Source organism: Chryseobacterium sp. YIM B08800 (assembly GCF_026163565.1).
Taxonomy (GTDB): Bacteria; Bacteroidota; Bacteroidia; order Flavobacteriales; family Weeksellaceae; genus Chryseobacterium.
The window spans coordinates 1-57,671 of sequence record NZ_JAPDKN010000014.1 but is presented as its reverse complement, the minus strand read 5'-3'; the positions used below and the strand labels follow the sequence as shown (position 1 = coordinate 57,671).

55 protein-coding genes and 1 tRNA gene (1 of these 56 running past the window's edge) are annotated in these 57,671 nt (G+C 33.4%); 32 read left to right on the top strand and 24 right to left on the bottom strand.

All coding sequences use genetic code 11. The features are described 5' to 3' along the window. A protein-coding gene (locus OEW74_RS06575; protein WP_265427720.1) for a TrmH family RNA methyltransferase crosses the window boundary here: on the top strand, positions 1–522 show its 3' portion. Its footprint begins 204 nt before the window's first position; only the last 522 of its 726 coding nucleotides appear in the window; its start codon lies beyond the left edge, outside the window; its stop codon occupies positions 520–522. An 81-nt stretch (positions 523–603) separates the two neighbouring features. Here OEW74_RS06575 and OEW74_RS06570 read toward each other — a convergent pair whose 3' ends face one another. The 5 genes from OEW74_RS06570 to porQ all read right to left on the bottom strand — a co-directional run bounded on the left by OEW74_RS06570 (position 604) and on the right by porQ (position 3,684). Then, positions 604–1,101: a phosphoribosyl-ATP pyrophosphatase gene (locus tag OEW74_RS06570; protein WP_265427719.1), complete on the bottom strand. Its 498-nt coding sequence runs from the start codon at positions 1,099–1,101 to the stop codon at positions 604–606. Between the two features lie 3 nt (positions 1,102–1,104). Then, positions 1,105–1,413, bottom strand: a complete 309-nt coding sequence (locus OEW74_RS06565; protein ID WP_265427718.1) for a phage holin family protein — start codon at positions 1,411–1,413, stop codon at positions 1,105–1,107. An 83-nt stretch (positions 1,414–1,496) separates the two neighbouring features. Continuing rightward, complete coding sequence (locus OEW74_RS06560) at positions 1,497–1,844, bottom strand: YtxH domain-containing protein (RefSeq protein ID WP_265427717.1); 348 nt, start codon at positions 1,842–1,844, stop codon at positions 1,497–1,499. A 79-nt stretch (positions 1,845–1,923) separates the two neighbouring features. Beyond that, positions 1,924–2,610, bottom strand: a complete 687-nt coding sequence (cmk, locus tag OEW74_RS06555; RefSeq protein WP_265427716.1) for a (d)CMP kinase — start codon at positions 2,608–2,610, stop codon at positions 1,924–1,926. Between the two features lie 81 nt (positions 2,611–2,691). Beyond that, positions 2,692–3,684: a type IX secretion system protein PorQ gene (gene porQ / locus OEW74_RS06550; protein WP_265427715.1), complete on the bottom strand. Its 993-nt coding sequence runs from the start codon at positions 3,682–3,684 to the stop codon at positions 2,692–2,694. Positions 3,685–3,851: 167 nt separating this feature from the next. On the opposite strand from porQ, the gene pyrH reads away from it, so the two are divergent. Both pyrH and frr read left to right on the top strand, forming a co-directional pair. Continuing rightward, positions 3,852–4,559, top strand: coding sequence for a UMP kinase (gene pyrH / locus OEW74_RS06545; protein ID WP_074228632.1), 708 nt, complete (start codon positions 3,852–3,854; stop codon positions 4,557–4,559). A 116-nt stretch (positions 4,560–4,675) separates the two neighbouring features. Beyond that, positions 4,676–5,230 carry a ribosome recycling factor gene (frr, locus tag OEW74_RS06540; RefSeq protein WP_265427714.1) on the top strand — a complete coding sequence of 185 codons (555 nt, stop codon included), beginning with the start codon at positions 4,676–4,678 and terminating at the stop codon, positions 5,228–5,230. Positions 5,231–5,290: 60 nt separating this feature from the next. Here frr and OEW74_RS06535 read toward each other — a convergent pair whose 3' ends face one another. The 5 genes from OEW74_RS06535 to OEW74_RS06515 all read right to left on the bottom strand — a co-directional run bounded on the left by OEW74_RS06535 (position 5,291) and on the right by OEW74_RS06515 (position 11,872). Continuing rightward, entirely contained in the window at positions 5,291–5,932 is a 642-nt protein-coding gene (locus tag OEW74_RS06535) for a hypothetical protein (protein WP_265427713.1), read from the bottom strand. Between the two features lie 328 nt (positions 5,933–6,260). Next, positions 6,261–6,974, bottom strand: a complete 714-nt coding sequence (locus tag OEW74_RS06530; protein ID WP_265427712.1) for a hypothetical protein — start codon at positions 6,972–6,974, stop codon at positions 6,261–6,263. A gap of 105 nt (positions 6,975–7,079) precedes the next feature. Further along, on the bottom strand, positions 7,080–8,534 hold the full coding sequence (locus tag OEW74_RS06525) for an LptF/LptG family permease (protein WP_265427711.1): 1,455 nt from the start codon (positions 8,532–8,534) through the stop codon (positions 7,080–7,082). A gap of 67 nt (positions 8,535–8,601) precedes the next feature. Then, complete coding sequence (locus tag OEW74_RS06520; RefSeq protein WP_265427710.1) at positions 8,602–9,249, bottom strand: LolA family protein; 648 nt, start codon at positions 9,247–9,249, stop codon at positions 8,602–8,604. Between the two features lie 76 nt (positions 9,250–9,325). After that, positions 9,326–11,872: an FtsK/SpoIIIE family DNA translocase gene (locus OEW74_RS06515; protein WP_265427709.1), complete on the bottom strand. Its 2,547-nt coding sequence runs from the start codon at positions 11,870–11,872 to the stop codon at positions 9,326–9,328. Positions 11,873–12,122: 250 nt separating this feature from the next. Between OEW74_RS06515 and ccsA the strand changes: the two genes are divergently transcribed. From ccsA to OEW74_RS06500, 3 genes are all read left to right on the top strand, one after another. Further along, positions 12,123–15,455: a cytochrome c biogenesis protein CcsA gene (gene ccsA / locus OEW74_RS06510; RefSeq protein WP_265427708.1), complete on the top strand. Its 3,333-nt coding sequence runs from the start codon at positions 12,123–12,125 to the stop codon at positions 15,453–15,455. 999 nt (positions 15,456–16,454) lie between these two features. Beyond that, positions 16,455–17,333, top strand: a complete 879-nt coding sequence (locus OEW74_RS06505; protein ID WP_265427707.1) for an SPFH domain-containing protein — start codon at positions 16,455–16,457, stop codon at positions 17,331–17,333. A 171-nt stretch (positions 17,334–17,504) separates the two neighbouring features. Continuing rightward, positions 17,505–17,693 (top strand): Arc family DNA binding domain-containing protein, encoded by a 189-nt coding sequence (locus OEW74_RS06500; protein WP_066675600.1) that lies wholly within the window; start codon positions 17,505–17,507, stop codon positions 17,691–17,693. 50 nt (positions 17,694–17,743) lie between these two features. On the opposite strand, the gene OEW74_RS06495 is transcribed toward OEW74_RS06500, so the two are convergent. Next, positions 17,744–17,938 carry a hypothetical protein gene (locus tag OEW74_RS06495; protein WP_115950681.1) on the bottom strand — a complete coding sequence of 65 codons (195 nt, stop codon included), beginning with the start codon at positions 17,936–17,938 and terminating at the stop codon, positions 17,744–17,746. A gap of 133 nt (positions 17,939–18,071) precedes the next feature. Here OEW74_RS06495 and OEW74_RS06490 point away from each other — a divergent pair, with 133 nt between their 5' ends. The 12 genes from OEW74_RS06490 to OEW74_RS06435 all read left to right on the top strand — a co-directional run bounded on the left by OEW74_RS06490 (position 18,072) and on the right by OEW74_RS06435 (position 30,517). Continuing rightward, positions 18,072–19,622, top strand: a complete 1,551-nt coding sequence (locus OEW74_RS06490; RefSeq protein WP_074228657.1) for an aldehyde dehydrogenase family protein — start codon at positions 18,072–18,074, stop codon at positions 19,620–19,622. 93 nt (positions 19,623–19,715) lie between these two features. Next, positions 19,716–21,041 carry an L-lysine 6-transaminase gene (lat, locus tag OEW74_RS06485; RefSeq protein WP_265427706.1) on the top strand — a complete coding sequence of 442 codons (1,326 nt, stop codon included), beginning with the start codon at positions 19,716–19,718 and terminating at the stop codon, positions 21,039–21,041. 63 nt (positions 21,042–21,104) lie between these two features. After that, a complete protein-coding gene (locus OEW74_RS06480; RefSeq protein ID WP_076558336.1) occupies positions 21,105–21,335 on the top strand; it encodes a DUF2007 domain-containing protein in 231 nt (76 codons plus the stop codon). Between the two features lie 176 nt (positions 21,336–21,511). Then, entirely contained in the window at positions 21,512–22,030 is a 519-nt protein-coding gene (locus tag OEW74_RS06475) for a GNAT family N-acetyltransferase (protein WP_265427705.1), read from the top strand. A 121-nt stretch (positions 22,031–22,151) separates the two neighbouring features. Beyond that, positions 22,152–22,607, top strand: coding sequence for a GbsR/MarR family transcriptional regulator (locus OEW74_RS06470; RefSeq protein ID WP_139423644.1), 456 nt, complete (start codon positions 22,152–22,154; stop codon positions 22,605–22,607). 1 nt (position 22,608) lies between these two features. Beyond that, a complete protein-coding gene (locus tag OEW74_RS06465) occupies positions 22,609–23,793 on the top strand; it encodes an efflux RND transporter periplasmic adaptor subunit (RefSeq protein WP_265427704.1) in 1,185 nt (394 codons plus the stop codon). After that, positions 23,793–26,939 carry an efflux RND transporter permease subunit gene (locus tag OEW74_RS06460; protein ID WP_265427703.1) on the top strand — a complete coding sequence of 1,049 codons (3,147 nt, stop codon included), beginning with the start codon at positions 23,793–23,795 and terminating at the stop codon, positions 26,937–26,939. The genes OEW74_RS06465 and OEW74_RS06460 overlap by 1 nt, the downstream gene beginning before the upstream one ends. Before the next feature lie 21 nt (positions 26,940–26,960). Further along, positions 26,961–28,376, top strand: coding sequence for an efflux transporter outer membrane subunit (locus tag OEW74_RS06455; RefSeq protein ID WP_265427702.1), 1,416 nt, complete (start codon positions 26,961–26,963; stop codon positions 28,374–28,376). A 172-nt stretch (positions 28,377–28,548) separates the two neighbouring features. Then, positions 28,549–29,037, top strand: coding sequence for a GNAT family N-acetyltransferase (locus OEW74_RS06450; protein WP_265427701.1), 489 nt, complete (start codon positions 28,549–28,551; stop codon positions 29,035–29,037). 3 nt (positions 29,038–29,040) lie between these two features. Then, positions 29,041–29,523: a MarR family winged helix-turn-helix transcriptional regulator gene (locus OEW74_RS06445; RefSeq protein ID WP_265427700.1), complete on the top strand. Its 483-nt coding sequence runs from the start codon at positions 29,041–29,043 to the stop codon at positions 29,521–29,523. A gap of 141 nt (positions 29,524–29,664) precedes the next feature. Continuing rightward, positions 29,665–29,738, top strand: a tRNA-Ala gene (locus OEW74_RS06440). Between the two features lie 407 nt (positions 29,739–30,145). Further along, positions 30,146–30,517: a hypothetical protein gene (locus OEW74_RS06435; RefSeq protein ID WP_265427699.1), complete on the top strand. Its 372-nt coding sequence runs from the start codon at positions 30,146–30,148 to the stop codon at positions 30,515–30,517. Positions 30,518–30,574: 57 nt separating this feature from the next. Here the strand turns inward: OEW74_RS06435 and OEW74_RS06430 are convergent, their stop codons facing one another. Then, positions 30,575–31,222, bottom strand: coding sequence for a hypothetical protein (locus tag OEW74_RS06430; RefSeq protein WP_265427698.1), 648 nt, complete (start codon positions 31,220–31,222; stop codon positions 30,575–30,577). A 167-nt stretch (positions 31,223–31,389) separates the two neighbouring features. Between OEW74_RS06430 and OEW74_RS06425 the strand changes: the two genes are divergently transcribed. From OEW74_RS06425 to hisIE, 13 genes are all read left to right on the top strand, one after another. After that, a complete protein-coding gene (locus OEW74_RS06425) occupies positions 31,390–31,953 on the top strand; it encodes a C40 family peptidase (protein WP_416207901.1) in 564 nt (187 codons plus the stop codon). 67 nt (positions 31,954–32,020) lie between these two features. Next, on the top strand, positions 32,021–32,623 hold the full coding sequence (locus OEW74_RS06420) for a methyltransferase family protein (protein ID WP_265427696.1): 603 nt from the start codon (positions 32,021–32,023) through the stop codon (positions 32,621–32,623). Between the two features lie 109 nt (positions 32,624–32,732). Further along, positions 32,733–33,545 (top strand): 2,3,4,5-tetrahydropyridine-2,6-dicarboxylate N-succinyltransferase, encoded by an 813-nt coding sequence (locus OEW74_RS06415; RefSeq protein ID WP_265427695.1) that lies wholly within the window; start codon positions 32,733–32,735, stop codon positions 33,543–33,545. Between the two features lie 11 nt (positions 33,546–33,556). Next, entirely contained in the window at positions 33,557–34,231 is a 675-nt protein-coding gene (locus OEW74_RS06410) for a glycosyltransferase family 32 protein (RefSeq protein WP_074228688.1), read from the top strand. Then, positions 34,215–35,315: a glycosyltransferase family 4 protein gene (locus OEW74_RS06405; RefSeq protein WP_265427694.1), complete on the top strand. Its 1,101-nt coding sequence runs from the start codon at positions 34,215–34,217 to the stop codon at positions 35,313–35,315. Before OEW74_RS06410 ends, OEW74_RS06405 begins: the two co-directional genes overlap by 17 nt. A 249-nt stretch (positions 35,316–35,564) precedes the next feature. After that, complete coding sequence (gene hisG, locus OEW74_RS06400; RefSeq protein ID WP_265427693.1) at positions 35,565–36,422, top strand: ATP phosphoribosyltransferase; 858 nt, start codon at positions 35,565–35,567, stop codon at positions 36,420–36,422. A gap of 1 nt (position 36,423) precedes the next feature. Continuing rightward, positions 36,424–37,698: a histidinol dehydrogenase gene (gene hisD, locus OEW74_RS06395; protein ID WP_265427692.1), complete on the top strand. Its 1,275-nt coding sequence runs from the start codon at positions 36,424–36,426 to the stop codon at positions 37,696–37,698. A 4-nt stretch (positions 37,699–37,702) separates the two neighbouring features. Then, positions 37,703–38,722 (top strand): histidinol-phosphate transaminase, encoded by a 1,020-nt coding sequence (gene hisC / locus OEW74_RS06390; protein WP_265427691.1) that lies wholly within the window; start codon positions 37,703–37,705, stop codon positions 38,720–38,722. A 2-nt stretch (positions 38,723–38,724) separates the two neighbouring features. After that, positions 38,725–39,819 (top strand): bifunctional histidinol-phosphatase/imidazoleglycerol-phosphate dehydratase HisB, encoded by a 1,095-nt coding sequence (hisB, locus tag OEW74_RS06385; protein WP_265427690.1) that lies wholly within the window; start codon positions 38,725–38,727, stop codon positions 39,817–39,819. 1 nt (position 39,820) lies between these two features. After that, on the top strand, positions 39,821–40,399 hold the full coding sequence (hisH, locus tag OEW74_RS06380; protein WP_265427689.1) for an imidazole glycerol phosphate synthase subunit HisH: 579 nt from the start codon (positions 39,821–39,823) through the stop codon (positions 40,397–40,399). Between the two features lie 2 nt (positions 40,400–40,401). Next, a complete protein-coding gene (gene hisA / locus OEW74_RS06375; protein ID WP_265427688.1) occupies positions 40,402–41,115 on the top strand; it encodes a 1-(5-phosphoribosyl)-5-[(5-phosphoribosylamino)methylideneamino]imidazole-4-carboxamide isomerase in 714 nt (237 codons plus the stop codon). 189 nt (positions 41,116–41,304) lie between these two features. Further along, a complete protein-coding gene (gene hisF / locus OEW74_RS06370) occupies positions 41,305–42,057 on the top strand; it encodes an imidazole glycerol phosphate synthase subunit HisF (protein WP_265427687.1) in 753 nt (250 codons plus the stop codon). After that, positions 42,054–42,641, top strand: a complete 588-nt coding sequence (gene hisIE, locus OEW74_RS06365; protein ID WP_265427686.1) for a bifunctional phosphoribosyl-AMP cyclohydrolase/phosphoribosyl-ATP diphosphatase HisIE — start codon at positions 42,054–42,056, stop codon at positions 42,639–42,641. Before hisF ends, hisIE begins: the two co-directional genes overlap by 4 nt. Before the next feature lie 103 nt (positions 42,642–42,744). On the opposite strand, the gene OEW74_RS06360 is transcribed toward hisIE, so the two are convergent. From OEW74_RS06360 to OEW74_RS06305, 12 genes are all read right to left on the bottom strand, one after another. After that, a complete protein-coding gene (locus OEW74_RS06360; protein WP_265427685.1) occupies positions 42,745–43,920 on the bottom strand; it encodes a M28 family peptidase in 1,176 nt (391 codons plus the stop codon). Between the two features lie 98 nt (positions 43,921–44,018). Beyond that, positions 44,019–44,363, bottom strand: a complete 345-nt coding sequence (gene rplT / locus OEW74_RS06355; protein ID WP_066678564.1) for a 50S ribosomal protein L20 — start codon at positions 44,361–44,363, stop codon at positions 44,019–44,021. 117 nt (positions 44,364–44,480) lie between these two features. Beyond that, positions 44,481–44,678 carry a 50S ribosomal protein L35 gene (gene rpmI / locus OEW74_RS06350; RefSeq protein ID WP_066678566.1) on the bottom strand — a complete coding sequence of 66 codons (198 nt, stop codon included), beginning with the start codon at positions 44,676–44,678 and terminating at the stop codon, positions 44,481–44,483. A gap of 363 nt (positions 44,679–45,041) precedes the next feature. After that, positions 45,042–45,863 carry an alpha/beta fold hydrolase gene (locus OEW74_RS06345; RefSeq protein ID WP_265427684.1) on the bottom strand — a complete coding sequence of 274 codons (822 nt, stop codon included), beginning with the start codon at positions 45,861–45,863 and terminating at the stop codon, positions 45,042–45,044. Positions 45,864–46,108: 245 nt separating this feature from the next. After that, a complete protein-coding gene (gene infC, locus OEW74_RS06340; RefSeq protein ID WP_066678569.1) occupies positions 46,109–46,609 on the bottom strand; it encodes a translation initiation factor IF-3 in 501 nt (166 codons plus the stop codon). A 146-nt stretch (positions 46,610–46,755) separates the two neighbouring features. Beyond that, positions 46,756–48,693, bottom strand: coding sequence for a threonine--tRNA ligase (gene thrS, locus OEW74_RS06335; RefSeq protein WP_265427683.1), 1,938 nt, complete (start codon positions 48,691–48,693; stop codon positions 46,756–46,758). A gap of 547 nt (positions 48,694–49,240) precedes the next feature. Continuing rightward, the gene (locus OEW74_RS06330) at positions 49,241–49,423 is read right to left on the bottom strand and encodes a hypothetical protein (RefSeq protein WP_066678577.1); all 183 of its coding nucleotides are present in this window, start codon (positions 49,421–49,423) and stop codon (positions 49,241–49,243) included. Between the two features lie 12 nt (positions 49,424–49,435). Continuing rightward, positions 49,436–50,041 (bottom strand): DUF4230 domain-containing protein, encoded by a 606-nt coding sequence (locus OEW74_RS06325; RefSeq protein ID WP_265427682.1) that lies wholly within the window; start codon positions 50,039–50,041, stop codon positions 49,436–49,438. Beyond that, positions 50,038–50,610 (bottom strand): TlpA family protein disulfide reductase, encoded by a 573-nt coding sequence (locus tag OEW74_RS06320; protein ID WP_265427681.1) that lies wholly within the window; start codon positions 50,608–50,610, stop codon positions 50,038–50,040. Before OEW74_RS06320 ends, OEW74_RS06325 begins: the two co-directional genes overlap by 4 nt. Before the next feature lies 1 nt (position 50,611). Further along, a complete protein-coding gene (locus tag OEW74_RS06315; protein WP_066678581.1) occupies positions 50,612–51,079 on the bottom strand; it encodes a nucleoside triphosphate pyrophosphohydrolase family protein in 468 nt (155 codons plus the stop codon). Positions 51,080–51,289: 210 nt separating this feature from the next. Continuing rightward, positions 51,290–54,220 (bottom strand): reprolysin-like metallopeptidase, encoded by a 2,931-nt coding sequence (locus OEW74_RS06310; protein ID WP_265427680.1) that lies wholly within the window; start codon positions 54,218–54,220, stop codon positions 51,290–51,292. A 221-nt stretch (positions 54,221–54,441) separates the two neighbouring features. Beyond that, positions 54,442–55,581 (bottom strand): acyl-CoA dehydrogenase family protein, encoded by a 1,140-nt coding sequence (locus OEW74_RS06305; protein ID WP_265427679.1) that lies wholly within the window; start codon positions 55,579–55,581, stop codon positions 54,442–54,444. A 192-nt stretch (positions 55,582–55,773) separates the two neighbouring features. On the opposite strand from OEW74_RS06305, the gene OEW74_RS06300 reads away from it, so the two are divergent. Further along, entirely contained in the window at positions 55,774–57,654 is a 1,881-nt protein-coding gene (locus OEW74_RS06300) for an endonuclease (RefSeq protein ID WP_265427678.1), read from the top strand. The last annotated feature ends 17 nt before the right edge of the window (positions 57,655–57,671 follow it).

Below are 57,671 nucleotides of genomic sequence, written 5' to 3'. Positions count from 1 at the left end.
CTAAAAAAAATAAGTTTTTTACAAAATCCTAAAGATTCTGTAGCAGTTTGTGAGTTATTAGAAAAGTCTGAGTTTACTGACAAAGATTTTCAATTGATTTTAGATGGAATTCAGGATCCGGGAAATCTCGGAACAATTATCCGTTTGGCAGACTGGTTTGGAATTGAACAGATTATCTGCAGTGAAGATACCGTAGATTTTTACAATCCAAAGGTTATTCAGGCAACAATGGGTTCTTTTACCAGAGTAAATATTGTGTATTGCAATTTGGCAGAATACCTTTCAACAACCGAAAATATCAATGTGGGAACCGATATGGAAGGAGAAAATATTTATCATTTCGAAAAACCAAAGAAAATCAATCTGATTTTAGGAAACGAAGGAAACGGAATGCGCGATGATACAGAAAAACTTCTTCACAAAAAAATAAGTATTCCAAGATTTGGAAAATCGCAGTCTACAGAAAGTCTGAATGTTTCTATGGCTGCAGGAATAATTTTGGGACAGCTCTTCAAAGTTTGAGAGCCATAGTGTTGGAGGGTTTTAGAGTGGGAGAGTATGTAAAACACTAAAATGCTCCGACTCTAAAACTCTCAAACAAATTTATATAAGTTGCTCCATGCTGGATACACTTTTTGTTTTTTGGTAATTTTCTAATTTTTTTCGAACAAATTTCAAAGCAATTGGTGCAACGTAGATTAGTGCAGCTCCTAAAACTTTCTTTTTCCAATTTGAACTTTTCATATTTTTCTTTGCGTAATTGGCAACTAAAGCGGTTACTCCAAGTTTGATGATTCCATCTATAGCATTACCGCTAAAAGCAGAACTGGCTAATCCTACGGCTGTGTTTTTATTCAGCAACATTCCTTTTACTTCGGAAGTAAGCTGTTTTGCGATTACATCTTTTCTAATCACCGTTTTCTCTTCACCATCATCATCTACTTTTTCCTGAAGATATTGATCACTGAGACCATTGGTAAATGCACTCAAGCTTTCTTTTGTATTTTTAAAAGTCAAAAGCGCTTCCAGATCATGTATTTCATCTTTTAAAAGTTTCTTTTTTCTTTTAAGTTCTTCCAGACTCTCGTAATTTCTGCCCATAGTTTAGTGATTTAAGAATTCTATTACTTTATTTGCTACCATATTCACGATTCTTTTCTTAAAGGTAGCAACTAAAAGCATCACTACAAAATAAAATGCCGCAACAATCAGAAATCCGTATGAATAATTGTCTAAAGCCTTGCCAATAAGAAACGCTAAACCAAAATTGAAAAGAATGATAAAAAAGCCAAAAGCCACCAACAATATCACTAGATAGGCAATAACACCTGCAGAAATTGAAGATTTTTCTGTGGCCTCAATTTTTAGCAAATCTATTCTCTTAGATGCGTATTCTTTAATTGTTTCAATCATCCTTATATTTTTTTTAAAAGTTACAAAAAAAGGAACTCTTTTACCTAAAGTTCCTTTTTTATATTTAATTAAATTAAATACAATTATTTAAGATCGTTCAATCCAGATTCTACATCTTTTACCATATCGGTAGTTTTAGAAACAATTTGATCTTTGTATTTGTCATACCCATCTTTTACAGTATGCGCTACATTATTGGCAGTTTCTTTGAAAGTAGAAGAGATACTGTCGTACTGATCTTTTACTTTTTCAGATACTTCACCATATTTATTTTTAGCCTGATCTTTCAGATCTCCAGCTTTTGTTCTGATTTTTTTTCTTGTTTCTTTTCCTTCTTCAGGAGCATAAAGCATACCTAAAATTACACCTGCTGCAGCACCTGCTAAAAGTCCTGCCAAAATACCTGCTGTATTATTTCCTTTTCTAGACATTTTTTGTTTTTTTAATAGTTAATAAATACTAGTTTTCGTTTTAAAAGGTTACAATTAACATACCAATCGAGGTTTGTGACTAATAAAAATTGTTAATTTTTGTAAGATATTGCAATATGCTTTCGATAGTTTGACTTTTTGTCAGGTTTGTATTGTCAATTAAGATCGCATCTTCTGCCTGTCGCAATGGCGAGATCTCTCTTTCACTGTCAATACGGTCTCTTTCTATAAGATTTTCTTTCACATGAGCCTCATCAGCTTCAATTCCTAAAGATAAAAGTTCACTGTATCTGCGTTTTGTGCGTTCGTCAATACTTGCGGTAAGAAAAAATTTAAAATCGGCATCGGGTAAAACTACGGTTCCGATATCTCGTCCGTCCATAATTACACCGCCGTTTTTTGCAATTAATCTTTGTGCATCAAGCAAAAAATCTCTTACTTCTTTTTGCTTTGCAATTAAGCTGACATTTTCAGAAACTTCATTGCTGCGAATTTCTTTGGAAATATTGATATGATTAAGCAAAAGAACCAATTCATCTTCTTCTTTTTTAAATTCAAGATCTATTAAATGAAATGATTTGAAAAGTAAAGGCAAATTAATAGTACCGTCCTCATCCATACAGTTTTGCAGAGCAAACCATGTAATCCCTCGATATAAAGCACCGGTATCTAAATGAACAATGCCCAATTTTTCGGCAATAATTTTTGAGATAGAACTTTTTCCGGTAGAAGAAAAGCCATCAATAGCAATCACTGGTTTTTTCATAAGACAAATTTCAAGAAATTTTCTGGAAAAATCAAGTATGAATGAATGATAAAGTTGAATATTTAAAGTTTTGTAATAAACTTACTCTCCTCGATGACCGCTTAAATCTACAGAAATCCCAATTTGATTAACATTAGAAGAATTATGATATCTCACATGAGCATAATCTAAACGGAACTTGGAAATTTTTAAACCAAACCCGGCAGACAATCCTGTAAAGTTTCTTTGATCAGCAACAGCAAGCTCATTTCCTCTTCTCACATTATATCCTAATCTGATGTTGAAACCTTTTTCAGGGAAAAGCTCAGCACCAAGAGAAAAGTGATCGGCAATTTTTCTTCCGAAACCAATTTCCTGCCCATTAATATCATAATCTGAAGAAATATCAAATTTCTGTAAATCGTGCGCTGTAATTGTAATCGCAAGAGGAATTGCTTTTAATATTTTGGTATATCCTAAATCTATTCTAAACGGAAGATTTTCTCTCTCGCCATTGAACGATTTAAACTGATACCCGAAATTTCTCAGTACTACAGAAGCTACTTCTTTGCTCTGTTTGTTATGATAAGTCATTCCTAAAGTTCCCGATAAGGCAGAAGAAGTATAAGTATCGATTTTTGAAGTGATGAAATTTAATCCACCTCCAATCGTCCAATCTTCTTCAAACTGATAAGCATATCCTGCTCCTACAGCAACATCTGAAGCTGAAAATTCTCCCATTTCAAAACCGCTTTCGTCGGTTCTAGGAATATTTCCGTAGCCCAAATATCTTGCATTAACGGTAACCATATGTCCGTTGTCTAAATCTTTAGCAAAAGCAATGGTTCCAAACTTTGAGTCTGCCAAATAAGTAGAAGCATTTATTGAAAGCTGTTTATCTGAATCTTTATTCAACAAAGCCGGGTTGGCAATGGCAAAAGAAACATCATAATCTCTAACCGTAATAGCATCGCCACCTAAAGCAGCCTGTCTTGCAGAGACGGGAATATTTAAGAAAGAGTAAACGTTTGTTCCAGTTTGTGCAAATGAAACAATTCCCGAAAGAAATAGTGAAAAAATTAGAACTTTCTTCAAATCAGTATTTAATTAATGCAAAAATAATCCTTTTTGCTACTTATCAAAATATTTCTTTCATTATTTCTGTATAATATTTTTCTTTTTTTCAATATTTTTAATGATTATATTTGCAAAATTAATTTTCAGAGAAATTAATTCTCAAAAAACTATTATTAAAATATACAATGAAATATAAAAGAATCCTTCTGAAACTGAGTGGTGAGGCATTAATGGGGAACAGACAATACGGTATCGATACCGAAAGACTGATGGAATATGCTCAGGAAATCAAGAAAGTGGTTGACAGAGGCTGCGAAATTGCGATTGTAATTGGAGGAGGAAACATTTTCCGTGGTGTAGCAGGAGCTGCAAAAGGAATGGATAGAGTACAGGGCGATTATATGGGAATGCTTGCAACCGTTATCAACGGAATGGCATTACAGGGTGCTTTGGAAGATGCAGGAATTAAAACCAGATTACAATCTGCTATCGAAATGGATAAAGTAGCAGAACCTTTCATTAAAAGAAGAGCAGTAAGACACCTTGAAAAAGGCAGAGTAGTGATCTTCGGAGCCGGAACAGGAAACCCTTATTTTACAACAGACACTGCTGCAACATTAAGAGCTATCGAAATAGGCGCTGATGTTATTCTTAAAGGAACAAGAGTTGACGGTATCTATGACAGCGATCCTGAGAAAAACGAAAATGCAGTAAAATATAATTCATTAACTTTCGAAGAAGTTTTTGAAAAAGACCTTAAAGTAATGGATATGACTGCCTTTACATTAAGCCACGAAAATAAATTGCCAATTATTGTTTTTGATATGAATAAAGACGGTAATTTATTGAAAATTGTAGACGGAGAAAATGTAGGAACTTTAGTAAATTTATAGTAAGGTAGCAGATAATAGATTTTAGGGATTAGGTTTTTAGCATTATGATTACTTATTACCCATTACTTATTACTCATCTTTAATCAATGTGTAACTTATCAAATTTTTATTATATAATGGAAGAATTAGATCTTATCATAGAATCTGTAAAACATGATATGGAAGCGGCTCTTAAGCACCTGGATCATGCATTTCAAAGAATCAGAGCGGGACGTGCGTCTACAAGCATGGTTCAGGATGTGATGGTAGAATATTACGGTGCGCCAACTCCTATTAATCAGGTTGCCAACGTTTCTGTGCCGGATGCAATGACCATCTCTATTCAGCCTTGGGACAGAACCGCAATCGGTGCTATTGAAAAAGCTATTATTAATTCTAACTTAGGATTTGCCCCTTCTAATAACGGAGAAAACATCATCCTTAATGTACCACCTTTAACTGAAGACAGAAGAAAAGAATTGGCTAAACAAGCTAAAGGTGAAACTGAAGATACTAAAATCGTTGTAAGAAACGCAAGACAAAACGGTATTAAAGAACTTAAAAAACTGGATGGAGTTTCTGAAGATTTAATTAAAAATGTGGAAGCATCAATTCAAGAACTTACAGACAAATATGTGAAGTCTTGCGACGATCATCTGAAAACAAAAGAAGCTGAAATTATGAAAGTATAATTTTCAGGTTTTTGAAAATATAAAAAGAGAGGATTCATTACCGAATCCTCTCTTTTGTTTTTATAAAATACAATCTGTTTTTCCTTTTTTATCTTTGTTTTTGATAAGAGTTTCGAAAGTTTTTCTTAATTCTGTGTCATTACAGTTTTTACTTTCTCCATCAGAAACATTTTCAGGTTTTAATTGGTTTTTGGTGCGCAGTGTATATTTTTTATCTCTGCAGGAAATTAATTGATCATTGATGTAGTAAAATCGTTTTTCTTCTACATCATCTTTCGTTTCGGGTTTTTCTGGTGTTCCTCCGTCAAAATTCCAAACAGTTCCTTCCTGAAAAATAAAGAATGGTTTTCCGTTTTTCAGATAATAATTTTCTACCGAAGAAAAATGGCTGTCTCCATGAAAATGTTTTATGCTTTTGAGCTCTCCGTTTAAACTATAATAAACCACATTACCGGAAACTTCATTACATTCATAATCAAAACTTGTAGAATCGAGCTTTTTGGCGATTAGCTGATTATTAAGTAAAGCATATTCAGTTTTTATTTCGTCGATGCTTTGCGGAGAATTATTTTTTTGTAAGCTGTCTTTTGCTGAAACTGTTTGTAAATTGTCTGATGGAAAATTTGCATCAACAGGTTCTTTCTTTTTGTTTTCACAGGAAAATAGAAGGACAAGACTTGGTAATAGGATAAGTTTTTTCATATAATTTAGATTTGGCTTTTTGAGAACATCAAAAAATATGCAAAATGAAGGGAGTTCGAAATAAAAAATTGAGCAAAACCTTTTACCACGCAAAGGTTTTAATTTTAAACTTCTTATTTTAAGGAGCAAAGAATGGCGACAAAGTCGCTGATGAAGCTTGAATAAAACGTGCGCTTCATAAAAATTAATTTATTGATTCATCTTTGCTCCTTAAAAATAAGACTTGTGAAGATAAAGCTTTGCGTTAATAAATAAAACATTCATAGATTTATGTTTATTTCTTAACCTTACTCAGTTTTTTAAAATGATTTAAATAAAACCGGACTTATTACTTTTTAATTTTTTTCCAATCTCGATCGTATAATTTTTTAAGCTCACTTTTTGTTTCATTATTAAAAATTTCTTTTGCTGATTCATTTACATCTACATTCACTTCAAAAGCAACAACTTCATCTTTATCATCAAATAAACTGTTTTTATCACTGTCTTTTGATGCCGAAAAAACAACTTTCTTAGTAGATTTTATATACTTCCAGTTTTCAAGATTATAATTATTAGGAGATAATTGTCTGAAGTTTTTTCCTTCCTTATCTGAAACATATAGATATAATGGGTCTTGATGATTCAAAAGTTTATCTTTATTATAATCTAAACTTCTGGCTGTATAAAAAATATAATTTGTTTTATGGGTAGAAACCGTTTCTACTCCGTCATAATAATCTTCATTAAAACCCTCAATCAATATTTTGTCTTTAGTTAATAAATAATAATTATTGGTATTTGAATTATAAAACATAATATTCCAATAATTATAAGCAGGAATGTTTTTGTAAGAACTTTCGTATTCACGTTTTGTTTCGCCCATTCTAAGCGGAAACATCAAAACTCCGCTACTGTCAATTTCTGAAAAATTACTGGTTTGAACATTAAGATTTTCAATAGAAGATTCTGTCTCAATATTGTTGGAACTAGATTCGCTTTCAGGATTTCTGGAGCAGGAAATTATTGCTATTGCTGATAAAATAAAAATACTTTTTTTCATATCTGTTTCTAATTTTAATTAAAATAAAATTTCACTTATGGAAGATATTAATTTTAAACTTTTGATAGCAAAAAAAAAATCCGAAATTTCTTTCGGATTAAATGATTATTGATAACGCTTATGTTCTTTCTGTTTTACAAACAACTTCGTAAGAGGCTTAAAGAAGGTTTTGTATTTTTCAGAATCAAATAACTGAGAATCTGTTAAAGCTTTATAAGTCATTAAAATTCCAAAAGGAAATAATATCATATTTGGAAGCCAAGCTGCAAGATACGGACTCATTTTTCCGGACCAGGCAACGTTTTCAAAACCTACATTGATTACATAGAAAATAATGAATATGATAATCGCAATGATTACCGGAACCCCCATTCCTCCTTTTCGGATAATAGATCCCAAACTCGCACCAATCATAAAGAAAATGATACAAGTGAAAGAGTAGGTAAGAATTCTCTGCTGGTAAATAACGACTTTACTAAAATATTTAACACTCGGATCAAGTTCTTTGTCTTTAGAATCCAGATTGGTTTTCAGATTATCAAGTCTTGAATAAGCATTCGTAAGAAGCTGTAATTTTTTTTCTCCTTTTATAGTATCAAGTTTATATTGTGATTTTACCGGAGCCTTAGTTTTATTTTTGTCCATATAAGTAATCACAGCATTAGTTTGAGAAATAATATCGTTGCTGATATTATCTGCAGTTCTGGTGTTGTCTTTTTTGGTTTTATCAATCGTAGCCAAAAGCTCAGTATACGTCTGAAAACGGTAATCGTCTGTAATCTGTTCTTTTTCGATGGCTTTATCAATCAATTCACTGATGTCGAAGTGAATGGTTAAACTGTCAAATTTTGTTGCCTGATCGGGTTGTTTTAATCTTACATTATCAGCTTTTCCGGCATAGCTGTCTTCAATTACGCTTCCGTTATACAAAATAAGCTTCATGAATTTACGATTTTTTGCGTTCGCAAATTTTCCTTTTTCGGCAACAATTGTTTGCTGATTTTCGTAGTTTCCTGCTTTTTTATGAATAAAAACACCTTCTAAATCTCTTCCGTCTTCCCCTTTAATTTTATCAAATTTCACCATAACACCCGGAATCTGATCGATAAATTGTCCCGGAGTAAAATTTAATGCAGGTTTAGTTTGAGCAATATTAAAAAGCATATTCTTCGCTTTCCTCTGAAAATCGGGAATAATATTGTTGGAAAAAAAATAGAGCATGACTGCCAAAACAGCAGTTACGCCCAAAAGCGGCATCATCACTCGTGTTAAAGAAATTCCGGCAGCTTTCATTGCAGCAAGTTCGTAGCGTTCTCCCAGTTCACCGAAAGACATGATACTTGCCAATAAAATTGTTAACGGTAAAACCATACTTACTACACTTACTCCAAGATAAAAAAGGAGCTTCATGATCTGTAAAGTCGTTAAACCTTTACCCATAAACTGACCAAGCTGAATCCAGATAATGTTTACAATAAATATAAAAAACAGTACACTGAATATAAATAAAAACGGACCAAAAAAGGTCTTGATGATATATCGGTCTAAGATTTTAAACATTCGCCAAAATTAATGAAAAAGCCACAAAGTTTTCTTTGTGACTTTAAATTTTAATATTTATTTAGAATTATAATTCTGTAACAAGATAATTTTTGAATTTTGCCTTGTCAAATACAAACATATTCGGGTTTAATTGCTGATTTTCTTTATATTCTTTTATCGAAATTACAGAGATATCTTTGTTGTTTCCATGCTGCTCAAGTTTTAGCATTTGTTTTTTCGCAGAATCTACATAAAGATAAATGTATTTTAATCCGTTTGCTTTTACCGGAGTTAATTTAATCAAGTCTGCATTTACGCCATCAACAGCTTTTTTTCCACCATATGCAACATTATAATCTTTTCTATACGATGTAAGATAATTGATAGGAGAGAACATGGTACTGCTTGCATTTGGTTTTGCAACGGTAACTTCCATATCTTCTGTATTGATATTGTAGATTTTGTTTCCGTCGAAAATCTGCTCTGTTTCCATGATTTTCAACTTATATTTATCTCCTGCAGCATAATAAATTCCGGGTTCTGTTTTAGAAACAGCTCCGTTTACACCACTTCCAAAAGCAAATTTGAAATAAGAGTTTTTCTTAGAATTGTAGTTCGCCGTAATATCGTCTAATATTTTTTTTGCTTTAGCATCAATTTTCTGTGCCTGCACAAAACCGATACTTCCTACTACTAATGTTCCTAAAACTATTTTTGATATTATTTTTTTCATTCTAAATTTTTCTAATTTTTCCTATTCTTTAGACTTTCATATCATCTGAAAGTTAAAATCGTAGATTTTTTAAATTTTAATTTCGCAGATCTTCCAAAAACTGTTCCAAAGAATACAGATCACTAATAAGAACTTCTCTTGCTTTAGCTCCGTTAAATCCTCCAACAATACCGCTTGCTTCCAATTGATCCATAATTCTTCCGGCTCTGTTATATCCTAATTTTAATTGTCTTTGCAACATAGAAGTAGAACCTTGTTGTGTTGAAACAATAATTCTTGCAGCTTCTTCAAACAAAGCATCTTTTTCATTCGGGTCAAATGCTCCAACTGTACTTGTTGCTTCTTCAGAGACAAATTCAGGAAGTAGGAATGCAGAAGCATACCCTTTTTGTTCGCCAATAAACTCTGCAAGTTTTTCAACTTCTGGCGTGTCAACAAAAGCACACTGAAGTCTTAAAATTTCATTTCCGTTGAAATAAAGCATATCTCCTTTACCGATCAACTGATCTGCGCCTGTAGAATCTAAAATGGTTCTTGAGTCCACACTCGAAATTACTCTGAATGCCGCTCTTGCTGGGAAGTTTGCTTTAATCATACCGGTAATTACGTTCACAGATGGTCTTTGAGTTGCTACAATTAAGTGAATTCCCACTGCTCTTGCTAACTGCGCCAATCTTGCAATCGGAAGTTCCACTTCTTTTCCTGCCGTCATAATCAAATCTGCAAACTCGTCAACAACTAAAACGATGTATGGTAAATAACGGTGACCATTTTCTGGATTTAATTTTCTTTCAGCAAATTTTTTATTATATTCTTTTAAATTTTTACAGAAAGCATTTTTAAGCAAATCATAACGCTGATCCATCTCTACACAAAGAGAATTCAAAGTATTGATTACTTTATTGGTGTCTGTGATAATCGCATCATCAGAATCAGGAAGTTTTGCCAAATAATGTCTTTCAATTTTTGAATATAAAGAAAGTTCCACTTTTTTAGGATCCACCATGACAAACTTCAATTCACTTGGATGTTTTTTGTAAAGTAGGGAAGTCAAGATTGCATTAATCCCGACAGATTTTCCTTGTCCTGTTGCTCCCGCCATCAAAAGGTGAGGCATTTTAGACAAATCTGCCATGAAAACTTCATTAGAAATTGTCTTACCGAAAACAACAGGTAGATCCATATCTGTATTCTGGAACTTCTGAGAAGCGATCACCGATCTCATAGAGACCATTGTAGGATTCTTTCTTGGAACTTCAATACCAATTGTTCCTTTTCCGGGCATTGGCGCAATAATTCTGATTCCTAAAGCAGAAAGATTCAACGCAATATCATCCTGTAGCTTTTTAATAGAAGCAACTCTGATTCCTGCTTCCGGTACAATTTCATATAAAGTAACGGTTGGTCCGATCGTCGCTTTAATTTCAGCAATTCCAACGTTGAAGTTTTTAAGAAGTCCAACAATTTTATTTTTATTTTCTTCTAATTCTTCTTTATTGATTGAGATTTCTTCGTTTCCGTAATCTTTCAACAAATCGATTGGAGGCATTTGAAATTTAGCCAAATCTAATCTGTGATCATACAAACCATGTTTATCAACCAAATCCTGAGATTGTTTTTCTGCATCATCTATAATATCAATTACCGGAGCAACTTCTACCTGAAATTTAATTTCATCCGCATCAGAAGAAGAAAAAGAAGTTGAAGAATTTGAAACCGGAGCATCAAAAGCATCTTCAGGTTTTATGGTAGGAATTGAAGGGGTTGTTATATTTAAATTTAAAGTAGGTGCAGTTTCTCTGCTATCTTCAAAAGAAGTCTGGTTTGGCGTTACAATAGTTTCAACTTCCGCAATAGATTGCGCTTCCTGAATAACCGGGTTTGGTTTTACAACTTCAGGAGTTTTTCTATCATCAGATAAATCTGTAACTGTAATATTTTGTGTTTCTTCTTTTACAAGCTCTTCTTCCAGTTCCTGATCTGCCTCAAAATCCTGATCAGAATTTGGCATCATTGCTTTTACTTTTCCAATCGTATTTTCATTAATTACATCAAGTTTAGCTTTTATTGAGCTTGGTCTAAGGTTAAATTCAAGAATGAAATAGAGTGCAATACTTACAACTAAAACTACCCAAAGACCAACATTTCCAATAATCGCAGAAAGAGAGTCCATGATCTGATAACCATATACACCGCTTAAAACTCCACCGTTACCATTACCTTTTGTAATAGCTCCCAATAAAATAGGTAACCAGCAGATAAAGAAAAGCGAGTGACCAAAAGTCATCCACGGTTTAAAGATTTTTTTCTTTAAAATCATTGTCCCGAAGACTACAAATAAAAATGCAACAATAAATGAGGCAATACCGATGCTTTCAAAAATAAACAGATTACCGAGCCAGTCGCCAAGCTTTCCGAATATGTTTGATGATTTTATCGATTTATCTAAAATTGTTCCGGCCTGGCTTTGATCTGCCTTCCAATTCATTAAATATGAAATAAAAGACAGCGCAAGTACTCCGGCGAAAACAATAAATGTAAGTCCGAAAAAAATACGTTGTTTTGATAAAACTCTGCCTGTTTCAGGCATTTCTGGTTGTTTTTTTTGTGATTTCTTTTCCATAATGTCAGTCTGGGCAAATTTAATGTTTTTTTTAGATTTTAAATATTTTTTACAAGAAAACACGTTTGTTTTTTGATGTGATATTTTATGTTTAGAATTGATGTCTGTTTTTATGTTTTATTTAATAAAAATCGTCTTATTAAGAATGTTTCAAAATAAGCTAAATCCCTTTTAATGTGATAAAAAACAGCTTTTTTTAGCCCTCTTTCGGTTTATCATCCTTATTTTTGCATGTCAAGTAAAAAAAATCATGAAGAAGATCCAAGATATTCTTATTTCAACCAGAACAATGGCAGTTCTATTGCTGGTTTACGCATTTTCCATGGCTTATGCGACGTTCCTAGAAAACGACTACGGAACACCTGCCGCAAAAGCCCTAATTTATGAAGCAAAATGGTTTGAGCTCATTATGCTTCTCCTCATTATCAACTTTTGTGGAAACATTAGTCGTTACCGTCTTTGGAAAAGAGAAAAATGGCCGGTTTTGGTATTCCACCTTGCCTTTATTTTTATTTTTATTGGAGGTGCAATTACAAGATACATCAGTTTTGAAGGACAAATGACCATCAGAGAAGGTGAAACTTCAAATGAGATCGTAACTGACAAACAATTCTTTAAAATTCAGATTGAAGATAAAGGGGATGTGTTGAATTATCAGGATGTTCCTTATTTAATGTCTCCCTTACACAAAGACTTTAAAGCAACCTATGATTTCCACGGACAGCAAATTAAAGTTAAAACTCTAGACTACGTTCAAAGAAAAAAAGACAGTTTAGTTGCTGATGCAAATGGTGCAGAATATCTTCATTTAGTATCAACTGCAGAAACAGGAAGACAAAATATTTACATCAAATCCGGAGAAACAAAATCAATCAACGGAACTTTGGTTACTTTCAATAGAGCTATTGACGGAGCTGTAGAATTTAAGCAAGAAAACGGACAAATGTTGATTAAAACTCCTGTTGATGCAACGTACATGACGATGGCAACTCAGGCAACCGGAAATACCGCAAAAGACCAATATCAACCTTTGGTTTTGAGAAGTTTGTATAGCATTAATGAGCTAAAATTAGTTGTTCCTGAAGGTCTTAAAAAAGGGAAACTAATAGCTTTTGAAGGCGATAAAAAGAAAGATCAGAATGTTCCTGATGCAATGACGATAGAAATAGAAGGCCCGAAAACAAAACAAATCGTAGAGCTTTCTGTGGAAAGAGGAAATCCTAATGCTTACAAACAAGTAACAATGGATGGTTTGAATATTATGGTTGGGTTTGGTCCTAAAATTTACACCACTCCTTTCGCTATAAAATTGGATGATTTCGTAATGGAAACTTACCCTGGAAGTTCATCTCCAAGTGCATACGAAAGTCACGTAAAAATCATTGACGAAGGAAAAGAAACTCCTTATAAAATCTATATGAATAATGTTCTTAATTATAAAGGGTACCGTTTTTTCCAGGCAAGTTATACGCCGGACAGAATGGGAACTTTACTTTCTGTAAACCACGATTATTGGGGAACTTTGATCTCTTACATTGGTTACGCATTCTTATTCGGAGGTATGTTTGTAATGTTTTTCTGGAAAGGAACCCACTTCTGGAAATTGAATAAAATGCTGAAAGATATCAATAAGAAAAGAGCAGCGACAGTTGTTTTATTATTCTTGAGCTTAACATTAAGCGCTCAGAAAATTGAAATGCATGGAACAAACGATGGAAGTGGAGAACATGTACATGTAGAAGGAGATGGTCATACTCATGAAGTTGCTCCTCAACAAGCTCAACCGCAAGGAAATCAACAAAATTCTTTAGCTGCTCCTTTGACGAAAATGAGAATTATTTCGCCGGACGAGATTATTTCGAGAAATAAAATTAGCAAAGAACATGCTGATAAGTTTGGTTATCTTTTGGTTCAGAATTACGAAGGTAGAATTGTTCCTATCAATACACAGGCTTTAGATATTTTAAGAAAACTGTACCAAAAAGATAAATTTAAAGGAACTGACGGGAAATATTTAACTGCCGAACAGTGGTTTTTGTCAATTAACACAGATACACCAAGCTGGACGATGGTTCCACTTATAAAAGTGGATGCGAAAGGTGGAAAAGCACTTTTAAAAAGAGTGAAAGCAGACGAAGATGGTTATACAACTCTGATGAATCTTTTCCCTTCTGATGCTAACGGAAATCTAACATATATTTTGGATGAAGAATATAACACCGCATTCCGTAAAAAATCGGCATTACAGTCTGAGTACGACAAGGAAGTTATTAAATTAAACGAAAAGGTTCAGATTTTCAATGAATTTTTCAGTGGACAATTTATGAGAATTGTTCCTGTAAAAAATGACCCGAATCATACTTGGCATTCTTGGCTTGACCAAAAAATGGAGCCAGACATGGAATCTCAAAAAGTAATGGGACCTTATTTTGCAGAAGCACTTCAGGCTCAAAAAACAGGAGATTGGAGCAAAGCAGATGCTGAATTAAAAAAACTTTCAGACTATCAGCAAAAATGGGGGAAAGCAGTTGTTCCTGCAAAAGAAAAAGTTGATCTAGAAGTTTTTATCAATAAAGCTAACATTAACTTTTTCTTATTGATTTTCTACACCATCATTGGTGGATTGGTATTTGTTTTAGGTTTTGTAGAATTATTTAAACCTACCAAAATTCTTAACAATATCATCAAAGGAATTATTTATCTTGGTCTTGTAGGTTACGTTGTACACTTTTTAGGACTGATTGCAAGATGGTATATTTCTGGTCACGCTCCTTGGAGTAACGGTTACGAAGCAATTATTTTTATTTCATGGATAGGAGTTTCAGCAGGGATGATGTTCTATTTCGGATTTGGAAAACCAAACTTAGGACAAAAGGCAGCATTATCAACAATGAAGTTAGCAAGCAAAGGAAACACTTCAAACGCATTAATTCCGGCAGCTGGGTTTATGGTTGCTGTAATCATGATGGGCTTTGCTCACGGAGCAGTAGCACTTAACCCGCAGATCACACCTTTGGCACCGGTTCTGAAATCTTATTGGTTAGTTGTACACGTTGCTATTATTGTATCTAGTTACGGTTTCTTCGCATTGTCGATGATTATTGCCGTAATTACATTGATATTCTATATCATTACAAATAAAAAACAGTTCCAAATGCATAATGATTCGACATTAAAAGAATTAGCAATTGTATCTGAAATGTCTTTAACAATCGGTCTTTTTGCATTAACAGTAGGAAACTTCTTAGGTGGTATTTGGGCGAATGAATCTTGGGGAAGATACTGGAGTTGGGATCCAAAAGAAACGTGGGCATTTATCTCAATTATGGTGTATGCATTTGTGTTACACATGAGATTAGTTCCGGGATTGAGAAGCAGATGGGCATTCAGCGTAGCGACAATGTTTGCTTTCTGTTCTATGGTGATGACCTATTTCGGAGTAAATTATTACTTAAGCGGGCTTCACTCTTATGCAGCAGGAGATCCTGTTCCAATTCCGGCTTGGGTATACATCGGTTTAGCAACTATGTTTACTTTAGCATTAGTATCTTACTTTAAGTTTGTTGCTTTAAAGAAAAAATAAATCATTCATATCTATTTATAGAAATCCCGAAAGTTATTTTCGGGATTTCTTTGTTTAAAAAAGTAAAACAGTAATTTTTTTTTACTAAAAAAAATACACCCATCAGAAAAGAAGATTAAGAAACAAAATAACTAATAACTAATAACTAATAACTAATAACTAATAACTAATAACTAATAACTAATAACTAATAACTAATAACTAATAACTAATAACTAATAACTAATAACTAATAACTAATAACTAATAACTAATAACTAATAACTAATAACTAATAACTAATAACTAATAACTAATAACTAATAACTAATAACTAATAACTAATAACTAATAACTAATAACTAATAACTAATAACTAATAACTAATAACTAATAACTAATAACTAATAACTAATAACTAATAACTAATAACTAATAACTAATAACTAATAACTAATAACTAATAACTAATAACTAATAACTAATAACTAATAACTAATAACTAATAACTAATAACTAATAACTAATAACTAATAACTAATAACTAATAACTAATAACTAATAACTAATAACTAATAACTAATAACTAATAACTAATAACTAATAACTAATAACTAATAACTAATAACTAATAACTAATAACTAATAACTAATAACTAATAACTAATAACTAATAACTAATAACTAATAACTAATAACTAATAACTAATAACTAATAACTAATAACTAATAACTAATAACTAATAACTAATAACTAATAACTAATAACTAATAACTAATAACTAATAACTAATAACTAATAACTAATAACTAATAACTAATAACTAATAACTAATAACTAATAACTAATAACTAATAACTAATAACTAATAACTAATAACTAATAACTAATAACTAATAACTAATAACTAATAACTAATAACTAATAACTAATAACTAATAACTAATAACTAATAACTAATAACTAAAAAATACATATCTTTATGATATCAAAATAATATCACTTTAAAGATTACAATTATGGAAAAAGTTTTAAAACCAATGTCAGGTTATTTAGCATTAATTCTCTCATTAGTTTTATTGGGAGGTTCAGTTTACCTTTTTGTCACAGGAATTAATGACGGTGAAAACGTTGATGTCACTTACATTATCATCTCAATTATTGCATTCTTTCTGATGTGCTTTTTATTGAAAGGTTTAATGATTATCCAGCCCAACCATTCAAGAGTTTTAAACTTCTTCGGAAGATATGTCGGAACCGTAAAAGATAACGGACTTTTTTTTATTAATCCTCTGTATTCATCTCAAAAAATGTCTTTACGTTCAGAAAACTTGCAGGGACAAACGTTGAAGGTAAACGATAAAATGGGTAATCCCATCGAAATTGCAGTCGTTATGGTTTGGAAAGTAGGAGATACTTACAAAGCAGCATTTGATGTGGAAAGATATTCAGATTTTGTAAAAATGCAGAGTGAGGCAGCAGTTCGTCATTTGGCAATGAGTTTCCCTTACGATAACTTAGAAGACGATCATGCTCCAATTACTTTAAGAGAAGGCGGTGAAAAAATCAATTCAATTCTTGAGCAGGAATTAACAGACAGACTTTCAAAAGCAGGAATTATCATTCAGGAAGCAAGAATTTCACATTTAGCTTACGCATCTGAAATTGCAGGAGCAATGCTTCAAAGACAGCAGGCAACAGCAATTGTAGCGGCAAGAACTAAAATTGTAGAAGGAGCAGTTGGAATGGTAGATCTGGCTTTAAAGAAACTTTCAGAAGAAAATATCGTAGAATTGGATGACGAAAGAAAAGCAGCAATGGTAAGTAATTTAATGGTTGTTCTTTGTGGCGAAAAAGCTGCGCAGCCAATTTTAAATGCAGGAACGCTGTATAATTAAGGTTGAGGCTAAGGTTAAGTTTGAGACAAAAACTGATTCTATTTATAAAGATTAGTTACAGCGTTCTTTGCTGAGCGAAGCGCCTTTGCGACCGAAAAATATTTTCAATAATTTAAGAAAAATCTTTGCGCTCTTTGCGTTAAAAAAAAGCAATTTGAAAAACAGAAGACAATGAAATCAGAAAAAACTCAGAACTCTCCCGAAAACAAAAGCAAAAAATCTTTCGTGATAAGGATAGATGAGTCTACCTATAAACTTCTTGAAAAATGGGCAAATGACGAGTTTAGAAGCGTCAATGGGCAGATTGAGTATCTTCTTAATCAGAATTTGATCAATGCCGGGAGAAAGAAAAAAGAGTAAAATTTAGTTTTAAATAAAGTGAAAAGCAGAGAATAATTTCTTTGCTTTTTTTATTGAAATATTCCGGTAAAATAACCACTAATTACACTCCAAAAGTTTTTACCTAAGAAATAAATCAACGTAGAAGTGATAATTCCTTTTACCGTAAAAAAGATGATTCCGCCAATACCGAATTTCTTAAGCATTTTCTTCCACCTTGATTTTTTTTCTACATTTTCTTCGTTTATAGCTTCTTTCGTTTCCATTTCTGCAATTATAAATGTTATTTACAAAGATAAGCATGTTTATAATTAGTCCAAATAAAACCAGTTAAAAAAAATTAAATTTCCCATTTAAGTAATATTTTCTATCTTAGGCAAAACGAAAAGTTAAATTTTTATGTCAAAGAAAATCAAAGATTTCGGAATTGAAAAATCATTAAAAAATTTAGGAATCAAAGATGAAAATAAAGGAACTTCTACGGGAGGAAAATTTTTTGCATCAGGAAAATCTATAGAAAGTTATTCTCCGGCAGACGGAAGATTAATCGCCAAAGTAAAACTATCAAACGAGAAAGACTACGACAAAGTAATCGAATCTGCTCAAAAAGCATTTCTTGAATTCAGAACGGTACCAGCTCCAAAAAGAGGAGAAATTGTACGTCAGCTTGGGCAAAAATTAAGAGAATACAAAGACGATCTTGGAAAGCTTGTTTCTTACGAAATGGGAAAATCTTTACAGGAAGGTCTTGGTGAAGTACAGGAAATGATAGACATCTGCGATTTTGCAGTAGGTTTATCAAGACAGCTTCACGGTTATACAATGCATTCTGAAAGACCAGGTCACAGAATGTACGAGCAATATCATCCATTAGGAATTGTAAGCATTATCACAGCATTCAACTTTCCGGTAGCAGTTTGGGCTTGGAACACCGCGTTAGCTTGGATTTGTGGAAACGTTACCATCTGGAAACCATCAGAAAAAACTCCTCTTTGTGCAATTGCATGTCAGAATATTATGAATGAAGTTTTAGCAGAAAACAATCTTTCTGAAGGAATTTCAAGTGTATTGGTTGCAGATCACACAATCGGGCAAAAATTAGTTGATGACAAACGCGTTGCTTTAGTTTCATTCACAGGTTCTACAAGAGTAGGAAGAATGGTTTCTTCTAAAGTTGCTGAAAGATTTGGTAAATCGATCTTAGAATTAGGTGGTAATAATGCTATCATTATTTCTAAAGATGCAGACCTTGATATGTCAATTATCGGAGCTGTTTTCGGAGCGGTAGGAACTGCAGGACAAAGATGTACTTCTACAAGAAGACTGATTATTCATGAATCTGTTTATGACGAAGTGAAAAACCGTTTGGCAAAAGCTTACGGACAGTTAAAAATCGGAAATCCTTTGGATGAAAATATGCACGTTGGACCGCTTATCGATGTTCAAGCTGTAAATCAGTATGAATTAGCAATCGAAAAATGTAAAAAAGAAGGCGGAAAATTCGTTGTTGAAGGAGGTGTTTTAACTGGCAAAGATTACGAATCTGGTTGTTATGTAAAACCTTGTATTGCTGAAGTTAAAAATTCATACGAAATCGTACAGCACGAAACTTTTGCACCGATTTTATATTTAATTAAATACAAAACTTTAGAAGAAGCCATTGCAATTCAGAATGATGTTCCGCAAGGTTTATCTTCGGCAATTATGACTCAGAATTTGAGAGAAGCAGAATTATTCCTTTCTCATGCAGGTTCAGATTGTGGAATTGCCAACGTCAATATCGGAACTTCCGGTGCAGAAATCGGTGGAGCTTTCGGTGGTGAAAAAGAAACAGGAGGCGGTAGAGAATCTGGTTCTGATGTTTGGAAATATTATATGAGAAGACAAACCAACACGATTAACTACACTGCAAGTCTTCCATTGGCTCAAGGAATTAAATTTGATCTATAAATTAATTAAAAAATTTAAGTATTTAAAGATTTTAAATTTTAATCATCAATTTTTAAATCTTTAAATACTTTTCAATCTTTCAATCACAACTATATGAACAATACACTTGAAATTCAGTCAAATAAAGTAAAAGAAACAGTTGGTAAACACGTTTTAGCAGACGGTTTTGATTTTGTTATGGATATCGAAAACTCTCACGGATCCTGGATCCACGATTCAGTTTCAGGGAAAAATTTCTTGGATATGTTTTCAATGTTCGGCTCAGCTTCCATCGGATACAATCATCCATATTTGGTTGAAAAGTCTGATTGGCTGGGAAAAATGGCAGTCAACAAACCTACTTTGGCAGATGTTTATTCTAAAGAATATGCTCATTTTCTTGAAGTTTTCGAAAGAGTAGTTCTACCTAAAGAATTGCAGTATGCATTTTTTATTGAAGGTGGAGCTTTAGGTGTTGAAAATGCGATGAAAGCATGTTTCGACTGGAAAACAAGAAAAAATTTCGAAAAAGGATTAGATATTGAAGCAGGAATCTGCATTCACTTCAGACAGGCATTTCATGGAAGAAGCGGTTATACTTTAAGCTTAACCAACACTTCAGATCCAAGAAAATATCAATATTTCCCAATGTTTGATTGGCCAAGGATTTTGAATCCTAAATTACATTTCCCAATCACAGAAGAGAATTTAGAAGAAACCATTAAGAACGAAAATTTAGCGTTAATTCAAATTACCGAAGCAATTCTTGCAAATCCTGATAAAGTTGCTTGTATTATTATTGAGCCAATACAAGCTGAAGGTGGTGATAATCATTTCAGGAACGAATTTTTTGTAGGTTTAAGAAATATCTGTGACGAACATGAGATTCTGTTAATTTTCGATGAAGTACAAACAGGGATCGGAATTACTGGTAAAATGTGGGCTTTTGAACACTTAAGCATAAGACCTGATATTATTTCTTTCGGCAAAAAAACTCAGGTTTGTGGAGTTTTGGCAAATAAAGAAAAGTTTGACGAGATACCGAATAACGTTTTCAGAGAAAGCTCAAGAATCAATTCTACTTTCGGCGGTAACTTTATTGATATGCTTCGTTTCCAATTGGTAATGGAAGTTATCGAAAAAGAAAACCTCTTAGAAAACGCTAATATTGTTGGTAAATATCTTTTGGAAGGTCTGCAAAATTTAGCTCAGAAATATCCTGAAAAGTTATCTAATGCAAGAGGAAAAGGTTTGATGTGCGCAATAGATTTACCGTCAGGCGAACAAAGAGATCAGATAAGAAATGAGCTGTATAATGACAGTTTAATCATTCTTGCTTGTGGAGATCAATCCATAAGATTCAGACCACATTTGAATGTTACAACTGAAGAAATTCAGATCGCTTTAGATAAAATTGAAAATAATATTAATAAAATTTAAAACTTCAAAATTTGGAATTCTGAAAAAAACGTCCTATATTTAGATACTCAAAATGTATATTATATGGAACGTAACACGAGAGTATCAGTTTTTGAAAGCGATAAATCTGCCGAAATTCAGTTAATAAAGTCAAAGTTAGATGATGCACAGATAACTAATGATGTTGAAAATAATTACCTGACTTTTACTACAACGCCTACAGCGACAAGTTTAAAAGTAATGGTAGATTTACATGACGAGAAGAAAGCATTCGAGATTATTGATGCTTATCTTCAACAAAATCAAAATCAATAAAAAATTTCATAATTTTAAATTTTACTACTTCGGAACCGAAAATTAATTCTCATTAATTTTCGGTTTTTTTAGCACTAAACTTTTAAATTATAATATTCTTAATAAAATTTTAATGGGAAACATTTGGCACTGATTGTGTTATTTCCCAATTTTCAAGTTTGTAATATAAACCTCTTATGAATAATAAAAACGAAATCCATTTTAGAAAAGCAAATACAACAGATATTCCTATCATTTGGGAGATTATTCAGCAATCTATTGAACGTAGAAGAAAAGACGGTAGTGATCAATGGCAAAACGGATATCCCAATTTGCAAACCGTAGAAAGTGATGTTGAAAAAGAATTAGGATATGTAATTACCGTTGATAATGAAGTAGCTGTTTTTGTGGCACTAATTTTCAATGACGAACCTGCATACAGCTCAATTGAAGGAGCCTGGTTAACAACAGGAGAGTTTTTAGTAATTCATAGGATTGCAGTTTCAGAAAAGTTTGCAGGACAAGGACTTGTGAAAAAATTATTTGATTACGTCGAAGATTTTGTAAGATCACAAAATGTACAAAGCATTAAAGTAGATACAAATTTTGATAACCTTGCTATGCTTAAAATTTTGGAATCTAAAGGTTACTCCTATTGTGGCGAAGTTGTTCTTGCAGGTGGTGTAAGAAAAGCCTTTGAAAAAGTGGTGATTTAAAAAAGCACAAAAGGTTAAATCGATATCCATTGATTCTTTAAGAAACTGTTTATTTATAAACTCTATCACCTTTGTTCGTTTAGTTCCGAACTAATCTCTACATTTGAGAAAATTTTCAATAATGAAAAAAAGTCTGGAAGTAGATGAGAAAATATTTCAGGATGCTGTGAAGTTTTACGGCACTGTTCTCAATCTGCCGCCTCTGGCTTCAAAAATTTATTCCTACCTCATTTTCGATTTCGATAAGGTAGGAATTACCTTTGATGAGTTTGTTGAAGTCTTTTCAGCAAGCAAAAGCTCGGTTTCTACCAATCTTAATTTACTTATTAGCTCAGAATTAATTATTGACGTTAATAAAATGGATGAAAGAAAGCGTTATTTTTTTGCCAACGATGATTATAAAAAAATAAGGTTTGAAAAAATCGTTCAAAAAATGCAGGACGAATTGAAACTGTTAGACGATCTAAAAAACTTCAGAAAAACAGAGCATAAAGAAGAAGACGAAAGAATTGAAGTCTACAAAGCTCTTTTAAATAAAAACATAACAAATATTCAGGAATCTCTTAATAAACTATAAAATGACAAACAAGCTTATACTATTTTCTGTAGCAGCATTTTCGTTGACTGCCTGCAAAAAAGAAGCTCCGAAACAGGATGGCCCAAAACCTTTTCCTGTGGTTTCGGTAGAGAATAAAAATATAGTAGGGTACGACACTTTCCCTGCAAGTATTGAAGGTAGAGTTAATAATGATGTCAGAGCAAAAATTCAGGGTTATATTACCCAGGTTTTGGTAGATGAAGGTCAGTATGTAACTAAAGGTCAGCCGTTATTCCGTCTTGAGACTAACATTTTAACGGAAAATGCTGCTGCTTCAAAAGCAGGAATTGGCGCTGCCGAATCTAATGTTGCAGCTGCACAAGCTCAGGTAAATGCGGCCAATGTAGAAGTAAATAAACTGAAACCTCTTGTTCAGAAAAACATTATCAGTAATGTTCAGTTACAAACTGCTCAGGCAAATTTAGCTCAGGCTCAAGCTGGTTTACAGCAGGCAATTGCTGCTAAAAGACAAGCCGTTGCTAATTACAAAGGTGTAGAAGCAAACATTGATTATTCAGTAATTCGTGCCCCTATTTCGGGAGTGATTGGTAAACTTCCGTTAAAAGTAGGAAGTTTGGTTGGTCCTACAGATCAGGTTGCTTTAACTACAATTTCAGATACTTCAGAGATATTCGCTTATTTTTCAATGAATGAAAAAGCGTATTTCGATTTCTTAGAAAAATCTGTGGGAGCAAATGTTCCTGAGAAAATAAAAAATCTTCCGATGGTTGAACTTCAGTTAGCAAACGGAAGTATTTATCCTGAAAAAGGAAGAATTGAAGCTATTACAGGTTCTTTAGATCCTACAACAGGAACTATTCAGTTTAGAGTTTCGTTTAAAAATGCTCAAAAACTTTTGAGTAACGGTAATAGCGGAACGATTAGATTCCCTAAACATTACGACAATGTTTTAGTTGTACCGGAAAGCGCAACTTACGAACAACAAGGAATTGTTTACGTATATAAAGTTGAAAAAGATACAGCAAGAAATGCAGTTGTTGAAGTCATTGAAAGAATCGACAATTTAGCTTTAATAAAATCTGGGGTTAAAAAAGGTGAAGTAATTATTGCAGCCGGAACAGGAAATGTAAAACCTGGTACAGCGGTAAAACCTAAAAAAATCAGCATGGATAGTCTCGTTCAATCAGTAAAACCGAAATTCTAATGATAAAGAACTTTATTAACAGACCGGTTTTATCTACTGTAATTTCCATTATCATCGTTATTCTCGGTGTTTTGGGACTTACAGCACTTCCGGTTACACAATATCCCGATATTGCTCCGGCAACGGTGAGTGTGAGAGCCAATTATACGGGAGCCAATGCTGAAACCGTAATGAAGAGTGTGGTTGTTCCTTTGGAAGAACAGATTAATGGAGTTGAAGGGATGGATTATATTACTTCAACAGCAGGAAATGACGGTTCAGCTCAGATTCAGGTGTTTTTTAAACAGGGAATAGATGCAGATATTGCTGCGGTAAACGTTCAGAACCGTGTTTCAAGAGCAAGCCCGCTACTTCCAAGTGAAGTTACTCGTGCAGGGGTTGTAACTCAGAAGCAACAAACGAGTGCTTTGATGTACCTTTCTTTCTATTCAGAAAATAAAAATATTGATGATGTATATCTTCAAAACTTTTTGAATATCAACGTAATTCCTAATCTACAAAGGATTAATGGAGTAGGTGAAGCCAACGTTTTTGGTGGAAAAAATTACTCAATGAGAGTATGGCTTGATCCGGCAAAATTAGCAGCCTACGGAATTACACCAACTGAAGTTACCAATGCAATTAATGATCAGAGTAGAGAGGCTGCAGCAGGATCTTTGGGTCAAAACAGCGGAAGTTCTTTTGAATATATCATTAAATATGTAGGAAAATTCAGCGATAAGGAACAATACGATGATATTATCATCAAATCTCTTCCAGATGGACAGAATTTAATGTTGAAAGATGTTGCTAAAGTAGAACTAGGCGGATTATCTTACAGTGGAGTTGGTGAAAATGGAGATTACCCATCAATCAGTATGGGAGTATTTCAAACTCCGGGATCTAATGCTCAGGAGATTATTGAAAACATCAAAAAACAGCTTAAAGAAAACGAAAGTTCTTATCCTGAAGGAGTAAAATATACCTTTAACTTTGATACCAACGAATTTTTGGATGCATCTATTGAAAAAGTAATTCATACTTTGATCGAAGCATTTATCTTGGTATTTATCGTAGTTTATATTTTCTTACAGGATTTCAGATCAACATTGATTCCGGCAATTGCGGTTCCGGTATCTATCGTGGGAACCTTTTTCTTCCTTAATCTTTTTGGATATTCATTAAACCTATTAACGCTTTTTGCCTTGGTTTTAGCAATTGGTATTGTGGTAGATGACGCGATTGTCGTCGTCGAAGCAGTTCACGCTAAAATGGAACATGGAATTTCTAATGCTAAAAAGGCAACGGTAGAAGCAATGGATGAAATTACAGGTGCGATTATTTCAATTACATTGGTAATGGCGGCGGTATTTATTCCTGTTACATTTATTACAGGTCCTACCGGAGTATTTTATCAGCAGTTTGGGATCACCTTAATTATTGCAATTATTATCTCAGCAATTAATGCATTAACGTTAAGTCCGGTTCTATGTTCATTATTCTTAAAACCTCACGAAGAACATCATGAAGATTATAAGAATAAAAATTTTATTCAAAAATTCTTCTATAAATTTAATATCGCTTTCAAGGCAACAACTGAGCGTTATGGAAGAGGGTTTAATTTTTTAATTAAACATAAATGGGTGACTTTAGTAATTCTTGTCGTTACAGGAGGAATTATCTATTGGGCAAATGGAAGCATGAAAAAAGGTTTCGTACCTACAGAAGATAGAGGAATTATCTTTACAGACGTGCAGCTTCCTCCGGGAGCATCTATGGAGAGAACGTATAATGTTCTGAAAACTTTACAGAAAAATGCATTGCAGATTCCTGGAATTCAGAATGTAACCATTTCTACAGGTAGAGGATTATTATCCGGAAACGGAAGTAATAATGGTCTTGCCTTCGTAAAGCTTAAACCTTTTGATGAAAGAAAAGGGGATGGATTATCATCTGAAGAGATCACGAAGAGGTTATTTGGTCTTGCAGGAAAAGTTCCTGATGCTAAAGTTGTTTTCTTCCAACCTCCAAGTGTACCTGGTTTTGGTAGTAGTGCAGGTTTTGAGATGGTACTTTTAGATAAATCGGGAGGTGATTTTGCTCAGCTTGATGCTAAAACCAACGAATTTATCGGAAATCTAATGCAAAGACCGGAAATTGAATTTGCGCAGACTTCATTTAATACAAAATATCCACAGTATTTAATGGAAATCAACGTTCCGTTAGCTAAGCAAAAAGGAGTTTCTGTAAATGATATCTTGTCTACAATGCAGGGATATGTCGGTGGAATTTACAGTGCTGACTTTACCAAATACGGAAAACAGTTCAGAGTAATGATTCAGGCGCTTCCTGAAAACAGGGTAAATGCTGATAATTTAAACCAGTATTTTGTTAAAACCAGTTCAGGAGAAATGTCGCCTATTTCACAATTTGTAACATTGACTAAATCTTACGGTCCACAATCTGTTGGACGTTACAACCTATTTACTTCAGTAAAAATTACCGGAGCAAACAAGGCTGGTTACAGTTCGGGTGATGCAATTACAGCAGTTCAGGCAGTGGCTAAAGAAACACTTGATCAAAATTACGATGTTGAGTTTACAGGTCTTACAAGAGAAGAATTAAATTCAGGATCTCAGACGTTATTGATCTTTGCTTTGAGTTTGGTTTTTGTTTATTTTATTCTTTCTGCGCAGTACGAAAGTTACATTCTTCCTTTAGTTGTGGTAATTTCACTTCCTCTTGGGGTAATGGGAGCTTATTTCGGACAGAAAATAATGGGCTTGGAAAACAATATTTACTTCCAGATTGCATTGATTATGCTGGTCGGTTTATTGGCGAAAAATGCGATTTTGATTATCGAATTTGCAGTTCAGAGAAGACATCATGGCGAAACTATCGTAGAATCAGCAGTTAATGCAGCTAAAGCGAGATTAAGACCAATTTTGATGACCTCATTAGCGTTTATCTTCGGTTTATTACCATTGGTTTTAGCAAGCGGAATTGGTGCGGTTGGTAACCGATCAATTGCAACGGGTGCATCGATTGGATTATTGATAGGTACCATTATGGGAGTATTTGTGATTCCGGTTTTATATGTTGTTTTCCAGACTTTACAGGAAAAAATAAAACCAATCAAGCACGAAGAAATGAACTTAGCTGAATAAGAAATCTTTAAGATTTAAATAATGAAAAATTTATCAATAATAATAAAAGGAACTGCTTTTTCAGTGGTCACGTTCGCTGTTTTATCGTCTTGTATGGTAAGAAAAGAGTACGAAAGACCTGCAGCTGCAGTTGACGAAAAACTATTCCGTACCGATATGCTGCCTCAAGACAGTACAAGTATTGCGAATGTTTCCTGGAAAGAGATCTTTACTGATCCTATTCTTCAGGGGCACATCACAAAAGCTTTGGAAAACAATCTTGATGTAAGAATCGCAGTACAGAGTATCACTTCTGCAGAAGCTTATTTAAAACAGGCAAAAGCAGCTTACGAACCTACTTTATCAATAGGCCCGAACTACACTTTCCAAACACAATCGATCAATACTCAGTTTGGTCAGATCATTGGAGAAAGACGTTATGTAAATCAGTTTGATATTACAGCAACAATCGGTTGGGAAGCAGATTTGTGGGGAAAAATGAAGTCTCAGCAAAAAGCTCAGTTGGCAACTTATCTGGGAACTTTAGCCGCTCATAAAGCCGTAAAAAGTGATCTTGTAGCATCAATTGCTTCAGCTTATTTCCAGTTGTTGACTTATGATGATCAGAAAAGAATCATTGAGGAAACAATTAAAGTAAGAGAAAATAATTTAGAAACTACAAAAGCGTTAAAAGACGCTGGAACATTAACAGAAGTTGCGGTTCAGCAAAGTCAGGCGTTGGTTTATAATGCTAAATCTTTACTCATCGACATTGATACTCAAATTCAACTTTTGGAAAATACGATGAGCTTATTGATGGGTGAATCGTCACAAACGATTGCAAGATCATCTTTAAAATCGCAGTCATTACCTGAGAGTTTGGCTTTAGGATATCCTGCAAGTTTGTTATCAAATCGTCCCGATGTGATGCAGGCAGAATTTAATTTGATGAATGCTTTCGAGTTGACCAATGTTGCCAAAGCTCAGTTTTATCCAACTTTAAAACTAACAGGAAGCGGTGGAGTACAGTCGGTAGATATCGATCATTTGTTTAGCGTTAACTCTCTTTTTGCAAATGTTGTAGCTGGTTTGGCGCAACCAATTTTAAACAAAAGACAAATCAAAACCAATTACGATGTAAGTTTAGCCAACAAAGAAACAGCTTATCTTAATTTCAGAAAGTCTATTCTGACTGCAGGAAAAGAAGTTTCTGATGCGATAAGAGTATTTTCCGTTCAGGATTCTTTTATAGATTTAAAGAAAAAAGAGCTTGATTCTTATAAAAAATCGGTTGATTATTCTCAGGAATTGGTCAACTACGGTATGGCAAACTACCTTGAAGTTTTAAATGCAAGTGTAAACTCATTGAACGCAGAGCTTAATATTTCAAATGCAGAATACAGTAAAATGAAAGCTGCAATAGATTTATACCAAGCTTTAGGTGGCGGATGGAAATAACGAAAAGTTAGTTATTATATATTCAAATCTTGTTAAGACGTGTGCTGGAAACAGTGCACGTTTTTTTATTTTAAATTACAAACAATTGATTCTATTTACTTTAAACTATATTTTAAATTTTTTATTGCATATATGTAGTTAACTACGTAGTTTTGTACGTAAATTAAATTGTATGTTAGAAATTAAACTTGTAAACGATACTTATTCAAAAGAAATAATAGACTTGGTTCTGAATATTCAGCAAAAAGAATTTAATGTTCCCATTACAATAGAAGACCAACCCGACCTTATGCAAATTGAAGATTTTTACTTTGCCGATGGCGGAAGTTTTTGGGGAGCTTTCATAAACGGTGAGCTTGTTGGAACCATTGCTTTGGTTAAATTTGATGAAAAAGCGGCAGCGATCCGAAAGATGTTTGTGAAAAAAAAATTCAGAGGAAAAGAACATGGCATCGCTCAAAAACTATTAGAAACCCTTATTTCTTATTGTCAAAAAAGCGAAATAGAAGAGGTATATTTAGGAACGGTATCGATACTGAAAGCAGCATTGCGTTTTTACGAACGAAATCACTTCGAAATCATTGAAAAAGAATCGCTTCCTTCAAAATTTCCTTTAATGAATGCCGATAATGTATTTTGTTTTCTTAATCTAAAATCATAGTTTATGAATGTCATCAATGAATCCGGAACTTTAGCTTTATCTACAAGATTACAACGTCTTAGTGAGCAATTGCGTAAAGAAGGAGCCTTAGTTTATAAAGAATTTGGAATAGATTTCGAACCCAAATGGTTTCCAATAATCTTTACATTACATCACAAAAGTACACTCAGTGTTGTAGAAATTGCCAATGAAATAGGATATACGCATCCTTCAACAATCAGCCTTTTAAAAGAACTTGAAAGGCAACAAATGATTATTTCTAAAAAAGATAAAACAGATGAACGCAAACGCTTAATTGAATTAGCACCAAAAGGCATTGAATTGATAGAAAAAATGAAACCTGCATGGGAAATCATCTCCAAAGTATTGGAAGAGATAGCAGATAATGAGAATCATTTACTGAAAGCTATTAATGAAGCTGAAGAAAAAATTGCTAAGCAGTCTTTTTTACAAAGAGTTTTAGAACTAAAAACAGTCAATAAATAATGGTAATTAATTGATTGTCTTAAATTTAATTTATAGTTTCACTCAAAAAAAGTTTGCAAAACGAAATAAATTTTAATAAAAGTTTGCGTGTGTACTTTAAATAGTTACTTTTGTACGGCTTCAGAAATAACAATCTGAAAAGGGGGATTAGCTCATCTGGCTAGAGCGCAACACTGGCAGTGTTGAGGTGATCGGTTCGAGTCCGATATTCTCCACATTTATCATGAAAAAACCTTCCGAATTGGAAGGTTTTTTCGTTTATTTAAATCCAAATCTTTATAGTTGTTAGATTGATAAAATCTAAAATTTTGATAACCAAATACTTATAACTCCATTCACATTCCGAAAATCTTAAGCTTTTTTAATTAAATTCCCATTAAATAGAGTTTTTAACATGTTAAAAAAAATAATAGTTATGAAAAATAATATTTTACAATAAATTTCCTTCAAACCGTTAAAAATTATCTTCTGTAAAATATTAAACTATAAAATTAAATTGATATATTTGCCCAATTCTAAAAATATAGAGATAGTGTTAATTTTAAAAACTATCTTGAATTTTTCAGACTATTTTTAAGAATAAATTGAATAAATAAACTTATTTCATAAACTATTGTAACCTATGAAGAAACTATTTTTACTTTTATTGACTATTTTTTCATTAATTGGATGTACTGCAGATGACGAAACCCTTGTTGATTATGTAGGAACATGGTCTGGAACTTACGAAGGAACCGAAAAAGGTCTTTGGAAATTTGTAGTTGCCACCGACGGAAAAGTCACCGGAACAATGTATAATGAAACAAGTAATGAAAATTATAATATTTCAGGATTTTTAGACAGGTCTGGCCAATTAACTGCTGAATTAGTGGTACCTGCAGACGGACAGTTTAACGGAACATTAAACATTGAAGAAAAAGGTAGCGGAAATTGGACGAACGAGTCACCAACTCCTGCAAGAAGCGGATCTTGGTCTGGTGAAAAAAATAAATAGATAAAACTATTATAAATTAAAATCGGCTGCAAACTTTGTTTGCAGCCGATTTTTTATTTAAACAAATCCCATTTGTACAATTTGAGAAGCTTTTTTTATGGCTACAAAAAGAATCACATCATCTTCTTCTGAAAAATGGTTTTTAAAAATCAATTCAGTTTGATTACGTAGTTTTATTTCTTCTTCGAAAGATTCGGTAAGATAATTTTCAAAATCTATTTTTATACTGACAATTACAACTTCATCAGCAACAATTTTCTTGTCTAAATGTAAGGTTCTATCCCACAAACTCAGTGAAATATAAGTGTTTTGATTAAAATTAGGAATATTTCCAAACTGAAATTGCTGCAAAATATTTCGTCCTTCATTAGTTTTTAAACCCGATTTTACAGATCTTTTTCCTTTTTCATGTTCTACATCCAAATCTTTAATATTGGTCATCACCTTTGCAAACCTTTGATAGAGTAGGACTTCATTCGCCAACTCAATATAGTTTGAAATACTCAAACGGATTATTTTTCCAACTTTTGAGCAATGACCAAATTCAAAACTGTTTTGTCTTACTTTTTCATACGTCGGACTTTTATTATAGGCTGTTTTATTGAATCCGCTTTTTTTACGCACTACATTTTTTCCATTTAGATTATAAAAAACCAAATCACCAACCGCTCCGTTGAGCTTAATAAAACTTTCGTATGTCGCCATAATTTTAAAATAGCTTCAAATATAGCTATAAATTTTAACATTTTTAAAAAATTATCATATAATTAATATATACTTGTAGTATAGTTGTAAAATAGTTATTGTATAATTTAAAAAAATAATTTATATTTGTATTCAATTAATAAATTGATTTTCAAATGAATATGGAAATGCGTTTTTCGGAAATTAAATTATATAAAAATCTTGCTGTTTTAGCGATAGCTTCTACAGTTATTATCTCTTGCGGAAGCGCTAAAAATGTTTCTTCTTCTAAGAAAAGTCCTTCGAAAACTGTTGCAAAATCTGAAAACTTAAGAAAATTAGATTCTTCTTTTGACGGGAAGATTTCAGGTTCTATTAAAAGTCTCTTAAAAGATGCTGAAAGTTATTTAGGAACTCCGTATAAATTTGGTGGGAATACTTCTTCAGGCTTTGACTGTTCCGGATTTACCGTGAAAGTTTTTCAGGATAACAATTTTAGTTTACCAAGAAGATCTTCAGATCAGGCAGATGCAGGAAAATCAATTGATATCAAAACAGTAAAACCGGGAGATCTTCTGTTTTTTGCAACTTCAGGAGGAAGCCGTGTTTCTCATGTTGGGATTGTTCACACCATCGAAAATGACGGTGAAATAAAATTCATTCATGCATCAACTTCTAAAGGAGTGATCATCTCTTCTCTAAACGAAAAATACTGGAACAAAGCCTATCTTCATGCTCAACGAGTTTTATAATTACATTTAAACTTTGCAATAGAATTGCATTTTACAGAACTCTACATTTGTCAAAAAATTAATAATTATGACAGATTTTATCCGAGTTTTCATTCCTCTATTTTTTATCATTTTCTTTATGACCGCTTTTTTTGGAACAAGTTTTATTGTTTCAAAAAGAATTGGGAAAAATCCAAATGTTTTACTAAAAGACGATTCCGCTTACGGATTGATTGGTCGATATTTTAAATATACCTTATTCCTTATTTTTATTTACACCGTTTTACTTTTCATTTTTCCTGAAGATATTTCCAGCAGTTTTAAAATTAATTTACCCAAAGAAATTATTTTTAAATATATAGGAATTGCATTGTTAATTTTAAGTTTAATCTGGATTCTTATTGCGCAGTTTCAAATGAAAAACTCTTGGCGAATAGGAATTGATGAAGATCTGAAAACAGAATTAATCACAACCGGGCTTTTCAATTATTCGAAAAACCCAATTTTTCTCGGAATTTTAGTAAGTTTAATTGGTTTGTTTTTCACATTACCTACTTTAGTTTCGCTAAGTTTTTTCCTGATTAGCTATATTCTTATTCAGACTCAGATCAGATTGGAAGAAGAATTTTTATTAAAACAACACGATGAAGTTTATCACCAATATAAAGCCAAAGTAAGGAGGTTTTTATAGAAATATTTAATAAAATTTTAATCACTTCCCTCTATTCTAAGTCACAAATTTTGCCCAACTTTTTTGTATATTTGGCAGTGAATTTTTAAAATAAATTTTAAACATAATTATGTCGTTACAACAAACTATTGAAAATATCTGGGACAACAGAGAATTATTGCAGAATGAAGACAGCCAAAAGGCAATCAGAGAGGTTATTTCTTTGGTTGACAAAGGTGAACTTCGTACCGCAGAGCCTACAGAAAACGGATGGCAGGTGAATGAATGGGTAAAGAAAGCTGTAGTAATGTACTTCCCGATCCAGAAGATGGAAACTATTGAAGTAGGCCCATTTGAATTTCATGATAAAATGCCTTTGAAGAAAAACTATGCTGAAAAAGGAGTTAGAGTTGTACCGCATGCTGTTGCAAGAGAGGGAGCTTATATTGCACCGGGTGTAATTATGATGCCTTCTTACGTAAATATTGGTGCTTATGTAGATTCAGGAACAATGGTTGATACTTGGGCAACAGTGGGAAGTTGTGCCCAAATCGGTAAAAACGTTCACTTGAGTGGTGGTGTTGGTATCGGAGGTGTTTTAGAACCGCTTCAGGCTGCTCCGGTAATTATTGAAGATGACTGTTTTATCGGTTCTAGATGTATCGTTGTAGAAGGAGTTCACGTTGAAAAAGAAGCTGTTTTGGGAGCAAATGTTGTATTGACGGCTTCAACAAAAATTATTGATGTTACAGGTGAAACTCCAATTGAAATTAAAGGTAGAGTTCCTGCTCGTTCAGTTGTAATCCCTGGAAGTTATACGAAGCAGTATCCTGCAGGAGAATATCAGGTTCCTTGTGCTTTGATTATCGGTCAAAGAAAAGAATCTACAGACAAAAAAACATCTCTTAATGATGCTTTAAGAGAAAATAACGTAGCTGTTTAAATCTTTGCAAAATGGCAATTCCTAAACAAATTTTTCAGACGTTTAAAACCGATAAGCTTCCTTGGCTTACAAAGTTTCATATTAAAAGAATGCTCAAAAAAAATCCTGAATACGAATATCATTTTTATGATGATAATAGAATTCAGACTTTTTTTAAAGATGAGTTTCCACCTGAATATTTGAAAGCTTACAACAGACTGACGATAGGAGCTGCCAAAGCAGATTTTTTCAGATATGCCATTCTTTATAAAAAAGGTGGTGTTTACTTAGACGTAGACAGCGGAATCAACAAGCCGATTAAAAAGTTTATTCGTGAAGACGATGTCGCTTTGGTAACGGATGAAATTCCACATACATATTATGTACAATGGGGTCTTGCATATGCTGCAGGACACCCATTTTTACAGAGAACTCTGGAGATGATTTTAGATAATATCAAAAACAATCCTTATCCTCATAATGTACATAAAACAACCGGACCAACCGTTTATACAGACGCAGTTAAAGCCTGTTTAAAAGAAGATCCAACTATTCCGCATCGATTTATGGGACCGCATTATGACAATAATATGCAGTTTAAATATAAGCTGGGAAAATTCTTTCTTTACAGTGATAAATCTGAACACTGGAAGAGAAAACAGCTTACCCAAAACATTATAAAACCTGAGAATGAAGATAGCATTTGATGCCAAACGTTTTTTTCATAATACTTCAGGATTAGGGAATTACTCGAGAGATTTAATCAGAATTTTGTCTAAATATTATCCTGAAAATCAATATTTACTACTCAATAAAAATAAGTCGGAAAGAGGTTCCGATATTTTAGAAAAATCCGATGTTACCTTTGTAGAAACCTCTAAAGGAACAATGTCTCGACAGTTTAAAATGGGAAAGGATGCACAAAAACAAAATGCAGATATTTTCCATGGATTATCGGGTGAATTGCCTTTGAAATGGAACCAAAAACCCATCAAAAAAATTGTTACCATTCACGATTTGATATTCGTAAGATATCCTCAATATTATTCTTTTTTTGACAGAAAAATCCATCTTTGGAAGTTTAAAAAAGCGGCAAATACAGCCGATAAAATCATTGCCATTTCAGAACAGACCAAAAGAGATATCATTCAATATCTGAAAGTTCCGGAAAGCAAAATTGAAGTCATTTATCAAGGTTGTCACAAAGCTTTTAAAGAGCAACAATCTGAAGAATTTATTCAGAAAACTAAAGAGAAATTCAATCTTCCAAAACGGTTTATTTTAAATGTTGGAACGATTGAAGAGCGTAAAAATCTTTTTAATATCGTTAAAGCAATAAAAGATACCGAAATTCCTTTAGTTGTAGTCGGAAGAAAGACAAAGTATTATCAGAAAATAGCAAGTTTTATTCAGAAAAATAAATTGGAAAAACAGGTTTATTTTTTGGAAGGAGTTTCCATGGACGAACTCGCTGTCATTTATAAATCTGCTGATATTTTTGTTTATCCAAGTTTTTTTGAAGGCTTTGGAATTCCTGTGATTGAAGCTTTATTTTCAAAAACAGTTACCATTACAAGCAACACAAGTTGTCTTCCTGAAGCAGGTGGTCCGGATTCTGTTTACATCAATCCCGAAAATCATTTGGATATTCAATCAAAAATAAAATTTTTATGGGATAGCGAATCTGAAAGGAAACGCCGTTCTGATAAAGGTTTTGAGTTCGTTCAGAAGTTCAATGATGACCCCATTGCTCATCAATTGATGAATCTTTATCAAAAAATTATTTCGTAAAATTCTTGCAGGATTGAAAATTAGTCCTACATTTGTACCACAAAATTTCAACAATGAAACCGAATTTTTTAACAGTACATCATTATTATCATCATCTCTGCTAGACGGAATTGTTGATCTATGACTATGTTAAAAATCAAAATAATTAAAAACCGTCTGAGTAAACAGACGGTTTTTTTGTTTCTAAATTCTTCCCGGGCAATTTATTTCAATTAATCATTTTCGTTTACTCAGATATAAAATAATAAAATGAGTAAATTAAAAATTGCCATACAAAAAAGCGGTCGCCTTTACGAAGAATCGCTCCAACTCCTCAAAGACTGCGGAATTTTCGTCAACAACGGAAAAGACCAGCTCAAAGTTTCTGTAGACAATTTCCCAATGGAAATCATGTATTTAAGAAATTCTGATATTCCCCAATATCTGGAAGACGGAGTGGTTGATATTGCCATCGTCGGCGAAAATCTTTTAGCAGAAAAACAAAAAAATATTGAAATTATCCAAAGTTTAGGATTTTCAAAATGCAGAGTTTCATTAGCGGTTCCAAAAGAAGTGGAAACAGATAACATCAATTACTTTCAGGGCAAAAAAATTGCTACTTCTTACCCGAATACATTGAAGAATTTTCTTCAGAAAAATAATATTTCAGCAGAGATACACGTTATTTCCGGCTCTGTAGAAATTGCTCCAAATATTGGTCTTGCTGATGGAATCTGTGATATTGTAAGCTCCGGAAGCACTTTATTTAAAAATGGTTTAAGAGAAACAGTTACCATTTTAAAGTCTGAAGCTGTTCTTGCAAAAACATTTCAGTTAAATAATAACAAGCAAAAAATCCTAGAAAAATTTCTATTCAGAATTCAATCTGTTTTAAGAGCAAAAAATTCAAAATATATTTTGATGAATGTTCCGAATGAAAAGATCTCAGAAGTCTCAAATGTTCTCCCGGTTTTAAAAAGTCCAACGGTAATTCCTTTAGCTGAAAAGGGTTGGAGCAGCATCCATTCAGTCATTGATGAAGAACGTTTTTGGGAAGTCATTGATGAGCTGAAGGAAAAAGGGGCACAAGATATTTTAATTATTCCAATCGATAAAATGGTGATTTAAAATGAAAATTAATAAATATCCTCAAAAAGAAGTTTGGTCGGAATTAGTTAAAAGACCAGTTTTAAAAAGAAAAGAGTTAACAGAATTAATAGCCGATATTTTTAATGAAGTCGAAAAAAATGGTAATCAGGCTTTAATAGCTTTCAATGAAAAATTTGATCAGGCTAAAGTTGAAAACATTCAAGTTTCAGAAGGAGAAATAGAAAATTCAGAAAATTTAATAAACGAAGAATTGAAAATCGCAATTCAACAGGCAAAAGAAAATATTACGAAATTTCATTCGTCACAAATTACTGAAATTCAAAAGATTGAAACAACAAAAGGAGTTGTTTGTTGGAGAGAAAACAGAGCCATCGAAAAAGTTGGAATCTATATTCCGGGAGGAACCGCTCCATTGTTCTCTACAGTTTTAATGTTGGCAATTCCTGCTCAATTAGCTGGTTGTAAAGAAATTATTTTATGTACTCCGCCTGATAAAAATGGGAATATTAATGCTGCCATTTTATATACGGCAAAACTTTGCGGTGTTACAAAAGTCTTTAAAACCGGTGGAGCTCAAGCAATTGCAGCCATGACTTTAGGAACAGAAAGTATTCCAAATGTTTATAAAATTTTTGGTCCTGGAAATCAATATGTTGTTGCAGCAAAAGAGTTTAGCCAAAATTATAATATTGCAATAGATATGCCTGCAGGACCAAGTGAAGTTTTGGTCATTGCTGATGAACAGGCAATTCCAGAATACTGCGCTGCAGATCTACTTTCTCAGGCAGAACACGGAAACGACAGTCAGGTTATTTTTCTTTCAACTGATGAGAAAATTTTTAATGAAATAATTAAAGAAACAGAGAAACAACTTCAGCAACTTCCAAGAAATGAGTTTGCAAAAGAAGCTTTAAAAAACAGTCATTTTGTTTTGCTGAAAACGGTCGATGAAGCCCTCGAATTCAGCAATCTGTATGCCCCTGAACATTTGATCTTAGCTTTGGAAGATTTTGAAAGATATATTCCGAAAATTCAAAATGCAGGCTCTGTATTTCTTGGAAATTATTCTTGTGAAAGTGCGGGAGATTATGCCAGCGGAACCAATCACACGCTTCCAACCAACGGATTTGCAAAAAATTACAGCGGAGTTTCTTTAGACAGTTTTGTGAAGAAAATTACGTTTCAGAATCTATCAAAAGAAGGACTTCAAAACTTAGGAAACACAATAGAACTCATGGCAGAAGCAGAAGGATTATTTGCTCACAAAAATGCTGTATCAATCAGATTAAAATAAGAAAATGAAAGAATTTAACATCAATAGTTTAGTAAGAAAAAATATCTTAGAATTACAACCTTACATAAGTTTTAGGGACAATAATAAATTTGAAAACCCTGTTTTATTGGATGCCAATGAAAGTCCGTTCGGTGAATTCAATCGTTATCCGGATTCTACTCAGAAAAAATTGAAGCAAAAACTCTCAGAAATAAAAAATGTTGCCGCTGATCAAATTGCAGTCGGAAATGGAAGCGATGAGTTAATAGATTTGATTATAAAAGTTTTTTGTGAGCCTAAAAAAGATTCAATTTTAATGATGAATCCATCATTTGCAATGTATGGTTTTTACGCTTCTATCAACGAAAATAAAGTAATAAAACTCGATTTAAATGCAGATTTTGAAATTGTAAAAGATGATTTCTTAAAAATTTCGAAAGATTTTAAATCCAAAGTTTTTTTCCTGTGTTCACCCAATAATCCTACCGGAAATTCTGTAAAAGATATTGAGTTTTATATTAAAAATTTCAATGGAATTGTAGTGGTTGATGAAGCTTATATTGAGTTTTCAGGTAAAGAATCTTGTATTGATTTATTAGAAAAATATCCAAATCTTATCGTCCTTCAAACCTTTTCAAAAGCCTGGGGAATGGCGGGAGCAAGAGTAGGAATGGCTTATTCTTCTGCAGAAATTATTAGGTTAATTAATACAGTAAAAGCGCCTTACAATGTGAATTCTTTAAGCTCGAATAAAGTAATTGAACTCATTGATAAACAAGAAAATGTAAACATAGAAAGTATTTTAAATGAAATTTCATGGTTAGAAAATGAATTTCAATCAGTTAACTGTATTAAAAAAGTGTATCCGACAAATGCTAATTTCTTCTTGATCGAGTTTGAAGATGTAGAAAAAGTTTACGAAAAATTGTTGGAAAAAGAAATTTTGACCAGCAAAAGAAGTCCTCAAATTCCAAATTGTATCAGGATTAATGTAGAATCCAGAGAAGAAAACATTCAGTTAATTGAGGTTTTAAAAAGTATTTAATCATGAAAAAAGTATTATTTATAGACCGTGACGGAACTTTAATCATAGAACCTCCAAAAGATTTCCAGGTAGATTCTTTACAAAAGCTAGAATTCTATCCCGGAATTTTTCAAAACTTAGCCAAAATTGTAAAAGAATTAGATTACGAATTGGTGATGGTTACCAATCAGGATGGCCTGGGAACAGAGAGCTTTCCTTATGAAGATTTTATAGAGCCTCAAGAAAAAATGCTAAAAGCTTTTGAAAATGAAGGAATTATTTTTAATGATATTTTGATCGATAAAAGTTTTGAAAGTGAAAATTTACCAACAAGAAAACCCGGAATTGGATTGTTAGGAAAATATATTTACGGTAATTACGATCTTGAAAATTCTTTTGTTATCGGAGACAGAATTACGGATATTCAATTAGCAAAAAACTTAGGTTCAAAATCAATCTTTATTAATAAAATTCAAAACGAAGATGCAGATTTAACGACAGAAAACTGGAGTGAAATTGAGCAATATTTAAAGCAAATTCCGCGAACAGCGAAAGTTTCAAGAAAAACGAACGAAACAGATATTGAAATAGGAATCAATCTCGATGGAAGCGGAAAGTCTGAAATCTCAACAGGTTTACATTTTTTTGATCACATGCTTGAACAAATTTCAAAACACGGCAATTTGGATTTAAAAATTAAAGTAAAAGGCGATTTACAGATTGATGAACATCACACCATTGAAGACACAGGAATTGTTTTGGGAGAAGCAGTTTTAAAAGCTTTAGGAAAGAAAAAAGGTATTGAAAGATATGGTTTTTTACTTCCGATGGACGACTGTTTAGCGCAAATTGCGCTGGATTTTGGAGGGCGCTCTTGGTTGGTTTGGGATGCCAATTTTAAGCGTGAAAAAATTGGAGATGTTCCGACAGAAATGTTTGAGCATTTTTTCAAATCTTTCACCGATTCGGCCAAATGTAATCTGAACATAAAAGTGGAAGGAGAAAATGAGCATCACAAGATCGAATCTATTTTTAAAGCATTTGCAAAAGCATTAAAAATGGCAGTCAATCAATCTGATCAGAATTTTAATGTGCCATCAACAAAAGGAAGTTTATAAGATGATTGCAATTATAAAATACAACGGAGGAAACGTAAGTTCTGTACAAAATGCATTAAACAGACTAGACGCAGAATCAATCATTACGGATGATCTTGAGTTAATAAAAAATACTGATAAAGTAATTTTTCCTGGAGTTGGAGAAGCGTCTTCAACCATGAAAATTTTAAAGGAAAAAGGATTAGATCTGTTAATTCCAACTTTGAAGCAACCTGTTTTAGGAATTTGTCTTGGAATGCAGTTAATGTGCAAAAATAATGAAGAAGGAAATACGGTTGGAATGGGGATTTTCGATATTAATGTAAAAAAGTTTCCTTCAGAAAATATCATTCCGCACATGGGATGGAATACAATTTCTGATCTTAAATCAACCATTTATTCCGGAATTAAAGAAGAAAGTGATGTCTATTTTGTGCACAGTTTTTATTGTGAATTGTCAGAAAATACCACTTCTGTTTGTGATTATATTTTGCCATTCAGTGCGTCTTTACAGAAAGATAATTTTTATGCGATGCAGTTTCACCCTGAAAAATCTGGGAAAATTGGAAGTCAATTATTACAAAATTTTTTAAAACTTTAGATATGCGAATTATTCCTGCTATTGATATTATCGACGGAAAATGCGTCCGTCTGTCGAAAGGTGATTACGGAACAAAAAAAATCTACAACGAAAATCCTGTAGAAGTTGCCAAAGAATTTGAAAGTTTCGGAATAAAATATCTTCATTTGGTGGATCTGGATGGCGCAAGATCTAAACATATCGTCAACCAAAAAATTCTTGAAAGTATAGCTAAAGAAACGTCTTTACAAATAGATTTTGGAGGTGGTTTGAAAACTTTAGAAGATATAGAAATTGCTTTTAATTCAGGCGCAAAGCAAATTACAATTGGAAGTATTGCTGTTCGAAATCCTGAGTTTTGTTTTGATTTAATTGAAAAATATGGTTCTGAGAAAATTATTTTGGGAGCCGATTGTGAAGATAGAAAAATAAAAACTTCAGGCTGGCTGGAAGAAAGCAATCAAGATGTGATTGATTTTATTCTTGGCTATCAGAAAAAAGGAATTCAAAATGTGATTTGTACCGATATTTCAAAAGATGGAATGTTGGAAGGTGCTTCAGAAGATTTGTACAAAGAAATTATAAGTAAAACTTCAGTGAAACTGTTGGCAAGCGGCGGAATTTCGAGTGTTGAAGATGTTCACAAAATGAAAGAAATCGGATGCAGCGGAACCATTATTGGAAAAGCAATTTATGAAGGGAGAATTTCATTAAGACAATTGGAGCGTTTTGTTTAACCTTAAAATTTTTAACACATAAGTCACAGAAGAGTTTTAATAATTCTCTTAATAAAAGAGCACATAAGTTTTAGAAAATCAAAGATTTTCTTTAGAGTCCCGAAGGGACGATTTAATAAAGGATAGGATAAAATCCTATCAAAAATATAATTAAAAAATTTGAGCCGCTGCGTAACCCAATTAAATAAAATGCTTAAAAAAAGAATCATTCCATGTCTGGATATAAAAGACGGAACCACGGTAAAAGGAATCAATTTTGAAGGCTTGAGAAATGCCGGAGATCCAATAGAACTAGCAAAAAAATACGAGAATGAAGGCGCTGATGAATTGGTTTTCCTTGATATTACTGCAACCATCGAAGAGCGAAAAACTTTCGTTGAGTTGGTAAAAAACATCGCTAAAGAACTCAGTATTCCATTCACCGTTGGAGGTGGAATTTCTTCTGTGGAAGATGTAAGAAAACTTTTGGAAGCTGGAGCAGATAAGATTAGTATTAATTCTTCTGCGGTAAAAGATCCAAAACTGATTTCTGATTTGGCTAAAGAATTTGGCAGTCAGTGCGTTGTTGTTGCCATCGATACAAAATTTGTTGATGGTTCAGATTGGGTTTTTGTAAAAGGAGGAAGGGAAATGACGGATTTAAAAACTTTAGATTGGGCTAAAAAAGTAGAAGAATTAGGAGCCGGAGAAATTCTTTTAACTTCAATGGATGGAGACGGAACCAAAAATGGTTTCGATTTAAGGATCACAAAATTAATTTCTGAAAACGTAAATATTCCGGTGATCGCATCAGGTGGCGCAGGAAAAACTGAAGATTTTGAAAATGTTTTTAATCAAACCAAAGCAACGGGAGCTTTAGCAGCGAGTATTTTTCACTTTGGAGAAATTAAAATTAATGATTTAAAAAATGAATTGAAAAATAAAAATATTAATGTAAGATGAAAATAGATTTTAATAAAACAGACGGGCTTGTTCCTGTTATTATTCAGGATGAAAGAACTTTACAGGTTTTAATGTTGGGTTATATGAATGAAGAGGCTTTTAATAAAACAAAAGAAGAAGGGATTGTTACTTTTTTCAGTCGCTCAAAAAAAAGACTTTGGACAAAAGGAGAAGAATCAGGGAACTTTTTAACCGTAAAAAATATGGATATTGATTGCGATAACGATACAATTTTAATTAAGGTCATTCCTAAAAATGTAGTTTGCCACACCGGAACTTTCAGTTGTTTTGGAGAGAAAGATGTTAAAGGATTTTTATATGAATTAGAAGAGAAAATCAATCAGCGAATTGATGATAAGATTGATGATTCTTATACCTATTCTTTATACCAAAAAGGAATTAATAAAATGGCTCAAAAAGTAGGAGAGGAGGCTGTAGAATTGGTAATCGAAGCCAAAGATGACAACGATGATTTATTTAAAAATGAAGCAGCAGATTTGTTGTATCACTTTTTAATTTTACTGAAGGCTAAGAATTTTTCGCTGAAAGAAATTGAGGAAATACTTTTAGCCAGAAATAAATAAGCTTACAAATTGATTGTTTTGATATCAAACTATCTATTTGCCACGAATGCACAAATATTATCAAAAGAAATATTAATATTCGTGCATTCGTGGCTTATAAATTTTATTTTTCGATGATTACTTTTTTCGTAACTGTTTCACCATCGGATTTTACAGTGCATAGATAAACTCCGCTTGTTAGTTTTGAAACATGTATAGTCTTTTCATTTTCGTGAGCCGAAATTAATCTGCCGTTCATATCTTTTATTTCAAAACTGAAATTTTTAATTTCTTTCGGAATTTCAAGATTCAAAATATCTTTCGCCGGGTTTGGATAGATTTTAATAGATTCCAGTTTATTTTGAGAAGTCTCGTTAGTTCCTAAAACCGATGTTGCTACCGCAAAATGTTGTAAAGCGCCCACAGCAGCTTTTCCAACATTAAATACATAAACAGGATCTATATTTGCATAAGTGTCATTCACAGAATGCTCGTTCATACTTCTTTCCGTTTCATAAAACCCGGTAATAATATCACCTTTTGCTTCAAAAGGCATATAATCTGAAGCATAAGCATTCGACATATTTACCTGAAGAGGAGAGTAAAGTGTTGTACAAGTCGCCAATTGCTGAGTCATTGCAAGTGAAGGTGCATTATTAGCTGTTCCTCCGGCCGATGTTTGGTCACTTTCACAATTAATTGTATTATTTAAATTCCCAAGTTGACCACCAACCTGATCGATATTAAAAACAACTTTTAAATTTAATTGACGAACATTATTAGAAAAAACCACATTATTCACATAATGATTGCTTCCAACCAAGCCTTGCTCTTCACCCGAAAAATGAATAAATTTTACTGAATATTCTGTAGGAACATCTTTTAAAATCCTTGCAGCTTCCAATAGAATAGAAGTTCCACTTCCGTTATCACTTACTCCGGGACCCGTTACTGTGTCGTAATGTCCGCAGATAATGACATAAGTATTGGGATAAACCGTACCGGTTTTTGTAATAATTAAATTCTTAGAAGTTGTATTTCCATAAGTGAAAGAATCTTCCGTGATCTGACTTGCATCATAACCAAAAGACTGATATTTAGCTTTAAGCCAATTCAGTGTATTTGTATTTGCCGCAGAACCCGTTGTTTTTACACCATAACTCGCAAATTCCTGGAGCAGAGTATTGATATTGGTTTGAGTAACCTGATTGGCTCTCGTCTGATAAGCCGGAATAAGGACCTGTGCATTCAAATTGTATGATGCCAAAGAAAGAAGTAGAAGACCTGCTAGTTTTTTCACTTTAAATGGTAAGCTTTTTTATTAATACGCAAATGTAGATAATAAAAAAATCCCGAGCAAAAAACTCAGGATTTATATTGATAACAAAAAATTTTACATTATTTTACTTGATCTACAACTGCTTTGAAAGCTTCAGGGTGATTCATTGCTAAATCAGCTAAAACTTTTCTGTTAAGCTCAATGTTGTTCTTTTTAAGAGCTCCCATAAACTGAGAGTAAGACATTCCGTGCTCTCTAGCTCCTGCGTTGATACGCATGATCCAAAGTGATCTGAAGTTTCTCTTTTTCTCTTTTCTTCCACGGTAAGCATATTGCATTGCTTTTTGTACCGCGTTTTTAGCAACAGTCCAAACGTTCTTTCTTCTACCGAAAAAACCTTTAGCTTGTTTCATTAATTTTTTTCTGCGAGCTCTAGAAGCTACTGCATTTACTGATCTTGGCATAATTTAAATTGTTTTTTTGAAAAGGGCGGCAACACATGTTGCTCTTTGGTGCACCGTTTCAGGGTTAAAATGTTGAATTTGTTGAATTCTTATAAACCGAATAATGATTTATAAAAACTACTTAATTGCTAATTGACGTTGAACGCTTTTAGTATCCACTTTAGCTACATAAGAAGTAGTAGTAAGATTTCTCTTCTGCTTAGTTTCTTTTTTAGTTAAGATGTGGCTTTTGTAAGCGTTTTTTCTTTTGATTTTACCAGTTCCGGTAAGAGCAAAACGTTTCTTAGCACCTGATTTCGTTTTTAATTTTGGCATTGTTTGCTTTTTTATGTTTTTGTTATCAATATTTTAGCTGTCGGCTAAAAGCTTTTGGCTATTAGCTTTTTGGGCGTGTCCCTCACTCGTTCATTCCGCTTCGCTTCATTCACTCATTCGGGTCAGGCTATACATTGCAAGTCCTCGCTCATCCGCATATTCTGTCGCTTGCTGTGGGCTTTTCATTACTATCCCTCACGCAGATAATTGGTGTGCAAAATTACGAAAAATTTCTGAGATGAAAAAAGATTTTATAGAGAATAGGGAAGGCTTCTGTTTAAAATTCACATTTTAATTAATTTATAAAAAAATTAAAACCACGATTCGTTGAAAAATCGTGGCTCAAATATAGAATGTTTTAAATTAAGATCTGATAAATTCCAGTAGATCTTTATTAATCGTTTCTGCTTCTGTCGTCGGCATTCCGTGTGGGAAACCGGGATAAGAAATTAGTTTTCCGTTTTTCAATAAAGTAGCGGCAATTTTTCCCGTAGTTTCAAAAGGAACAATCTGATCATCTTCGCCGTGCATTACCAAAACCGGAACATCCACACTTTTTAAATCTTCAGTAAAATCGGTTTCAGAAAAAGCTTTTATACAGTCGAAATGTGCTTTAATCGAACCATTCATACCCTGTCTCCACCAGTTTCTCTGGATACCCTCAGAAACATTAACTCCCTCTCTGTTGTATCCGTAAAAAGGGAAAGTAAGATCAATATAAAATTGCTGTCTGTGTTTCGCTGTATTATTTCTGATATCATCAAAAACCGACATCGGTACACCATTAGGATTATTTTCGTTCTGCACCATAATCGGCGTAACAGCACTTACCAAAACGGCTTTTGCTACTCTGTCTTCACCATGTTTAGCAACATATCTTATCACTTCACCACCTCCGGTAGAATGTCCGATATGAACTACATCTTTTAAGTCTAAAGCTTTTACAATTTCGGCAACATCAGAAGCATAAGTATCCATATCATGTCCGTAAGGAGTCTGTTCAGATCTTCCGTGACCTCTTCTATCATGAGCGATTACTCTGTAACCTTGTTCAAGGAAGAAAAACATTTGCGCATCCCAATCATCGCTTGATAATGGCCATCCATGGTGAAAAAATAAAGGTTGACCTTTTCCCCAGTCTTTGTAAAAAATTTCGGTTCCGTCTTGTAATGTAAGTGTACTCATTGTTTAATTTTTTTTTGTTATTAATATTAAAGAGATAAGGGGCTATATTTTCTTATTTCTAAAGCAAAGATAGAACTAAAATTTCACCCTCTTCTTGATCTACCTCAAGATTCAAAAAAATTAATCAAAAAATAACAGAAACATTTTGAAACGAGTCGATTAAACTTTTCATTATCGAAAACAACAAAAACCTCAAATTACTTTGAGGTTATATAATCTTCATTCCAAAAAAGGAATTTACTGAATTATTTAGCTGGTTTCTTAGGACTCATCATCATAATCATTCTCTTACCTTCAAGTTTAGGTAACTGATCTACTTTACCAACGTGCTCAAGTTCCTGAGCCAGTTTTAAAAGTAAAATCTCACCTTGATCTTTAAAGATAATAGAACGTCCTTTGAAAAATACGTATGTTTTCAGTTTAGAACCTTCTTCCAAGAACTTTTCAGCATGTTTTTTCTTAAACTCATAATCATGTTCGTCAGTCTGAGGTCCGAAACGGATTTCTTTTACGACAACTTTGATCTGTTTTGCTTTAAGCTCTTTCTGCTTTTTCTTTTGCTCGTATAAAAACTTTTTATAGTCTAATATTCTCGCAATAAAAGGCTCAGCTTTATCTGAAATTACAACCAAATCAAGTTCCTGTTCTTTAGCAATTTGTCTTGCTTTATCGATAGGGAAAATTCCTGGCTCTACGTTATCGCCCACTAAACGAAGTTCTCTTACGCGAATCTTATCGTTTATCATGTGTAAATCCTCTTGTACAGGACGTCTTTGTGGGCCTCTGTTGTTAAATCGCTGTGCTATTGTATTAAATTTTATTGGTTAACTTTCTATTTTTAAATCATCATTACAAGCTTTTTACTTGCAATAACTTTTTACTTTTTTTTGATTTAAGCCTGATACTCAAATCCTGTTTTTGAAGCTTCTTTGAAGTAAGTTACAAAATCATTGATATTCATTACTCCAAGATCACCTTCGCCACGTCTTCTTACAGAAATTGTGCCATCTTTTTCTTCATTTTCTCCTACTACAAGCATGAATGGAATCTTCTTCAATTCGGCATCACGGATCTTTTTACCCGTTTTCTCATTTCTTTCGTCAATCAGACCGCTAATATCGTGATTTTCTAAAAGTTGTGAAACTTTTTTAGCATAATCTACATATTTTTCACTGATTGGTAATATCGTAAACTGATCCGGAGCCAACCATAATGGGAAATCTCCGGCAGTATTTTCTAATAAGATTGCAATGAAACGTTCCATAGAACCAAACGGCGCTCTGTGAATCATCACCGGTCTGTGCTTTTCGTTATCGCTTCCGATGTAAGTAAGGTCAAATCTTTCCGGTAAATTATAGTCTACCTGAATGGTTCCCAACTGCCATTTTCTACCTAAAGCATCTTTCACCATGAAGTCTAACTTAGGACCGTAGAATGCAGCTTCACCATATTCTGTAACGGTATTCAAGCCTTTTTCTTTGGCAGCAGTTACGATTGCGTTTTCTGCTTTTTCCCAGTTTTCGTCAGTTCCGATATACTTTTCTTTATTCTCTGGATCTCTTAAAGAAATCTGAGCTGTAAAGTCAGCAAAACCTAATGAACCAAAAACATAAAGAACCAAATCAATCGTTTTCTTAAACTCGTCCATCAACTGATCCGGAGTACAGAACAAGTGAGCATCATCCTGAGTAAACCCACGAACTCTTGTTAAGCCGTGAAGCTCACCACTTTGCTCGTATCTGTAAACAGTACCGAATTCTGCATATCTTTTTGGTAAATCTCTGTAGCTCCATTGTGAAGTTTTGTAAATCTCACAGTGATGCGGACAGTTCATTGGCTTCAGCATAAATTCTTCTCCTTCATTCGGAGTTTTGATTGGCTGAAAGCTGTCTGCTCCATATTTATCCCAGTGTCCTGAAGTTACATATAATTCTTTAGCTCCGATGTGAGGAGACATTACAAATTCGTAACCGCCTTTTTTCTGAGCTTCAGAAAGGAAATTTTCTAATTTTTTTCTCAAAGCAGTACCTTTTGGCAACCAAAGTGGTAAACCAGCACCTACTTTTTCTGAGAAAGCAAAAATCCCTAATTCTTTACCTAATTTTCTGTGATCTCTTCTTTTTGCCTCTTCTAATAACTCAAGATATTCAGTCAGTTCTTTCTGTTTTGGGAAAGAGATACCGTAAACTCTTGTTAACTGAGGATTTTTCTCATTTCCTCTCCAATACGCTCCTGCAGCATTTAAGATTTTCATGGCTTTCACAATTCCTGTATTTGGAATGTGACCACCACGACAAAGATCTGTGAAGTTATCGTGTGTTACAAAAGTGATTTCTCCGTCATTAAGATTAGAGATCAATTCTACTTTGTAAGGATTGTCTGCATACGTTTTTAAAGCTTCTTCTTTAGAAACCGGATATAATGAGAACGTTGATCCTTTTTTAGCATTTTCTAAAACTTTCTTTTCAATTTTGTCGAAATCTTTTTCAGATAAAGTTTCGTCACCGAAATCTACATCATAATAGAAACCGCTTTCGATAGCTGGACCAATCGTTAACTTAGCATTAGGATAAAACTCAAGGATAGCCTGCGCCAAAAGGTGAGCAGAAGAGTGCCAAAAGGCTTTCTTACCAAGATCGTCATTCCATGTCAAAAGCTGTACCGTAGAATCTGTGGTTATAGGCGTGGTAATTTCGACTTGTGTGCCGTTTACAACTGCGGAAATGGTGTTTCTAGCCAATCCCTCGCTTATAGATTTTGCCACATCCAAAGGAGTAGTTGCTCCTTCAAATTCTCTGACGCTATTGTCTGGAAGTGTAATTTTTATCATTGTTTACTAAGAAATTTTAAGTTGCAAAAATACGCTTTTTTTACGTCTTTAAGAAATCGTAGCACGATAATTCACAAAAAATACAATTTATTTTACATTTTTACTTTAACTCGGGGTTGTTTCTAAACGCAAAGCCTCGCAAAGATTCTTTTTTGCCTTTATTTGTGCATATTTTTTAAGTTCACAAAGACGTTCTACTTAGCAAAGAATACAAGGAATAATTCTTTTATTTTTTTTTAATAACTTGAGTAAGATAAGATTTCTAAATCCAAAGTCAAACAAAGGGATTCAATAATATAATCTTTAATATTTAAAGATAAAAAGGCGTTACACCTAACAATGAATTACCATTTTTTGATGGCTTCCAAAAATTCAAATTCACATCATCTTTAATTTGGTAAATTTTGAAAATCTGTAGAAAGTTGCAGCCCGACCTGAGCGGAGCTCATTTTTTGCGTGCTGAAAAAATTCTATTTAAGACTAAAATGTGTGCAAAAAATAGCGGGAGTGGAGGGCGGAAATTGCTGCCATAAAAAATACCAAGCTTTCACTTGGTATTATCTGTTTTTCCGGATTTGTTTTTAGAAGACTTTTGAACGTCTTCCTTATCAACATCGGGTGGATTTTGTTTCTCTGAAGATGCCGGGATATCGCGGAAGTCTTCATTTTGCTTTTTTGTTTCTGCGGAATTGGCAGATTCTTTCTTTTTGTTATCGTCTTTTGAATCCATACTTTTGAATTTTTAGAGTCCAAGAACGCCGATTTTACCGGTCTGATCTTCTATCTTATAATTCAAAGCCTTTGCCAAAACGAAAATATTATTGAGATTTTCCATCAATTGCTGATGACCTTCACTTCTTAATTTGTTCTGATCAACTGATTTTATAGCCGTTTGCTTAGCCTTATTCTGAACGTTTTTAATATCTTTTTCAGAAATCCTGTTGATAAAAGAATCGTCAACCGACTGAATTTCCACACTTGGCGTAATTCTGATATCAGCATTCGGAAGTTCCTTAATAATCAGTTTTTTGTTAATAGAATCAACTTCTATTTTCATTTTATTCAGATCATAAGAAACCTGCGCATTGGTTTTTGTATAAGTAATAATGCTATTACTCGTCATTTCTTTTCCAAGAAATTCGTAACCAAATTTGGTTTTCTGCATCGCAGAAAAATCCTGCTCCAAGACCACCATTTTATTCATTTTTGAAATCTGATTCGTCAGAATATAATAATCAGACTTTTCAGTTTTTTCGCTCATTTTAAAACAAGATCTAAAACTGAAAAACAGAATCAGCATCAAAAGAATTCCCGCAACAAACGGAATAATAAATTTTAAATTTTTCAATTTTCTTTTTTAAATATTTCTTTCAATACCGACCCGTCATCTTTTTTTAAGATTTCTACAAGGTCTCTTTCTACGTACCCTGTAGTCGGCATTTCTATCATTCTTCCAATTTCCTTGCCATATTTTTCGACAATAATCGTAGGAACCTTTGAAACATTATATTTTACTTCATCACCTGTAGGAGATTCTTTTTTACGGTTAACCGCAATAATCGTCAATCTACTGTCCGGATATTTTACTTCTTCCAGAATTTTCATCAGCCTAGGAAAATCTCTGTGACTGTCTTCACACCAAGTTCCTATAAAAACAATCAGATTATAAGAATTAATATTATTTTTTCTTAGTTCTCCAACCGCTTTTTTATCTATAGCGTATTCATTAAATTCTTTTGTGTACCATTCTGAATAAGGCTCTTTCGAAAACTGCTCTTTAAGCTGGTTTCCTAAAAGCATTTTCCCGTCATTGGTAGTTTCTACTTCTCTGTTTACCACAACTTTCTGAGCACTAAACTGCTGCACAGCGAAAGTAAGAACCGAAAGAGTAAAAATATTGGTGATGATCCTTTTCATATTAATTTTCAATAATTGTTTTTAAATCAGCAGGGGAGTAGTATTTATTTTTTAATACTTTATGGTCTGCTTTTCTGTAAACATTGAATTTTTCTCCTGATTTCTCATAGAAAGATTCAACTTCTTTTTCTTTATAAAACTCTACCGTTTCGTTTGCCTGCTCTTCGTTATCACAAGCTTTAGACATGTTAGAACGCTGTACTTCGTTAAATAGTTCTACAAATTTATTACCCAATCCGAATTCTAAAACTGCACCGCTCAAAACATACTGCAAATCACACAATGCGTCAGCAATTTCTACAATATTATTATCTGCAATAGCCTGCTTCAATTCATTTAATTCTTCCTGTAAAAGCTCAACTCTCAAATCACATCTTTCCTGAGAAGGAATTTGTGGAGTATCTAAAATAGGTGCTTTAAAAGTGGTGTGGAATTCTGCTACTTGGTTCAGGCTGTCAATTTTATCCATGAAATTTTATTATTTAAGGCAAATATAAAAATTAGGAACGAGAAAATATGATTGATCGAGGTTTAAATTAATACACTCTGTAAAGTTATGAAATACAAGATTCGATTTATACGAGTTTTAAATCTCGGAACCCGAAACCCAAAATCTCAAATAAAAAAAGACTGCCCGTTTCCGAACAGCCTTTTTACTCAAGGTTAATTGAGAGGGTAATTAGTTTTTAATAAATCGCTTAGAAACTTCGCCCACCTGAATTACATAAGCTCCTTTCACAAGATTGCTTACATTCACTGAGCCTTCTTTGAGTTTTCCTGAATTGATTAGTTTTCCACCCATATCGAAGATTTTATAATCTTCACTAGTCGTATTTGAAACATTTAAAATATCTCTTGCAGGATTAGGATACAATTTAATATCAGTCATTAAATCTTTTGTATCAAAATCATCACCTCTTCCTGATGATACAATATTTAAAGTATAATCTTCAACCTGCCCGTAAGTGTAAGAACCACATGAAGACGATGGAACAGAGCTGTATTGCATCATTACTCTCATTCTTGTATTACCAAGAGTTGCAGTTGACGGAATTGTGATCGAGCCTGTTACCGGACTTGTTTGAGAGCCTGTTTTCGTCCAAACCAATTCTCCGCTATCTGTAAAGTCTCCATCTTTATTGTAATCGATGTAAACTGCATAAGCTTCATTGTACTTAGTTGAAGTCCAAACCGGAGTTACAGAAATCGTATAAGCCGTACCTCTTGTTACGTTTGTAGAAACTGAAGTAAAGTTTTCGTAACCTGCAGTTCCTGTAGAAGTATTATTAATCGTTCCAAACTTCACATTTCCGATTCTTTCATCCGCAGTATTAGTTGCGGTTGCAGAACAATAAGTGACTGTGCTTCCTGCAAGAGTCGTTACAGAAACCATATTGCTTGAAACTGAATTATTTCCTGCTGCATCTTTTGCTTTAACCGTAAAACTATACGTTGTAGAAGGCGTTAAGCTTGTTACTACATAAGAAGTAGAAGTTGTAGAACCAACCAATGAAGCACCTTGATAAACGTCATAACCTGTCACCGCTACATTATCTGTCGCGCCAGACCAAGAAAGATTTGTGCTTGTAGAAGTTGTACCCGAAGCCGCCAAAGTTGGAGCTGTTGGTGGAGTAGTATCAGAAGTTCCTGAACCTGCATTTACCGTAATGTTTGCATTGTTTACATCAAAGAAAATATGATTAGAACCTTTTACCATAATTCTTCCTGTCGTTGTAGAAGCATTTGGAATCATCACCGCCTGAGAACCATCGTTTGGAGTTCCTGAAAGTAGAGTCGTCCATGTATTTCCGCTGTCTGTAGACCAAAGAATATCTACGTTTGCAGCATTTACACCGTTTGCAGTAGTTCCTGCAACATTCCAGGTTATCGTTTGAGAAGTTCCTCCAGAATAAGTTGTTGCTGTATTTTGAGAACTCACACTGAATGGTCCTGCAGTTCCATTTACCGTAATTACAGCATCATCCGAGTTATTTCCCGAACCTCCTGCTCTGTTATCACGAACTGTAAATCTGAAATTATAAGTTCTTGCTACGTTGGATAAAGCTTCTACTGTAATTTCTGAACCAGCCGTTGTTGTCGCGCCCGTTAAAACAGAAGCCATTCTTGGGAAATATCTTGTAGGAGTTGTTTGTGGCGTCCATGATCTGAAAGTAGGCCCCGTTGCTTTTGTAGCACTTGCAGCTGAACTTGCTCCTGTTTGAGAAGAAGACGCATTATTCATCTGTTCCCAAATGTAAGTTAGCGAATCTCCATTAGCATCAGTTCCTGTTCCGGTTAACATAAACGGCGTTCCTTTTGGAATGGTATAATCTGAGCCCGCATTTGCTGTAGGAATAGAATTCCCTGTATTTGTGCTTGTAGGACAAGTTTTAGCTTTAATATTATCTGTAATCTGCTGAATACTCACCGCATGAAAGAAAGAATCTGAATGCGCCTGAATATCCTGACTTGTAATTCCTGCATATCCCATAATTGTTGATCCCGAACCTGGTTCCATATTCACACCAGTTCCCTCGTTGCTCATTGAGAACGTATGATTCCCACCAAATTGATGACCCAATTCGTGAGCTACGTAATCAATATCGAAATTATCTCCTGAAGGAATTGCATCTGCCGGAGACGTATAACCACTTCCTTTCGATCCGTTTACACAAACACAACCGATGCAACCTGCGTTTCCGCCGCCTCCGGAAGCTCCGAATAAATGTCCAACATCATAATTAGCCTCGCCAATAACGGAAGTTAAAGTCGATTGAAGCTGAGAATTCCAGCTGCTCATTCCTGAAGCTGCAGAATAAGGGTCTGAGGAAGCACTGGTGTAAATTACTGCATCATTATTGGCAATTAAAACCATTCTTGCAGAAAAATCTTTTTCAAAAACTCCGTTTACACGAGTCATTGTATTGTTCATTGCAGCCAAAGCATTAGCTTTTGTGCCTCCAAAATACGCCGTGTATTCTCCTGTACAAGATAAAGCCAACCTAAACGTTCTTAATTTCGCATCATCTGCATTTGGTCTCGCTGCAAGATTATCAATGCCTGAAACTCCTTTCTGAGCCACATCAATTACCGTACATTCAAATTTATTAAGATCATCTTTTTTGTCCGATTTTCTATAAACGACATACGTTGAAAGATCTTTAGTATAAGGCTCAATGAAAACCGCAGACTTATCACCATAAATTTCCATTGATGATAATCCTAATGGAGAAATACTGAAATACACAGTAGAGTTTGAATCTCCCAGACCTTCACCAACGTAAGATTTGATATCCGGATATTTCGCAGCCAGTTGAGGATCGAAGTTGGAATTTTCTTTTACTTTAAAATGTTCCAATTTTCCATCAGAATTTGGGAAAGAGATGATAATTTCTGATTTTTCTCCAACAGCTAGTCTTTTTGGAGCTTTTGCTAAAGCATTTTTCAATCCGTTAATATCTAAACTATAGATTTTCGGATTGTTGATTGTTGATTTGTTTTCAAAAATTTCTGAAGTTGTTTTTGTAGAACTTTCAGACCAAAGACGGTCTGTCTGAGCGAATGAAATACCTGAAACCAGCATTCCAATCACCAATAGTTGTTTTTTCATATAGTATCTATTTTGATTTTGGAATACCAAAGCTAATAAAAATTACATTATTAAAAACAAAATTATTTAAGAAATTTTTAGATAATTAACATAATAAATTATGCATTACATTAAATAAAATATACAACATCTCGAAAATCACTTTATAAAACGACAAAAGCACACGTAATCTACGCATGCTTTTGTTTTATTTTGATTTTAAGGTAAATTAAACCAAAAAATTATTTTGTAATATCTCTACCGATAACCAGTCTTTGAATTTCAGAAGTTCCTTCACCAATAGTACAAAGTTTAGAATCTCTGTAGTATTTTTCAGCAGGGAAATCTTTTGTATAACCGTAACCTCCAAAAATCTGAACTGCATTGTTAGAAATTCTTACACAAGCTTCAGATGCATACAATTTTGCCATTGCCCCTTCTCTTGTCATTTTCTGTTTAGCATTTTTCAGCGTAGAAGCTCTCTGGATCAATAATTCTGCTGCATCAATTTCTGTTGCCATATCTGCCAACATAAAGTTGATCGCCTGGAATTCTGAAATCGATTTCCCGAATTGTTTTCTTTCTTTAGCATATTTTAAAGCCGCTTTGTAAGCTCCTCTTGCAGTTCCTAAACTTAATGCAGCAATAGAAATTCTACCTCCGTCAAGAATTTTCATCGCCTGTTTGAAACCTTCACCAACTTCACCTAAACGATTTGCATCCGAAACACGAACGTTATCAAAAATAAGTTCTGCAGTTTCTGAAGCTCTCATTCCAAGCTTGTTTTCTTTTTTACCGGAAGTAAAACCAGCCATTCCTTTTTCTAAAACGAAAGCTGTAGAATTATTTTTAGCTCCAACTTCTCCGGTTCTAGTCATTACTACAGCAATATCACCAGAAATTGCATGAGTGATAAAGTTTTTTGCTCCGTTGATTACCCACTCGTCACCATCTTTTACAGCCGTAGTAGACATTCCACCAGAATCAGATCCTGTATTGTGCTCTGTCAATCCCCAAGCTCCGATTACTTTTCCGGTAGCCAACTGTGGAAGCCACTTATTTCTCTGCTCTTCATTTCCGAATTCATAGATATGATTGGTACACAATGAATTGTGCGCAGCAACCGATAATCCGATTGAAGGATCAACCTGAGAAATCTCATCAAGAATAGCAACATACTCATGATAGCCAAGACCAGAACCACCGTATTCTTCAGGAATTACAATTCCCATAAAACCCATATCTCCTAACTGATGAAATAGCTCTTTAGGAAAAGTCTGACTTTCGTCCCATTCCATAATATTTGGTCTGATATTCTTTTCAGCAAATTCCTTTGCTGTTTCGGCGATCATTTTGATGTTGTTAATCGTTTCTGTGTTCATATTACTTGTATAGTTATGTCCCAAAGATACTTAAATTGCCGAAATACGAAAATAATTTATTCTGAAGTTGAGTTATCACAAATAAGTAATTAGCTTTCAATAAATTAAATTTAAATTATTAATAATATATTAATCAGATTAATTAGTATCAAGTATGTTTATTTCATACATTAGCCGTCCAATTTTTTACACATGAAAAAACTTCTACTTCCTATACTTTTAATATCTGCTTACGTTTCAGCGCAAATTCCGGCAGGATATTATGACGGAACGACAGGATTGACGGGTTATGCATTAAAATCAAAACTGCATGATATTATTTCTTCAAAGAATATCAATTGGCATTATGGTGATTTAACGAATTATTACAATCAGACCGATTTAGATAAATATTACGATTACGGACCGAGCAACACTACAATTTTATTGGATATGTATTCTGAAATCCCTACCGGACCCGATGCTTATGAATACACAACTGCCAATATTATCGGAAGTGCAAACGCAGAAGGATTAGGATGGAATAGGGAACACATGATGCCTCAAAGTACGTTTTATAGTAATTACCCGATGTATTCTGACTTGTTTTATGTTGTTCCTACTGATGCAAGAATTAATCAGTTAAGAAGTAATTACCCTTACGGAATTGCCGGAACTACAAATTATTACACGTTTACAAATTCTTCAAAAATTAGTAACAATGCAATTCCGAATTATGTTTATACCGGCCGTGTTTATGAGCCTATTGATGAGTTTAAGGGTGATGTAGCGAGAAGTTTATTATATTTTGCTGTAAGATATGAAGGAAAGTTGGGAACTTTTAATTTTAACAATAATGTAAATCCTGCATCCGATACCAACCCTTTAGACGGAACAGAGGAAAGAGCTTTTGAGCCGGCTTATATTGCAATGCTTATTCAATGGCACAACCAAGATCCTGTTTCTCAAAAGGAAATCGACAGAAATAATGCGGTTTATAATCTGCAGAAAAACAGAAATCCATTTATCGATAATCCATCTTGGGTCAATGCAGTTTGGGGACAAACTCCGGATACTGTTGCACCTTCAACTCCTGCAAATTTAACAGTAACTCAAAATAGTGCTTATTTCACAACATTAAGCTGGGCGCCAAGTACAAGCACAGATGTTATTGGCTACAAAATTTATCAAAATGGAACTTTAATAGGTGCTACAAAAGGAAATTCTTTCACTGCAGATCACTTAACTCCTTCTACAACTTATACTTATACCGTTAAAGCTTACGACAACGGGTATTTACTTTCCGGTGACAGTAATACAGCTTCCGCAACCACTTTAGCAACGGATATTTATGCAAAAGATTTAATCGTTACAAAATATTTAGAAGGATCGGCAAATAATAAAGCAATAGAAATCACCAATAAAACGGGACATTCTGTTAATTTAAGCGATTACAGATTATCAATTCAGTTTCCTAGCGGAACCAATTATTATTTTCCGGCTCCTTTTGAACTGGAGGGAACTGTACAGAATAATGAAACTTTTGTGGTTCTAAATCCTGAGGCTAATTTCTCTTGTTTTACCATTAATCAGGCGAAATTTGTAACCGCAGCTCCGCAAATGACCTTTTCAGGAAGTCAATATTTAGAACTGAGATACAAATCTACAACCGTTGATGCAATTGGAGTTTCTTCGCAAAACAATTCTTCAGTTTTAGGAAATGTTTCTTTATATAGAAAAGCGACTATTAATCAACCAGTGACAACTTTTGATATTTCAGAATGGGATTCTTACGCAAGCAATTACTGTCAGAATTTAGGAACGCTATCTACTTCTGAAACAGAATTATTGGCTGGAAAAGAGTTTAAAATCTATCCAAATCCGGTTCATGAAAACATTTTTGTAAGCGGAAAAACGGAAAACATTCAGACTGCTCAAATTGTAGATTATTCGGGACAATTGATTTACACAGAGAAAAATCCTTTTAAAAACAAGAAAAATATTTCTGTGCAGAATTTAAAAACTGGTTCTTATCTATTGAAACTTGATGACAAAGCTTATCAGTTTATTAAGAGCCTGTTTAAAAAAGAATAATAAAAAAGAGTAAGGGC

Coding starts and splice junctions, on each gene's coding strand:
- OEW74_RS06570 (WP_265427719.1), bottom strand. CDS start 1,101: ATGGGCAGAAATTACGAGAGTCTGGAAGAACTTAAAAGAAAAAAGAAA.
- OEW74_RS06565 (WP_265427718.1), bottom strand. CDS start 1,413: ATGATTGAAACAATTAAAGAATACGCATCTAAGAGAATAGATTTGCTA.
- OEW74_RS06560 (WP_265427717.1), bottom strand. CDS start 1,844: ATGTCTAGAAAAGGAAATAATACAGCAGGTATTTTGGCAGGACTTTTA.
- cmk (WP_265427716.1), bottom strand. CDS start 2,610: ATGAAAAAACCAGTGATTGCTATTGATGGCTTTTCTTCTACCGGAAAA.
- pyrH (WP_074228632.1), top strand. CDS start 3,852: ATGAAATATAAAAGAATCCTTCTGAAACTGAGTGGTGAGGCATTAATG.
- frr (WP_265427714.1), top strand. CDS start 4,676: ATGGAAGAATTAGATCTTATCATAGAATCTGTAAAACATGATATGGAA.
- OEW74_RS06535 (WP_265427713.1), bottom strand. CDS start 5,932: ATGAAAAAACTTATCCTATTACCAAGTCTTGTCCTTCTATTTTCCTGT.
- OEW74_RS06530 (WP_265427712.1), bottom strand. CDS start 6,974: ATGAAAAAAAGTATTTTTATTTTATCAGCAATAGCAATAATTTCCTGC.
- OEW74_RS06525 (WP_265427711.1), bottom strand. CDS start 8,534: ATGTTTAAAATCTTAGACCGATATATCATCAAGACCTTTTTTGGTCCG.
- OEW74_RS06520 (WP_265427710.1), bottom strand. CDS start 9,249: ATGAAAAAAATAATATCAAAAATAGTTTTAGGAACATTAGTAGTAGGA.
- OEW74_RS06515 (WP_265427709.1), bottom strand. CDS start 11,872: ATGGAAAAGAAATCACAAAAAAAACAACCAGAAATGCCTGAAACAGGC.
- ccsA (WP_265427708.1), top strand. CDS start 12,123: ATGAAGAAGATCCAAGATATTCTTATTTCAACCAGAACAATGGCAGTT.
- OEW74_RS06505 (WP_265427707.1), top strand. CDS start 16,455: ATGGAAAAAGTTTTAAAACCAATGTCAGGTTATTTAGCATTAATTCTC.
- OEW74_RS06500 (WP_066675600.1), top strand. CDS start 17,505: ATGAAATCAGAAAAAACTCAGAACTCTCCCGAAAACAAAAGCAAAAAA.
- OEW74_RS06495 (WP_115950681.1), bottom strand. CDS start 17,938: ATGGAAACGAAAGAAGCTATAAACGAAGAAAATGTAGAAAAAAAATCA.
- OEW74_RS06490 (WP_074228657.1), top strand. CDS start 18,072: ATGTCAAAGAAAATCAAAGATTTCGGAATTGAAAAATCATTAAAAAAT.
- lat (WP_265427706.1), top strand. CDS start 19,716: ATGAACAATACACTTGAAATTCAGTCAAATAAAGTAAAAGAAACAGTT.
- OEW74_RS06480 (WP_076558336.1), top strand. CDS start 21,105: ATGGAACGTAACACGAGAGTATCAGTTTTTGAAAGCGATAAATCTGCC.
- OEW74_RS06475 (WP_265427705.1), top strand. CDS start 21,512: ATGAATAATAAAAACGAAATCCATTTTAGAAAAGCAAATACAACAGAT.
- OEW74_RS06470 (WP_139423644.1), top strand. CDS start 22,152: ATGAAAAAAAGTCTGGAAGTAGATGAGAAAATATTTCAGGATGCTGTG.
- OEW74_RS06465 (WP_265427704.1), top strand. CDS start 22,609: ATGACAAACAAGCTTATACTATTTTCTGTAGCAGCATTTTCGTTGACT.
- OEW74_RS06460 (WP_265427703.1), top strand. CDS start 23,793: ATGATAAAGAACTTTATTAACAGACCGGTTTTATCTACTGTAATTTCC.
- OEW74_RS06455 (WP_265427702.1), top strand. CDS start 26,961: ATGAAAAATTTATCAATAATAATAAAAGGAACTGCTTTTTCAGTGGTC.
- OEW74_RS06450 (WP_265427701.1), top strand. CDS start 28,549: ATGTTAGAAATTAAACTTGTAAACGATACTTATTCAAAAGAAATAATA.
- OEW74_RS06445 (WP_265427700.1), top strand. CDS start 29,041: ATGAATGTCATCAATGAATCCGGAACTTTAGCTTTATCTACAAGATTA.
- OEW74_RS06435 (WP_265427699.1), top strand. CDS start 30,146: ATGAAGAAACTATTTTTACTTTTATTGACTATTTTTTCATTAATTGGA.
- OEW74_RS06430 (WP_265427698.1), bottom strand. CDS start 31,222: ATGGCGACATACGAAAGTTTTATTAAGCTCAACGGAGCGGTTGGTGAT.
- OEW74_RS06425 (WP_416207901.1), top strand. CDS start 31,390: ATGCGTTTTTCGGAAATTAAATTATATAAAAATCTTGCTGTTTTAGCG.
- OEW74_RS06420 (WP_265427696.1), top strand. CDS start 32,021: ATGACAGATTTTATCCGAGTTTTCATTCCTCTATTTTTTATCATTTTC.
- OEW74_RS06415 (WP_265427695.1), top strand. CDS start 32,733: ATGTCGTTACAACAAACTATTGAAAATATCTGGGACAACAGAGAATTA.
- OEW74_RS06410 (WP_074228688.1), top strand. CDS start 33,557: ATGGCAATTCCTAAACAAATTTTTCAGACGTTTAAAACCGATAAGCTT.
- OEW74_RS06405 (WP_265427694.1), top strand. CDS start 34,215: ATGAAGATAGCATTTGATGCCAAACGTTTTTTTCATAATACTTCAGGA.
- hisG (WP_265427693.1), top strand. CDS start 35,565: ATGAGTAAATTAAAAATTGCCATACAAAAAAGCGGTCGCCTTTACGAA.
- hisD (WP_265427692.1), top strand. CDS start 36,424: ATGAAAATTAATAAATATCCTCAAAAAGAAGTTTGGTCGGAATTAGTT.
- hisC (WP_265427691.1), top strand. CDS start 37,703: ATGAAAGAATTTAACATCAATAGTTTAGTAAGAAAAAATATCTTAGAA.
- hisB (WP_265427690.1), top strand. CDS start 38,725: ATGAAAAAAGTATTATTTATAGACCGTGACGGAACTTTAATCATAGAA.
- hisH (WP_265427689.1), top strand. CDS start 39,821: ATGATTGCAATTATAAAATACAACGGAGGAAACGTAAGTTCTGTACAA.
- hisA (WP_265427688.1), top strand. CDS start 40,402: ATGCGAATTATTCCTGCTATTGATATTATCGACGGAAAATGCGTCCGT.
- hisF (WP_265427687.1), top strand. CDS start 41,305: ATGCTTAAAAAAAGAATCATTCCATGTCTGGATATAAAAGACGGAACC.
- hisIE (WP_265427686.1), top strand. CDS start 42,054: ATGAAAATAGATTTTAATAAAACAGACGGGCTTGTTCCTGTTATTATT.
- rplT (WP_066678564.1), bottom strand. CDS start 44,363: ATGCCAAGATCAGTAAATGCAGTAGCTTCTAGAGCTCGCAGAAAAAAA.
- rpmI (WP_066678566.1), bottom strand. CDS start 44,678: ATGCCAAAATTAAAAACGAAATCAGGTGCTAAGAAACGTTTTGCTCTT.
- OEW74_RS06345 (WP_265427684.1), bottom strand. CDS start 45,863: ATGAGTACACTTACATTACAAGACGGAACCGAAATTTTTTACAAAGAC.
- infC (WP_066678569.1), bottom strand. CDS start 46,609: ATGATAAACGATAAGATTCGCGTAAGAGAACTTCGTTTAGTGGGCGAT.
- thrS (WP_265427683.1), bottom strand. CDS start 48,693: ATGATAAAAATTACACTTCCAGACAATAGCGTCAGAGAATTTGAAGGA.
- OEW74_RS06330 (WP_066678577.1), bottom strand. CDS start 49,423: ATGGATTCAAAAGACGATAACAAAAAGAAAGAATCTGCCAATTCCGCA.
- OEW74_RS06320 (WP_265427681.1), bottom strand. CDS start 50,610: ATGAAAAGGATCATCACCAATATTTTTACTCTTTCGGTTCTTACTTTC.
- OEW74_RS06315 (WP_066678581.1), bottom strand. CDS start 51,079: ATGGATAAAATTGACAGCCTGAACCAAGTAGCAGAATTCCACACCACT.
- OEW74_RS06310 (WP_265427680.1), bottom strand. CDS start 54,220: ATGAAAAAACAACTATTGGTGATTGGAATGCTGGTTTCAGGTATTTCA.
- OEW74_RS06305 (WP_265427679.1), bottom strand. CDS start 55,581: ATGAACACAGAAACGATTAACAACATCAAAATGATCGCCGAAACAGCA.
- OEW74_RS06300 (WP_265427678.1), top strand. CDS start 55,774: ATGAAAAAACTTCTACTTCCTATACTTTTAATATCTGCTTACGTTTCA.